Origin of the sequence: Pseudoxanthomonas sp. UC19_8 (assembly GCF_042700505.1) — a bacterium.
Lineage (GTDB): Bacteria > Pseudomonadota > Gammaproteobacteria > Xanthomonadales > Xanthomonadaceae > Pseudoxanthomonas_A > Pseudoxanthomonas_A winnipegensis.
The window spans coordinates 4015264-4070402 of the sequence record NZ_CP170559.1 but is presented as its reverse complement, the minus strand read 5'-3'; the positions used below and the strand labels follow the sequence as shown (position 1 = coordinate 4070402).

General features: G+C 69.9%; 54 protein-coding genes and 2 pseudogenes (2 of these 56 only partly in view). 22 read left to right on the top strand and 34 right to left on the bottom strand.

What is annotated here, in order from left to right; genetic code table 11:
• From ACFJIT_RS17900 to ACFJIT_RS17880, 5 genes and pseudogenes are all read right to left on the bottom strand, one after another.
• Positions 1-457, bottom strand: partial view of a LacI family DNA-binding transcriptional regulator gene (locus tag ACFJIT_RS17900; RefSeq protein WP_130524649.1) — the 5' portion only. It extends 593 nt beyond the left edge of the window; only the first 457 of its 1050 coding nucleotides appear in the window; its start codon is at positions 455-457; its stop codon lies off the left edge, out of view.
• A 94-nt stretch (positions 458-551) separates the two neighbouring features.
• Complete coding sequence (gene cyoE, locus ACFJIT_RS17895; RefSeq protein WP_130521519.1) at positions 552-1478, bottom strand: heme o synthase; 927 nt, start codon at positions 1476-1478, stop codon at positions 552-554.
• Positions 1475-2657 (bottom strand): annotated as a pseudogene (locus ACFJIT_RS17890) (heme A synthase). The gene cyoE and the pseudogene ACFJIT_RS17890 overlap by 4 nt, the downstream one beginning before the upstream one ends.
• A gap of 16 nt (positions 2658-2673) precedes the next feature.
• A complete protein-coding gene (locus ACFJIT_RS17885) occupies positions 2674-3243 on the bottom strand; it encodes a hypothetical protein (RefSeq protein WP_130531980.1) in 570 nt (189 codons plus the stop codon).
• The gene (locus tag ACFJIT_RS17880; RefSeq protein ID WP_379654473.1) at positions 3240-3980 is read right to left on the bottom strand and encodes an SURF1 family protein; all 741 of its coding nucleotides are present in this window, start codon (positions 3978-3980) and stop codon (positions 3240-3242) included. The genes ACFJIT_RS17885 and ACFJIT_RS17880 overlap by 4 nt, the downstream gene beginning before the upstream one ends.
• Positions 3981-4043: 63 nt before the next feature.
• Between ACFJIT_RS17880 and ACFJIT_RS17875 the strand changes: the two genes are divergently transcribed.
• On the top strand, positions 4044-4262 hold the full coding sequence (locus tag ACFJIT_RS17875) for a twin transmembrane helix small protein (RefSeq protein ID WP_130521513.1): 219 nt from the start codon (positions 4044-4046) through the stop codon (positions 4260-4262).
• 81 nt (positions 4263-4343) lie between these two features.
• Here the strand turns inward: ACFJIT_RS17875 and ACFJIT_RS17870 are convergent, their stop codons facing one another.
• Genes ACFJIT_RS17870 through ACFJIT_RS17845 form a run of 6 tightly spaced genes read right to left on the bottom strand, consistent with a single transcriptional unit; the run spans position 4344 to position 9109 of the window.
• On the bottom strand, positions 4344-5222 hold the full coding sequence (locus tag ACFJIT_RS17870; protein WP_130524646.1) for a cytochrome c oxidase subunit 3: 879 nt from the start codon (positions 5220-5222) through the stop codon (positions 4344-4346).
• A 28-nt stretch (positions 5223-5250) separates the two neighbouring features.
• Positions 5251-5856, bottom strand: a complete 606-nt coding sequence (locus ACFJIT_RS17865; protein ID WP_379654472.1) for a cytochrome c oxidase assembly protein — start codon at positions 5854-5856, stop codon at positions 5251-5253.
• Entirely contained in the window at positions 5853-5996 is a 144-nt protein-coding gene (locus ACFJIT_RS17860; protein WP_165394652.1) for a hypothetical protein, read from the bottom strand. The genes ACFJIT_RS17865 and ACFJIT_RS17860 overlap by 4 nt, the downstream gene beginning before the upstream one ends.
• Positions 5996-7609 (bottom strand): cytochrome c oxidase subunit I, encoded by a 1614-nt coding sequence (gene ctaD, locus ACFJIT_RS17855; protein WP_130521508.1) that lies wholly within the window; start codon positions 7607-7609, stop codon positions 5996-5998. Before ctaD ends, ACFJIT_RS17860 begins: the two co-directional genes overlap by 1 nt.
• A gap of 40 nt (positions 7610-7649) precedes the next feature.
• Positions 7650-8609 (bottom strand): cytochrome c oxidase subunit II, encoded by a 960-nt coding sequence (gene coxB / locus ACFJIT_RS17850; protein ID WP_379654471.1) that lies wholly within the window; start codon positions 8607-8609, stop codon positions 7650-7652.
• Between the two features lie 29 nt (positions 8610-8638).
• Positions 8639-9109 (bottom strand): DUF2244 domain-containing protein, encoded by a 471-nt coding sequence (locus tag ACFJIT_RS17845; protein ID WP_130521662.1) that lies wholly within the window; start codon positions 9107-9109, stop codon positions 8639-8641.
• 344 nt (positions 9110-9453) lie between these two features.
• Between ACFJIT_RS17845 and ACFJIT_RS17840 the strand changes: the two genes are divergently transcribed.
• Entirely contained in the window at positions 9454-10620 is a 1167-nt protein-coding gene (locus tag ACFJIT_RS17840) for a diguanylate cyclase (protein WP_379654470.1), read from the top strand.
• A gap of 86 nt (positions 10621-10706) precedes the next feature.
• On the opposite strand, the gene ACFJIT_RS17835 is transcribed toward ACFJIT_RS17840, so the two are convergent.
• Entirely contained in the window at positions 10707-12053 is a 1347-nt protein-coding gene (locus ACFJIT_RS17835) for an outer membrane protein transport protein (protein WP_130532689.1), read from the bottom strand.
• Between the two features lie 234 nt (positions 12054-12287).
• On the opposite strand from ACFJIT_RS17835, the gene ACFJIT_RS17830 reads away from it, so the two are divergent.
• The 3 genes from ACFJIT_RS17830 to ACFJIT_RS17820 all read left to right on the top strand — a co-directional run bounded on the left by ACFJIT_RS17830 (position 12288) and on the right by ACFJIT_RS17820 (position 14385).
• Positions 12288-12980, top strand: coding sequence for a rhomboid family intramembrane serine protease (locus ACFJIT_RS17830; protein WP_130521661.1), 693 nt, complete (start codon positions 12288-12290; stop codon positions 12978-12980).
• A gap of 86 nt (positions 12981-13066) precedes the next feature.
• Positions 13067-13390, top strand: a complete 324-nt coding sequence (locus ACFJIT_RS17825) for a DUF1820 family protein (RefSeq protein WP_130531977.1) — start codon at positions 13067-13069, stop codon at positions 13388-13390.
• A 5-nt stretch (positions 13391-13395) separates the two neighbouring features.
• On the top strand, positions 13396-14385 hold the full coding sequence (locus tag ACFJIT_RS17820; RefSeq protein ID WP_379654469.1) for a D-2-hydroxyacid dehydrogenase family protein: 990 nt from the start codon (positions 13396-13398) through the stop codon (positions 14383-14385).
• Positions 14386-14429: 44 nt separating this feature from the next.
• Here ACFJIT_RS17820 and ACFJIT_RS17815 read toward each other — a convergent pair whose 3' ends face one another.
• A complete protein-coding gene (locus tag ACFJIT_RS17815; RefSeq protein ID WP_379654468.1) occupies positions 14430-15968 on the bottom strand; it encodes a S41 family peptidase in 1539 nt (512 codons plus the stop codon).
• A gap of 172 nt (positions 15969-16140) precedes the next feature.
• The gene (locus ACFJIT_RS17810) at positions 16141-17454 is read right to left on the bottom strand and encodes a murein hydrolase activator EnvC family protein (RefSeq protein WP_379654467.1); all 1314 of its coding nucleotides are present in this window, start codon (positions 17452-17454) and stop codon (positions 16141-16143) included.
• 142 nt (positions 17455-17596) lie between these two features.
• Here ACFJIT_RS17810 and ACFJIT_RS17805 point away from each other — a divergent pair, with 142 nt between their 5' ends.
• Both ACFJIT_RS17805 and ACFJIT_RS17800 read left to right on the top strand, forming a co-directional pair.
• A complete protein-coding gene (locus ACFJIT_RS17805; protein ID WP_379654466.1) occupies positions 17597-18277 on the top strand; it encodes a hypothetical protein in 681 nt (226 codons plus the stop codon).
• Positions 18278-18494: 217 nt separating this feature from the next.
• Positions 18495-20219 carry a M28 family metallopeptidase gene (locus ACFJIT_RS17800; protein WP_379654465.1) on the top strand — a complete coding sequence of 575 codons (1725 nt, stop codon included), beginning with the start codon at positions 18495-18497 and terminating at the stop codon, positions 20217-20219.
• Positions 20220-20292: 73 nt separating this feature from the next.
• Here the strand turns inward: ACFJIT_RS17800 and ACFJIT_RS17795 are convergent, their stop codons facing one another.
• Positions 20293-21018, bottom strand: a complete 726-nt coding sequence (locus ACFJIT_RS17795) for a pseudouridine synthase (protein ID WP_379654464.1) — start codon at positions 21016-21018, stop codon at positions 20293-20295.
• A gap of 424 nt (positions 21019-21442) precedes the next feature.
• Entirely contained in the window at positions 21443-22816 is a 1374-nt protein-coding gene (locus ACFJIT_RS17790; RefSeq protein WP_130531973.1) for an outer membrane protein transport protein, read from the bottom strand.
• A 324-nt stretch (positions 22817-23140) separates the two neighbouring features.
• Here ACFJIT_RS17790 and ACFJIT_RS17785 point away from each other — a divergent pair, with 324 nt between their 5' ends.
• Positions 23141-23596, top strand: coding sequence for a thioredoxin family protein (locus ACFJIT_RS17785; RefSeq protein WP_130524641.1), 456 nt, complete (start codon positions 23141-23143; stop codon positions 23594-23596).
• 34 nt (positions 23597-23630) lie between these two features.
• Here ACFJIT_RS17785 and ACFJIT_RS17780 read toward each other — a convergent pair whose 3' ends face one another.
• The 3 genes from ACFJIT_RS17780 to ACFJIT_RS17770 are packed head-to-tail and all read right to left on the bottom strand — an operon-like array spanning position 23631 to position 26575.
• Positions 23631-24230 (bottom strand): hypothetical protein, encoded by a 600-nt coding sequence (locus ACFJIT_RS17780; protein WP_379654463.1) that lies wholly within the window; start codon positions 24228-24230, stop codon positions 23631-23633.
• A 30-nt stretch (positions 24231-24260) separates the two neighbouring features.
• Positions 24261-25919, bottom strand: coding sequence for a ubiquinone biosynthesis regulatory protein kinase UbiB (ubiB, locus tag ACFJIT_RS17775; protein WP_130521659.1), 1659 nt, complete (start codon positions 25917-25919; stop codon positions 24261-24263).
• 26 nt (positions 25920-25945) lie between these two features.
• Positions 25946-26575 (bottom strand): SCP2 domain-containing protein, encoded by a 630-nt coding sequence (locus ACFJIT_RS17770; RefSeq protein WP_379654462.1) that lies wholly within the window; start codon positions 26573-26575, stop codon positions 25946-25948.
• Positions 26576-26989: 414 nt separating this feature from the next.
• On the opposite strand from ACFJIT_RS17770, the gene ACFJIT_RS17765 reads away from it, so the two are divergent.
• Positions 26990-27463, top strand: coding sequence for a GNAT family N-acetyltransferase (locus ACFJIT_RS17765; protein ID WP_379654461.1), 474 nt, complete (start codon positions 26990-26992; stop codon positions 27461-27463).
• Between the two features lie 9 nt (positions 27464-27472).
• On the opposite strand, the gene ACFJIT_RS17760 is transcribed toward ACFJIT_RS17765, so the two are convergent.
• The 3 genes from ACFJIT_RS17760 to oleC form a co-directional block, all read right to left on the bottom strand.
• Positions 27473-27628, bottom strand: a complete 156-nt coding sequence (locus ACFJIT_RS17760; protein ID WP_130521481.1) for a DUF1328 domain-containing protein — start codon at positions 27626-27628, stop codon at positions 27473-27475.
• 76 nt (positions 27629-27704) lie between these two features.
• Positions 27705-28703, bottom strand: coding sequence for a 2-alkyl-3-oxoalkanoate reductase (gene oleD, locus ACFJIT_RS17755; protein ID WP_379654460.1), 999 nt, complete (start codon positions 28701-28703; stop codon positions 27705-27707).
• A complete protein-coding gene (oleC, locus tag ACFJIT_RS17750; protein ID WP_379654459.1) occupies positions 28700-30346 on the bottom strand; it encodes an olefin beta-lactone synthetase in 1647 nt (548 codons plus the stop codon). Before oleC ends, oleD begins: the two co-directional genes overlap by 4 nt.
• A 128-nt stretch (positions 30347-30474) precedes the next feature.
• On the opposite strand from oleC, the gene ACFJIT_RS17745 reads away from it, so the two are divergent.
• The 3 genes from ACFJIT_RS17745 (at position 30475) to ACFJIT_RS17735 (ending at position 31753) form a co-directional block, all read left to right on the top strand.
• Entirely contained in the window at positions 30475-31002 is a 528-nt protein-coding gene (locus ACFJIT_RS17745) for a class I SAM-dependent methyltransferase (RefSeq protein ID WP_379654458.1), read from the top strand.
• Complete coding sequence (locus tag ACFJIT_RS17740) at positions 30999-31286, top strand: hypothetical protein (RefSeq protein ID WP_379654457.1); 288 nt, start codon at positions 30999-31001, stop codon at positions 31284-31286. The genes ACFJIT_RS17745 and ACFJIT_RS17740 overlap by 4 nt, the downstream gene beginning before the upstream one ends.
• A gap of 86 nt (positions 31287-31372) precedes the next feature.
• The gene (locus ACFJIT_RS17735; protein WP_130524634.1) at positions 31373-31753 is read left to right on the top strand and encodes a YkgJ family cysteine cluster protein; all 381 of its coding nucleotides are present in this window, start codon (positions 31373-31375) and stop codon (positions 31751-31753) included.
• Between the two features lie 215 nt (positions 31754-31968).
• On the opposite strand, the gene ACFJIT_RS17730 is transcribed toward ACFJIT_RS17735, so the two are convergent.
• Positions 31969-32925, bottom strand: coding sequence for an alpha/beta fold hydrolase (locus tag ACFJIT_RS17730; RefSeq protein ID WP_379655800.1), 957 nt, complete (start codon positions 32923-32925; stop codon positions 31969-31971).
• A gap of 118 nt (positions 32926-33043) precedes the next feature.
• Here ACFJIT_RS17730 and ACFJIT_RS17725 point away from each other — a divergent pair, with 118 nt between their 5' ends.
• Positions 33044-33784, top strand: a complete 741-nt coding sequence (locus ACFJIT_RS17725; protein WP_379654456.1) for a UPF0149 family protein — start codon at positions 33044-33046, stop codon at positions 33782-33784.
• Between the two features lie 163 nt (positions 33785-33947).
• Here the strand turns inward: ACFJIT_RS17725 and ACFJIT_RS17720 are convergent, their stop codons facing one another.
• The 3 genes and pseudogenes from ACFJIT_RS17720 to ACFJIT_RS17710 form a co-directional block, all read right to left on the bottom strand.
• Complete coding sequence (locus ACFJIT_RS17720) at positions 33948-34964, bottom strand: 3-oxoacyl-ACP synthase III (RefSeq protein WP_130521835.1); 1017 nt, start codon at positions 34962-34964, stop codon at positions 33948-33950.
• Between the two features lie 148 nt (positions 34965-35112).
• Positions 35113-35424: a DUF4156 domain-containing protein gene (locus ACFJIT_RS17715; protein WP_130521836.1), complete on the bottom strand. Its 312-nt coding sequence runs from the start codon at positions 35422-35424 to the stop codon at positions 35113-35115.
• Positions 35425-35753: 329 nt separating this feature from the next.
• A pseudogene (locus ACFJIT_RS17710) lies at positions 35754-38617 on the bottom strand (M16 family metallopeptidase).
• A 539-nt stretch (positions 38618-39156) separates the two neighbouring features.
• Here ACFJIT_RS17710 and ACFJIT_RS17705 point away from each other — a divergent pair.
• The 4 genes from ACFJIT_RS17705 to ACFJIT_RS17690 all read left to right on the top strand — a co-directional run bounded on the left by ACFJIT_RS17705 (position 39157) and on the right by ACFJIT_RS17690 (position 41645).
• A complete protein-coding gene (locus tag ACFJIT_RS17705; RefSeq protein WP_379654455.1) occupies positions 39157-39606 on the top strand; it encodes a hypothetical protein in 450 nt (149 codons plus the stop codon).
• A gap of 541 nt (positions 39607-40147) precedes the next feature.
• The gene (gene trmL / locus ACFJIT_RS17700; RefSeq protein ID WP_340649914.1) at positions 40148-40627 is read left to right on the top strand and encodes a tRNA (uridine(34)/cytosine(34)/5-carboxymethylaminomethyluridine(34)-2'-O)-methyltransferase TrmL; all 480 of its coding nucleotides are present in this window, start codon (positions 40148-40150) and stop codon (positions 40625-40627) included.
• 56 nt (positions 40628-40683) lie between these two features.
• On the top strand, positions 40684-41145 hold the full coding sequence (locus ACFJIT_RS17695) for a MarR family winged helix-turn-helix transcriptional regulator (RefSeq protein ID WP_379654454.1): 462 nt from the start codon (positions 40684-40686) through the stop codon (positions 41143-41145).
• A 74-nt stretch (positions 41146-41219) separates the two neighbouring features.
• Positions 41220-41645 (top strand): organic hydroperoxide resistance protein, encoded by a 426-nt coding sequence (locus ACFJIT_RS17690; RefSeq protein ID WP_130521841.1) that lies wholly within the window; start codon positions 41220-41222, stop codon positions 41643-41645.
• Between the two features lie 192 nt (positions 41646-41837).
• Here the strand turns inward: ACFJIT_RS17690 and ACFJIT_RS17685 are convergent, their stop codons facing one another.
• Entirely contained in the window at positions 41838-42317 is a 480-nt protein-coding gene (locus tag ACFJIT_RS17685) for an Lrp/AsnC ligand binding domain-containing protein (protein ID WP_130520851.1), read from the bottom strand.
• A 93-nt stretch (positions 42318-42410) separates the two neighbouring features.
• Between ACFJIT_RS17685 and ACFJIT_RS17680 the strand changes: the two genes are divergently transcribed.
• Both ACFJIT_RS17680 and ACFJIT_RS17675 read left to right on the top strand, forming a co-directional pair.
• The gene (locus ACFJIT_RS17680) at positions 42411-45359 is read left to right on the top strand and encodes an L-glutamate gamma-semialdehyde dehydrogenase (protein WP_379654453.1); all 2949 of its coding nucleotides are present in this window, start codon (positions 42411-42413) and stop codon (positions 45357-45359) included.
• A 608-nt stretch (positions 45360-45967) separates the two neighbouring features.
• On the top strand, positions 45968-46345 hold the full coding sequence (locus ACFJIT_RS17675; RefSeq protein WP_130531959.1) for a helix-turn-helix transcriptional regulator: 378 nt from the start codon (positions 45968-45970) through the stop codon (positions 46343-46345).
• A gap of 446 nt (positions 46346-46791) precedes the next feature.
• Here the strand turns inward: ACFJIT_RS17675 and ACFJIT_RS17670 are convergent, their stop codons facing one another.
• From ACFJIT_RS17670 to ACFJIT_RS17650, 5 genes are all read right to left on the bottom strand, one after another.
• Positions 46792-47811 (bottom strand): NAD(P)H-dependent glycerol-3-phosphate dehydrogenase, encoded by a 1020-nt coding sequence (locus tag ACFJIT_RS17670; RefSeq protein WP_379654452.1) that lies wholly within the window; start codon positions 47809-47811, stop codon positions 46792-46794.
• Positions 47812-47866: 55 nt separating this feature from the next.
• Positions 47867-48385 (bottom strand): protein-export chaperone SecB, encoded by a 519-nt coding sequence (gene secB, locus ACFJIT_RS17665; protein ID WP_130520844.1) that lies wholly within the window; start codon positions 48383-48385, stop codon positions 47867-47869.
• A 113-nt stretch (positions 48386-48498) separates the two neighbouring features.
• Positions 48499-48933: a rhodanese-like domain-containing protein gene (locus ACFJIT_RS17660; protein ID WP_130520842.1), complete on the bottom strand. Its 435-nt coding sequence runs from the start codon at positions 48931-48933 to the stop codon at positions 48499-48501.
• A 58-nt stretch (positions 48934-48991) separates the two neighbouring features.
• A complete protein-coding gene (locus ACFJIT_RS17655; RefSeq protein ID WP_379654451.1) occupies positions 48992-49420 on the bottom strand; it encodes a hypothetical protein in 429 nt (142 codons plus the stop codon).
• Positions 49421-49454: 34 nt separating this feature from the next.
• Positions 49455-49913 (bottom strand): YiiD C-terminal domain-containing protein, encoded by a 459-nt coding sequence (locus ACFJIT_RS17650; RefSeq protein ID WP_131659558.1) that lies wholly within the window; start codon positions 49911-49913, stop codon positions 49455-49457.
• Positions 49914-49929: 16 nt separating this feature from the next.
• Between ACFJIT_RS17650 and ACFJIT_RS17645 the strand changes: the two genes are divergently transcribed.
• The 3 genes from ACFJIT_RS17645 (at position 49930) to ACFJIT_RS17635 (ending at position 53086) form a co-directional block, all read left to right on the top strand.
• Positions 49930-50697: a uroporphyrinogen-III synthase gene (locus ACFJIT_RS17645; RefSeq protein WP_379654450.1), complete on the top strand. Its 768-nt coding sequence runs from the start codon at positions 49930-49932 to the stop codon at positions 50695-50697.
• A gap of 65 nt (positions 50698-50762) precedes the next feature.
• Positions 50763-51827 (top strand): hypothetical protein, encoded by a 1065-nt coding sequence (locus ACFJIT_RS17640; RefSeq protein WP_379654449.1) that lies wholly within the window; start codon positions 50763-50765, stop codon positions 51825-51827.
• Positions 51824-53086 carry a heme biosynthesis protein HemY gene (locus ACFJIT_RS17635; protein ID WP_379654448.1) on the top strand — a complete coding sequence of 421 codons (1263 nt, stop codon included), beginning with the start codon at positions 51824-51826 and terminating at the stop codon, positions 53084-53086. The genes ACFJIT_RS17640 and ACFJIT_RS17635 overlap by 4 nt, the downstream gene beginning before the upstream one ends.
• A 162-nt stretch (positions 53087-53248) precedes the next feature.
• On the opposite strand, the gene ACFJIT_RS17630 is transcribed toward ACFJIT_RS17635, so the two are convergent.
• A complete protein-coding gene (locus ACFJIT_RS17630) occupies positions 53249-54418 on the bottom strand; it encodes an MFS transporter (RefSeq protein WP_379654447.1) in 1170 nt (389 codons plus the stop codon).
• Between the two features lie 491 nt (positions 54419-54909).
• Positions 54910-55139, bottom strand: the final stretch of a protein-coding gene (locus ACFJIT_RS17625; protein WP_379654446.1) for an acetyl-CoA C-acetyltransferase. The gene runs 1051 nt beyond the window's last position; only the last 230 of its 1281 coding nucleotides appear in the window; the start codon falls outside the window, past its right edge; the stop codon is at positions 54910-54912.

Here is a 55139-nt window from a genome sequence, read left to right as displayed (position 1 = left end):
CCACCGGCGTGCCGGCGGCATTCACCGCGCGCAAGGCCTGGCCGATGCGTGCGTTGTCGCGGGCCACGATCAGCAGGCCGTGGCGCGGATACGGCGGATTCTCCAGGAACTCGGCCAGGCGCTCGTCGTCGCGTTCGCCCCAGGCGCTGCGATGCACGGTCACGCGCGGGCCGATCAGGTTGGCGTAGCGGTCCAGCGCGTTGTTGAAGCGCTGGAACAGCGCGATCTCGCTGTGCACCAGCACCACGTCGAAATGCAGCACGCCATGGCGCACGTCCGGCAGCAGGCGGTTGGTGCCCAGGCGCTTGGCCGCCTCGACCACCTTGCGGCGCAGCGCGTCGGACACGCTGCCGCGCTCGTTGAGCACGCGGTCGACGGTGCTGGGGCTGACCCCCGCCTCGATGGCGATCTCGGTGAAACGGGGGCTGCGCTTGGTGCGGCGACGCTCGACACTCATGGAATTCAGACGATCACTCGAAGGGACGTGGCGGCGGCGGAACGGCACCGCCGCGCGGCCATCCTCCCGCGCGCATGGCGCCGGCGCAACGGGCTCACAGGCTGCGCCCGGCGATGCCCGGCAGCAGCGGCGCCAGCCAGTGGTCCACCAGCAGGAAGGCGAACAGCGCCATCAGGTACACGATCGAATAGCGGAAGGTGCGCATGGCGAAGAATTCGTCCGGCGGATCCAGCAGCTTCCACGCGTACCACAGGAAGCCCGCGCCCAGCACCAGCGCCCCGCCCAGGTAGAACAGGCCGCTGAGCCCGAACAGCACCGGCAGCAGCGTGGCCTCCACCAGCAGCACGGTGTAGAACAGGATCTGCCAGCGCGTATAGACCACGCCGTGGGTGACCGGCAGCATCGGGATCAGCGCCTTGGCGTAGTCCTCGCGGCGGAAGATCGCCAGTGCCCAGAAGTGCGGCGGCGTCCAGACGAAGATGATCAGCACCAGCAGCAGGCTGTGGCCCCAGTCCCACGGGCCCTCCATGCCGGTGACCGCGGCCCAGCCCAGCATCGGCGGCGTGGCCCCGGCCAGCCCGCCGATGACGATGTTCTGCGGCGTGGCGCGCTTGAGGTAGACGGTGTAGATCACCGCGTAGCCGATCAGCGAGAAGAACGTCAGCACCGCGGTGATCACGTTGACCCACAGCACCAGGATGGCCATCGAGATCACGGTCAGCACCAGCGCGAACACCAGCACCTGCCAGGGCTGCACCTTGCCCACCACCAGCGGGCGCCACGAGGTGCGCGCCATCTGCGCATCGATGCGCGCATCGAGCAGCTGGTTGATGGCCGCCGCCGCCGAGGCCGCGATCCAGATGCCCACGAAGCCCAGCAGCCCGTGCCGCACCTGGGTCGCGCTGGGCAGGCCGGGGATCGCCAGGATCATGCCGACGAAGGCGGTGAACACGATCAGGGCGACCACGCGTGGCTTGGTCAGGTCCCAGTAGTCCTTGGCCGTGGCGCGCACGGCGCTCATTCCGGCGTCCTCAGCCGCGCCAGCAACGAGACCAGCACGAACAGCAGCACCACCGCGCCGGCGTTGTGCAGCACGGCCACGCCCAGCGGCAGGGCCAGCTTGACGTTGAGGATGCCCAGGGTCACCTGGGCCAGCAGCGCGACCAGCAGGCCCGCGCCCCAGCCGCGCATGCCTCGGCTGGCGCCACAGCCGCAGCGCGCAGAACACCAGCCAGCAGGCCAGCACGATGGCCATCAGCCGGTGCGCCATCTGGATGGCGATGCGCGAGGCGCCGTCGAGCACGCCGCCTTCGTAGTCCACGCCGATGCCGCGCCACAGGGTGAAGCCCTCGTGGAAGTCGTGCGGCGGCCACCACTGGCCCACGCACTGCGGGAAGTTGGCCATGCGCCAGCTGCCGCCGCCGCAGGCCAGCGCCGCGTAGTTGGCGCTGACCCAGCCGCCCAGCGCGATCTGCACCACCAGCAGCCCCAGGCCCACGCCCAGCACGCGCTTGAGCGCGCGCGCATCGACCAGGGTGATCGGCAGCTGGGTCGCCCGCCAGGCCATCCACACCAGCAGGCCGAAGGTCGCCAGGCCGCCCAGCAGGTGCCCCATCACCACGATGGGCTTGAGCAGCCAGGTCACCGTCCACATGCCCAGCAGGGCCTGGAAGATGATCATCGCCAGGGTCAGCATCGCCACGCGCGCAAGATCGCCCGCGCCGCCAGGCGCGGACGCCGAAGACCAGCGCCACGCCGCGACCAGCAGGATGCCCTCGCCGATCAGGGCCAGCACGCTGGCCGCCACGTGCTGGCCGCGCATGTACAGCGGGATGGCCAGCGCCACCAGGACCGCGGCCACGATCACCTGCGCGACACCGAGCCGGCGCCGGCGCACGGCCATCAGCGCCAGGGCGAAGATCTCGATGCTGAGCATGCCGGCCAGGAAGCGGTGCACCTGCTCGCGCCAGGCCTTATGCGTCTCCAGCGGGCGGATCTTCAGCTGGGCGTGGTCGATGATCTCCGAAGGCGCCTGTGGCCAGGCCGCGCGGCCATAGCAGGTCGGCCAGTCCGGGCAGCTCAGGCCGGCATCGGACAGGCGCACGAAGCCGCCGAAGACGATCGTGCTGGCGGTCATGATCGCCGCCAGCCAGGCGATGCGGTGGAAGTGCCGGAACGGCAGGCGTGGGAGGACAGGCATTACGGTGGGGTTCGCTCTAAAGGAGTTTCAGCAGCTTGGCGACGTCGCTGCGCAGGTCGGCCGGGTCGAAACCCGGGGCGAAGCGCTGGATCACGAAGCCGTTGGGATCGATCACGTACACCGGCACGCCCGCGCCGTCGTCCACCTGGGGCAGCGCGGCGCGCAGCGGATCGCCGGCGGCGATCACGCGCAGCGACACCGGGCGCGCCGCGCCCGCCGGCGGCGGACCGATCCACAGGATGTGGACCTGGTCGGCGTTGTGGCCGAACAGCTGCCAGACCGTGTCCAGTTGGTGCGACAGGGCCACGCAGTCGGCCACGCAGTCGGCCGGCGGCGCCAGCACGATGCGCCAGGTGCGCTGCGGCTGACGCCAGCTGTAGGTGCCGCCACCGGCCAGCGCCGGCTGCAGCGCGCGCACGTCCACGGGCGGATGCAGCAACGCCCCGTGGTTCTTCAGCCCGGCCGGCTGCCAGCCGGCGAAGCGCAGCACGCCGGCCGCGCCCACGCTGCCGAAGAACAACACGAACAGGCCGAGCAGGATCCACCGGCCACGGTTTCGGCCAGGAGCGACGTCGGAAGGGGTCATGCCCCCATTTTCTCACGCGCGGCGCGTCTGCGCCGCCACGTGAGCACGCCGGCGGTGATCAGCACCGCCAGCGCCAGGCCGAACCACTGCACCGCATAGCCCAGGTGGCGCTCCGGTGGCAGCGTGTTGGGCAGCACGTCCAGGTCGCGCGGAAAGCCGACCGGCAGGGCCGGATCGAGCTTGAGCACCCGCTGCGCCAGCGCCGGCTGGCGCAGCGGCGCGGCCAGCGCGGCCGGGTCCAGCACCACGGCGAGCAGATCGCCGTTGGCCTGGGCCTGCGCGGGCGCCCGCAGCAGCCCGGCCGACGGCGGCGGCGCCAGCAGCCCGGCGACGCGGTGCGTGTCGGCCAGCGCCGGCACTGGCGGCAACTGGCGCTGCGCGTCCAGCGGCTGCCAGCCCAGGTCCACCAGCAGCGGCGCGCCGCCCGCATCGGGCACGAACACCCGGTAGGCGCGCACGCCGGCCTGGCCTTGGTGAGTCTGGTTGTCCAGCAGCACCGCCGGGCCCGGCGCGAAGCGGCCGCTGCCGGCCGCCCAGTCGAACTCCTGCGCGCGGGCGTGCTGCGCCGCGTCAGCCAGCGGCCGCGGCTGGCGGTCGTGCAGCACCTGGGCGACCTGCTCCAGCATCGCGCGCTTTTCCTTGGCACGCCCGAGCTGCCAGGTTCCCAGCCCGCAGAAGGCCGCGGCCACCAGCAGCGCCAGCGCCCAGCCGGCGGCGGTAGGCAGACGCCGGCTCACGCCCATCCGCCCGGCGGCGACGATAATCGGTGCATGCGGCACACGGCCGCCCGAGAGGTGCGCATGAACGACTCGCTCAAGACCCTGCTGATCGTCGCCTTCCTGATCATGATCGTGTGGAACCTCGGCGCCGGCCTGTACTACCTGCTGATCGACCGCGGCCAGACCACGCGCACGGTGCGCTCACTGACCTGGCGCATCGGGCTGTCGGTGACCCTGTTTGCGCTGGTCGTGCTGGGCATCTGGAGCGGCTGGATCAAACCGCACGGCATCGGCGGCTGAAAGCGAGGAACGCGCACGCAGACACTGAGGAGTGAGCAAAAGCGCTGGGCTTCCGCTCACGCGTCGCCACGCGCCCCTGCCTCAAAGCACGTAAACGAACAGGAACAGCGCCAGCCACACCACGTCGACGAAATGCCAGTACCACGCGGCCGCCTCGAAGGCGAAGTGGTGGTCCTTGGTGAAGTGCCCCTTGAGCACGCGCAACCACATGATCGCCAGCATCAGCGTGCCCAGGAACACGTGCGCGCCGTGGAAGCCGGTGAGCATGAAGAAGGTCGAGCCGTAGATGCCCGAGCCCAGCGTCAGGTTGAGCGCGTGGTAGGCATGCGCGTACTCGGTCACCTGAAAGTACAGGAAGGTCAGGCCCAGCAGCACGGTGATGCCCAGCCACAGCAGCACGGTGCCGCGCTGCGCCGCCTTGAGCGCATGGTGGCCGATGGTCAGGGTCACGCCGGAGGTCAGCAGGATCAGCGTGTTGATCAGCGGCAGGCCCCAGGCCGGAATGGTCTGGAAGGTGCCGCCGACCATCGCCGGGCCATTGGTCGGCCAGCCGGCCGAATAGCCCTCCCACAGCAGCGCGTTGGTCATCACCCCGTCGCCCTGCCCGCCCAGCCACGGCAGGGAGAAGGTGCGGGTGTAGAACAACGCGCCGAAAAAGGCGGCGAAGAACATCACCTCGGAGAAGATGAACCACACCATCCCCATGCGGAAGGACACGTCGACCTGGCCGTTGTAGCGGCCGGCGACCGACTCGCGGATCACATCGCCGAACCACATGAACAGCGTCGCCGCCAGCAGCACCACGCCGACCAGGAAGGTCCATTTGCCCCAGGCCGCGTCGTTGAGCCAGCTGGCCACGCCGATCATCAGCACGAACATCGCGATCGAACCGACAAAGGGCCACTTGCTCTGCGCCGGGACGAAGTAGACATCGGCATCCTGGGAGTGGGTCTGCGCCATCACGCGTTCCTTTGAGGGTCTTGGGCAATCAAGGCGCCGAATGCGCCGTCGGACTCGCCGACGCGCCCGCCAGGGCGGTGGTCAGCGCATCGTTCTTGAAGAAGGTGTACGACAGGGTGATCGTGCTGACATCGCTGGGCAGATGCGGGTCGACCATGAAGCGCAGCGGCATGTCGCGGCTCTCGCCGGCCTCCAGCGTCTGCGCGGTGAAGCAGAAGCACTCGGTCTTGACGAAGTACTGCGAGGCCCGCGCCGGCGCCACCGAAGGCACCGCATTGCCCACGATCGAACGCTTGCCGTCGTTGCGCGCGAAGAACTGCGCCTCGTACAGCTGGCCCGGCACCACCTGCATGCGCTGGACCTCCGGGTGGAAGGCCCAGGGCAGCTTCGAATTGACGCCGCCATCGAACTCCACCGTCACCAGGCGCTTGCTCGCCGCCACGCCGGCCACCTGGCCGGCCGCGGCCGGCCCCTTGTCCAGGCGGATGCCGAACACCTTCTCGCAGGCCAGCCGGTACAGCGGCACCAGCGAGAAGGTCAGCACGAACACCACCACCGCCACGCCGATCAGCCGCGGCAGGCCGGCGGTGCGCCGATCCGGCGCCGAAGCGGTGGCGGCGTCCCGGGCGTTCATGCGCGCAGCACCCCGGACAGGATGAAGGCGGCATAGATCGCGATCGCGATGCCGCCCACCACCAGCGCGGTGATGCGCGTGCCGCGCCGCCGCCGGGCGGCCTCGGCCATGGTCTGCAGCGGGGCGCGCGGGCTGTCCATCAGTGACCGATGTCCTCGTGCGCCAGGTCGCCCGGCTTGATCACCGGCGGCGTGGTGAAGGTATGCGCCGGCGCCGGCGAGGGCACCGTCCACTCCAGGCCCCTGGCGTTCTCCCAGGCGCGCGCGTCGGCCGGCGCGCCCTTCTTCAGCGACCAGCCCAGGATGGCGGCCATCATGAAGGGCGTGAGGAACATGCCGAAGGCGCCGATCGAACTGACGAAGTTCCAGTCGGCGAAGACCACGTTGTAGTCCGGGATGCGGCGCGGCATGCCGGCCAGGCCCAGGAAGTGCTGCGGGAAGAACAGCACGTTTACGAACACCACCGTCCACCAGAAATGGAACTTGCTCCAGAACTGGCTGTACATGCGCCCGGTCCACTTGGGCCACCAGTAGTAGGTGGCCGCGATGATCGAGAACACCGCGCCGGTCACCAGCACGTAGTGGAAGTGCGCCACCACGAAGTAGGTGTCGTGGTACTGGAAGTCGGCCGGCACGATCGCCAGCATCAGCCCGGAGAAGCCGCCGATGGTGAACAGGATGACGAAGGCCACCGCCCACAGCATCGGCGTCTCGAAGCTCAGCGAGCCCTTCCACATGGTCGAGACCCAGTTGAACACCTTCACCCCGGTGGGGATGGCGATCAGCATGGTGGCGAACATGAAGTAGATCTCGCCGCCCAGCGGCATGCCCACCGCGAACATGTGGTGCGCCCACACGATGAAGCTCAGGAAGGCGATCGAGGCGGTGGCGTAGACCATGGCCTGGTAGCCGAACAGCGGCTTGCGGCTGAAGGTCGGGATGATCTCGCTGGCCACGCCGAAGGCCGGCAGGATCATGATGTAGACCTCGGGATGGCCGAAGAACCAGAAGATGTGCTGGTACATCACCGGGTCGCCGCCGCCGGCGGCGTTGAAGAAGCTGGTGCCGAAGAAGCGGTCGGTCAGCAGCATGGTCACCGCGCCGGCCAGCACCGGCATCACCGCGATCAGCAGGAAGGCGGTGATCAGCCAGGTCCACACGAAGATCGGCATCTTCAGCAGATCCATGCCCGGCGCGCGCATGTTGAGGATGGTGGCGATGATGTTGATCGCGCCCATGATCGAGCTGATGCCGGCCACGTGGATGGCGAACACGCTGAAGGCCACGTTGGCGCCGCCCTGCAGCGACAGCGGCGGGTACAGCGTCCAGCCGCCGGCCGGCGCGCCGCCGGGCAGGAAGAGAGTCATCAGCAGCAGGGTGAAGGCTACCGGCAGCAGCCAGAACGACCAGTTGTTCATGCGCGGCAGCGCCATGTCCGGCGCGCCGATCTGCAGCGGGATCATCCAGTTGCCCAGGCCGACGAAGGCCGGCATGACGCCGCCGAAGATCATCACCAGCGCATGCACGGTGGTCATCTGGTTGAAGAACTCGGGCTTGACGAACTGCAGACCCGGCTCCATCAGCTCGGCGCGGATGATCACGCTCATCGCCGCGCCGATGACGAACATCACGAAGGAGAACAGCAGGTACAGCGTGCCGATGTCCTTGTGGTTGGTGGAGAAGAACCAGCGCTCGACGAAGCCCTGGCGATGGCCGTGGTGATCGTCGTGGTGCTCTGCGGCGGCGTGGGCCATGGGCGTGTTCCTCGAAAGCAGCGGGTGTCGCGAGAAGAGATCAGGCCTGCGCGGGGGCGGGCGCTGCTTCGGTGGCGGCGGACGCGGCGCTGGCGCTGGCGTCGCCGCCGGCCGGCGCGGCCTGCTCCGGTGTCACATCGGGCGCGGGCGAGCCTTCGGCCGGGGCCGGCGGCACCGGCGCGGCCGGCTTGCGCGCGGCCAGCCACTTCTGGAAGTCGGCCTTGGACACGGCCTGCACCACGATCGGCATGAAGCCGTGGTCCTTGCCGCACAGCTCGGCGCACTGCCCGCGGTAGGTGCCGGGCACCTCGATATTGGTCCAGGCCTCGTTGATCAGGCCGGGAATGGCGTCCTGCTTCCAGCCCAGCGCCGGCACCCACCAGGAGTGGATGACGTCGTCGGCGGTGATGACGAAGCGGATCTTGGTGTCCACCGGCAGCACCAGCGGGTGGTCGACCTCCAGCAGGTAGTGCGGGTTGCTGGCGGCGTCGGGCACCTTGCCGGACTGGCGCATCTGGTCGGAGCTGCGCGCCAGGCGGCTGGTGAACTCCACGCCCTGGCCCAGGTACTCGTACTTCCACATCCACTGGTAGCCGGTGACCTTGATGGTCATCTCCGAATCGCGCGTGTCGTACATCGCGATCAGCTTGGCCGTCGCCGGCCAGGCCATGGCGATCAGGATGATCACCGGCACGATGGTCCAGATCAGCTCGGCGGTGGTGTTGTGGCTGAACTGCGCGGCGACCGCGCCCTTGGACTTGCGGAACTTGAACATCGCATAGCCCATCGCGCCGAACACGATGATGCCGATCGCCACGCAGACCCACAGCGCCACCATGTGCGCCTCGTAGGCCATGCGCGCGGTGTGGGTGACGCCCCGGCCCATATTGAGCTGCCAGGGCTTGGGATCGGCGACCTGCGCCAAGGCCAGGCCCGGCAGGCCCGCCAATGTCGCCAGCAGCGCGACGCGGCTGCCTCCCCTTGTCTTGCCTTGCGTCATTGCCTAGACCCCGCCTTCAGTGTCATCGGTCACGGCCGCACTGCGGCCGCAAGTGAAACGCGTAACTGCCTTGCCAGTTCCTGCCGCTCGGCCGGGCCGAGCAGCCTTCCCACTTCCACCTGCCGGCCACTGGAGGACAGGGTGACGCACGCATCGCCACCGACGCCCAGCCGCACCCAGTACGGATGCGCCCGGAACGCGGCATCGCGCTGCGCGCGCCGCCGCACTTCCACCAGCTCCGGCGCGATCGCGATGACCTCATCGCGCTCGCCGGCCCGCCACGCCGCCCGCAGCGCCAGCCCGACCAGGCCGCCGTGCAGCACCGCGAACACCGGGGCGAAGGCGTTGCCCGCCAGCCAGCCCAGGATCGCCGCGCCCCACATCAAGCCGGTGCAGGCCACGAACAACGTCACGAACTGCCGCCCATTCAGCGCCCGCGGGGGTCGCAGCGTCAGCCGCGTTCCCCGCCCTTCCGGGCCCTGTGTCGCCACTTCGATCATCGCGCCTGCCGCACCCTTGGCTGCGGAAAACGCCTGAATGGTAGCCCCGCGATCCGGCGCGCGGCAACCGACAAGAAATTGTGCAAACGCACATAAAAGCGTTTCCGGCTCAATGACTTGCATCCGGCCCCGATCGGCGTGCCCGGGTCCTGGCAGGTCGCTGCGACGATGGTCGTAGTCGGGCGGCCGACCCGTCGCCCGTGTACAACGGACAGGCAGGCGTCAGCACGGCCGGATGCGCGTGAGGAAAACCACTGGCACGCTTTGTGCTGCACTGCAGGTAAGACCAATGATGAGGGACCGGCGCGCGGGGGTACGCCGGGATCGAAAGGGGAGTCGTCGCCATGGACAACTCGGTGTTCTTCAGCCTGATCAGCGACTGCCTGCTGGCGCTGGTGCTGTTCGCCCTGTTTTCCTACGTGGCCCACGTCTCGCGCACGCTGTACGGCATCGCGACCTGGGGCTTGGCGCACCTGGCCTACACCCTGGGCGCGGACAGCATCGATGTCCTGGCCAGTGCGCTGCACCAGGCCGGCCATCCGCTCGCGGCCATGCTGGCGATCAACCTGGGCGCGATGCTGGCCTGCGCCGGCATGGCGGGGCTGGCCTGGGCGCTGGTGCAGTTCATCCAGCAGCGCCGCCTGCACCGCTGGGAGCTGGCGTGGATGCCCCTGAGCCTGGTGCCGCCGGCGATCGCCTGGCTGGCGGCCGGCACCACCGATGTGCAGGGCCTGGCCCTGAGCCTGGTCGAAGTGGTGGCCCTGCTGACGATGATCTGGCAGCTGCGTCGGCTGCGCGGCTCGCTGGACAAGGTGCCCGCGCGCATGATGATGGTCACCTGCGCGCTGCTGATCTGCATCTACAGCAGCGGGATGTCGGACTGGTTCGAAGGCCAGGGCCACTACGACATCAACGATGTGTGGGTCAGCGCGGATCTGGCGCTGTGGTTCATGCTCAACTTCTGCATGCTGATGCTGAGCAGCTTCCACGCCGCCGAGGCGCTTCGCCGCGGCGCGCTGGTCGACCCGCTGACCGGCGCGCTCAATCGCCGCGGCCTGAGCGACAGCCTGGACGAGCGGCGCACGCCCGGCGGCGGCGCCGCGCCCTACGGGCTGTCGGTGCTGGCGCTGGACCTGGACCGCTTCAAGCAGATCAACGACAGCCACGGCCACCGGGTCGGCGACCAGGTGCTGCAGGCGTTCTCCGACACGGTGCGCGCCTGCATCCGCCAGCACGACCTGTTCGCGCGCACGGGCGGCGAGGAATTCGTGGTGATCACCGCCGGCATGAGCTGCGAGGAGGCCATCCGCCTGGGCGAGCGCATCCGGCAGTCCACCGGTGCGCTGCGTCTGCTGCCGCACCTGGGCCTGCGCGTGAGCGTCAGCGTCGGCGTGGCCTGCGCGACGCGACGCATCGCCGTGGAGGACCTGATGGATCTGGCCGACCAGGCCCTGTACGAGGCCAAGCGCGGCGGCCGCAACTGCGTGGTGCACCTGCACGAGGCGCCTTAAGGCCTGTCATCGACACCGGTTGCAAAGCGCACAAAAAGCGAACCCCGCACAGGGCGGGGTTCGCGAACGTCGGCTTGCAGCGCGCATCAGAACTTGTAGGTGTACGACCCGGCCAGCACGTCGCCGCCCACGTCGAACGCGCCCACCAGCGAGCTGCCGGTGACCGCGGTCTCGTTGACGGTCGGATCGGAGACGAACAGGTGCGTATAGCCCACGTTCCACTCGCTGCTCGGCGACGGCGTCCAGGTCAGGCCCAGCGATACCCACTTGCGGGTGTTGTCCGGCACGCGCACGTCGCGGTACCGCGCCTGGGTCGGGGTCTGGTCGTAGGCCAGGCCGCCGCGGAAGGTCAGCGTGTCGCTGTACTTGTAGTCCGCGCCGATCGAGCCGAACGTGGTGTCGCGGTAGTTGAACACCAGCGTGTTGTCGGCCTGGGCCGAGTCGAAGTCGACGGTGATCTTGTCGAACTTGCTCCACGCCGTGCGGCTCACGTCCGCCATCACCGTCCAGCGGTCGTTGATGATGTGGGTGAAGCTGGCCGTGGCGCTGGCCGGCATGATGATCTTGGCGCTGCCGCCGGTGTTGACGTACTGGCCCGGCGCAGCCACGGCCAGCACGGCCTTGGCGAACGGCGGCACGTCGAAGGTGGCCTTGCCGTCGTCGATCTTGTGGTCCACGCGCGAGCGGTAGGTGAAGCCGATGTGGGTGTTCTCATCGACGCTGAACAGGCCGCCCAGGGTGAAGCCGACCTCGGTGCTGTCGCCCTTGACGCGGGCGAAGCCGTCCTGGCTGCCCGGCGTGGCGCCCGGCACGCGCTGGGCGTAGAGGGCGGTGCCGAAGTCGATGGCATTGGTCAGGTCCACGTCCAGACGCTCGGCGAACACCGAGGCGCCGAAGGACACCCACGGATTGACGTCGTAGGAGAACGCCAGGCCGGCGTCGATGGTCTGCAGCTCGGTCTTGATGCCCTGGTAGCGGCCGACCCAGTCGCGGTCGTATTCGGTCTTGAAGCCGAACGGCACGGTCAGCGAGGCGCCGAAGTGCATGTTGTCGCCCACCGGCATGGCGAAGTACACCGCCGGCAGTGCGGCGATGGTGCCGGCATCGCCACCGTCGCCGCCGCTCACCGGCGCGCCGGTGCCCGGGCCGGTCGCGCCGACGTAGCGGCCGGAGCCCTTGAAGTCGGCGCTGAAGCTGATCGCGCTGGCGCCGATGGACAGCTGGCGGCCATCGAGCAGGCGCATGGCGGCCGGGTTGTTGGCGACCACGGCGACATCGCCCGGGGCGCTGGCCGAACCGGCGAACGCGCGGCCCTGGCCCTTGGCGCTGTTTTCCTTCAGCTGGAAGGCGGCGGCGTGGGCGTGGCCGCTGGCCAGGGCACCGGCGACGCCGGCGGCCAGAAGCGAAATTCTGAATAGGTTCGAGGACAGCATGTGCATGGACTCCGGAAGACGAAAGAAAAAACGCCTGCGCCGCAACACGGGCCGGCGCGGCCAGACGGCCGCCGGACTTCCGTGCGCCGGAAATTCCCTCCCCGACATACGACGCCGTATGCAAGTATATCCCTGCAATCTAACGGCGCCGTCAGCTGGCCGGTTAGATTTTAGTCGCGTGTGCGCGACGATGGCACGCTGCCATTCCCGACTCTTCGAAGCCCTGCCTTGCCCGTGTTCGTCGCCACGCCTTCCCGCCGCAAGCCCTCCGTGCGCTGGGCCACGCCCGTGCTGTTCGCCCTGCTGTGGCTGGCCTTCCTGTGGGCCATCACCCGCCCGGTGGGCATGTACCGCGGCCTGCTGCTGCAGTGGGGCGCACTGACCGGCGGCCTGGACAGCCTGCAGGAGTGGCGCACCGGCCTGACCGACGGCTCGATCCTGCGCCTGTTCACCGCGCTGTTCCTGCATGCGGACTGGGCGCATCTGCTCGGCAACCTGGTGTTCCTGCTGATCTTCGGCCTGCCTGCGGAGCGGGCGATGGGGCCGTGGCGCTTCCTGGTGCTGTTCCTGCTCGGTGGGGCGGTGTCCAATCTGGCCGCGGTGCTGGCGATCGGCGCGCCGGACCGGGTGATCATCGGCGCCAGCGGCGCGGTGTCGGCGGTGATCGGCGCCTATCTGGCGCTGTTCCCCGGCGCCAAGCTGGGCGTGGTGGTGCCGCTGGGCCTGTTCCTGCAGTTCGTGCGCGCGCCGGCGGCAGTGCTGATCGGGGTCTGGGCGGTGCTGCAGGTGGTATTCGCCTACATCGGCCCGGCGTTCGGCGCGGTGGCCTGGTCGGCGCATCTGGCCGGCTTCCTGTTCGGGGTGGTGTTCGCGCTGTTCGTGCGCGCAGCCATCGCCCGCCGCCTGCGCCGGCGCTACGGTTTCTAGCGGGCCACGCGCCCGGCGCGAGGTTGCAAAGCGCCGCCGGTGCCCAGATCTTGCCGACCTTCCTCCATCGCCTTTCGCACGCCGCAATGTCCAAGCCGCTCTACAAGGTGACCTTCCTCAACCACGGCAAGGTCTACGAACTCTACGCCCGCCGCGTGGCGAGCTCCGATGCGCTGTGGGGCTTCACCGAGGTGAGCGAGCTGGTGTTCGACGTGCACGACGGACTGGTGGTGGACCCGACCGAGGAACGCCTGCGCGAGGAGTTCGGCGACACCCGCGTGCTGCACCTGCCGATGCAGAGCATCGTGCGGGTGGAGGAAGTGGAGAAGAAGGGCGCCAGCGCGATCCGCGATGCCGCCAGCGGCGAGAAGGTGGTCACGCCGTTCCCGATGCCGGGCAAGCCGCGCTGAGCGCGATGCGCGTCCTCATCGCCGACGATTACCAGCGCGCCACCGCGGCGCTGCCGGCGCTGGCCGCGCATGCGCAGGGGCTGGACCTGCAGGTGCTGGGCGCGCTGCCCGAGGCCCTGGAGGCGCGCGCGGCGCTGCTGCAGCCGGCGCAGGCGCTGGTGCTGATCCGCGAGCGCACCAGCGTCGACGCGGCGCTGCTCGAGCGCCTGCCGCAGCTGCGCCTGATCAGCCAGACCGGCAAGGTCGGCGCGCACGTGGATGTGGCCGCCTGCACCGCGCGCGGCGTGGCGGTGGCCGAAGGCGTCGGCTCGCCGATCGCGCCGGCCGAGTTGACCTGGGCGCTGCTCATGGCCGCGATGCGGCGCCTGCCCGCCTATGGCGCGGCGCTGCAGGCCGGCCGCTGGCATGACACCGGCGATGCGGTCCTGGGCCGCGCGTTGCACGGGCGCACGCTGGGCGTGTGGAGCTACGGCAAGATCGGCCGCCTCGTCGCCGGCTATGGCCGCGCGTTCGGCATGCAGGTGCTGGTGTGGGGCGGCGAGGCCGCGCGCGCCGCCGCGCAGGCCGATGGCGTCGAGGTGGCGGCCTCGGTGGAGGCGCTGTTCGAACGCAGCGACGTGCTCAGCCTGCATCGTCGCCTCGTGCCGGCCACGCGGCACCAGGTCGATGCGGCGCTGCTGGCGCGCATGCGGCCCGATGCGCTGCTGGTCAACACCAGCCGCGCCGAACTGATCGCCCCGGGCGCGCTGCTGGCCGCGCTCGAGGCCGCCCGCCCGGGCATGGCGGCGCTGGATGTGTTCGAACACGAGCCCGCGGTGCCGCAGCGCGAGCCGCTGCTGACCCATCCGCGCGTGCTGGCGATGCCGCACCTGGGTTACGTCGAACAGGATAGCTACGCGCTGTACCTGGGCACGGCGCTGGACAACGTGCGGGCGTTCGCCGACGGCACGCCGCGCAATCTGGTCAATCCCGAAGCGCTGACGCGCAACCGCTGATCCCGGCAATCCCTGTGGGAGCCGGCATGCCGGCTCCCACCAGGCTACGGCGTCGCCGGGACTTCGGCCGGCTTGGCGGGCGTGGGGGCGACAGGCTTGGCGGATGCAGGGGTGGTTGGCTTGGCGGCTTCCGGCACCGGCGCTGGCGCCTTCGGTGCGGGCTTGGGCTTGGCGGCGGCCGCCTTGGCCGCGGCGGCCTGCTGCGCGGCCGCGACCGAGCCCGGGTGCTTCAACTCGGCCAGCGCCTCTTCGATCGGCTTGTCGCCATTGAGCACATCGCCGGCCGCATAGCCCTCGGCGCCTTCCTGATCGCCGCGCAGGTGACCGGGCAGCTTGGCCTCGCTGTAGTCGGCCAGCGAGGGCGGGATGTCGCGATCGTCCGATTCGTCGGGCTTGAGCACCACATCGGGCACGATGCCGGTGGCCTGGATCGACTTGCCGCTGGGCGTGTAATAGCGCGCGGTGGTCAGCTTGACCGAATCGCCGTTGTCCAGCGGCAGCACGGTCTGCACCGAGCCCTTGCCGAAAGTGCGGCTGCCGATGATGCGCACGCGGTCGTTGTCGCGCAGCGCGCCGGCCAGCACCTCGGCCGCGCTGGCCGAACCGGCATCGACCAGCACCACCACCGGCACGCCCTTGAGGCGATCGCCCGGGGTGGCGTCGAACTTGGCGTCGCTGATGGCGATGCGCCCGCGCGTGGTGACGATGGTGCCCTTGTCCAGCAGGTCGTCGGCCACCTGCACCGCGCTGGTCAGCAGGCCGCCGGGATTGCTGCGCAGGTCCAGCACCACGCCCTTGAGCGGGCCCTTGGCCTTGAGCCCGTCGACCGCCTTCTGGAAGTCCGCGCCGGTGTCGGCCTGGAAGGCGCTGATGCGGATGTAGCCATAGCCCGGCTCGAGCAGGCGCGAGCGCACGCTGGCCACGCGGATGGTCTCGCGGGTCAGGGTCTTGTCGAACGGCTTGGCGACCTTGTCGCGCACGATGGTCAGGGTGACCTGGGTGCCGACCTTGCCGCGCAGCGGCTCCATCGGATCGTTCATGCCGCCCAGCGGCTTGCCGTCGATGGCCACGATGGTGTCGCCGGACTGCAGGCCGGCGCGTGCGGCCGGCGTGCCGTCGATCGGCGAGATCACCTTGAGCGTGCCGTCGGGCTGGGCCAGCAGCTCCACGCCGACGCCGTCGTAGGCGCCGTTGGCCTGCTCGTCGAAATCCTTGGCGTCTTCCTTGTCCAGGTAGGCGCTGTGCGGGTCCAGGTCCAGCAGCAGGCCGCGGATGGCCGAGTGCATCAGCTTCTCATCGTCCACCGGCTCGACATAGGCCTGCTTGACCGCGTTGAACACCGAGACGAAGCGGCGGATCTCGTCCAGCGGCACCTCGGAGGTCTTGGCCTCGGTGCCGTCCGGATCGTCGCTGGAGGGGACGGCCGGGGCGTCCTCGTCGCTGTCCTGGGCCGCCGGCTTGGCCGGCGCAGCGGCCGGCGTGGGCGCGGACTGCGGCGTGTCCTGGGCGGCGGGCGCGGCCTGTTGGGCCAGGGCCGGCGCGATCGCCAGCAGCAGGGACGACAGCAACAGGGACACACGCATGCGGCGACTCCGGGTGGATCGTGAGGGACCTAACGCCCCGGATTATGCGGGAAGCGGGAGAAAGGAAAGCGCAGCGGGCGAGGCCGCGCCAGGCGCGCGCAAGCGCAGGAGCAGCGCGTGCTTGCGGCGGCACCGGCTCACCGCGCGCTCCGCTTCACTCGCTGCTCTCCCATCAGCGCCGTTGCAGCCACGCCCCCGGATCCACCGGCGACCCGCCCTTGCGCAGTTCGAAGTACAGCGCCGGCGTGCCCCAGCCGCCGGAGCTGCCGACCTTGGCGATGGGATCGCCCTTCTTCACCACCGCGCCGGCGTCGCGCAGCAGCGCCTCGTTGTGCGCATACAGGCTCATGTAGCCGTTGCCGTGGTCGATGATCAGGATCATGCCGTAGCCGGTCATCCACTCGGAGAACACCACCGTGCCATCGGCCACCGCCGAGACGGTCGAGCCCACCGGCGCGCCGATCAGCACGCCCTGGCTGGTGCGGCCATCGGGCAGCTGCCCGCCGAAGCGCGCCAGCAGGTTGCCCGAGGTCGGCCAGCTCAGGCCGCCGACCTTGAGCGCCGGCGCGCTCGCCACCACCGGCGGCGGCGGGGCGACCTTGCGCGGCGGCGGCGGCGGACGGCCTTCCGCCTTCGCTTCGGCGCGGTCCTTGGCCGCCTGTTCGCGGGCGGCGGCCTCGCGCGCGGCCTGCTCGCGCCGCGCGCGCTCGGCGGCGGCGCGGCGTTCGGCCTCGGCCCGCGCGGCGGCCGCGCGCAGGTTGGCCAGCAGGGTCTCCAGGGCCTTGGCGTCGCGGCCCAGTTCCTGGGCCCGGTCGCTGCGGTCCTCGTAGCGTTCGTCCAGCTGGGCGACCAGCTGGGCCTGGGCACTGCGGTCGCGCTGCAGCTGAACCACCTGGGTCTGCTGGCGCTTGTGCGCGTCCTGCAGCGCGGCGCGGCGCGCCTGGATCTCGCGCTCCAGCGTCTGCAGCTCCTGCAGCTGGCCGGTGAGCGCGGCGATCTTGCCGGCCACGTCGCCCTGCACGTAGCGGTGGTAGACCATGGCGCGGTTGGCGTCGGCCACGCTGTCCTGCGACAGCAGCACCTTCAGCGGTGCGTTGCTGCCGGCCATGTAGGCCGCGCGCAGCAGCTGTTCCAGCTCGGCGCGCTGGCCGGACAGGCGCTGCTGCATCTGCGCGCGCTTGTCCTGCAGCTGCGCCAGGGCGGCTTCTTCCTTGCGCAGCGCGGTCTGGGTCTGGGTGAGCTGGCGGCTGGACTGGCCGACCTGTTCATCGGCCGCGCGCAGCTTGCGCGAGGCCTCGCCGCGCTTGCCCTCCAGGTCGCGGCGCTCGGCGGCGATGGACTTGAGCTCCTTGCGGACGGTCTCGAGCTTCTTCTGGGCTTCCTTCTGACTCTGCGCCCAGGCCGGTGCGCAGGCGCCCGCGGCCAGGACCAGCAGCGCCGCCAGCGTGGCGCGGCGGGCAGGCGTTGAGCGAGACGACTGGGGCACGGATGCATCTTCGACGACGGAGCAGGCCCCGATTGTAGCCAGGGCCGCCGTCGCATCCTGTCCAGGCGCCTTCCGCGCGTTTAAACCCTGGGCACGATGAGCGCATCCAAGCCCGTACATCACCCGCACAGGAACCGCATTCATGACCGTCTCGTTCTCCCGCCCCGGCCTGGTCGCGCTGGGCATCGCCCTGGCCCTGGCCGCCAGCGGCGCATCGGCCCAGCAGTCCATCGACAAGGTCCTGGGCAGCATCACCGCGCAGTCCGGCCAGACCTACGGCGACCTGGAAACGGTCAACGGCAGCATCACCATCGAGGCCGGCGCCACGGTCAAGGAAGCCGGCACCGTCAACGGCTCGATCAAGGTCGAGGACAAGGCCGTCACCGGCGACCTGGAGACCGTCAACGGCAGCCTGAGGCTGGGCCGCCAGGTCACCGTCAACGGCAGCCTGGAGACCGTCAACGGCAGCGTCTTCGTCGACCAGGGCGGCAAGGTCGCCAAGGGCATCGAGAACGTCAACGGCGCCATCGGCATCGTCGGTACCGAGGTCGGCGGCAGCATCGAAACGGTCAACGGCGATCTCACCGTCGGCGCCGGCTCGCACGTGCGCGGCGGCATCAAGATCGAGCGCAACCAGGGCTGGTCGAGCCGCAAGCAGGAGGGCAACCCGCCGCGCGTGATCATCGGCCCCAACGCGGTGGTCGACGGCGCGCTGGTGTTCGAACGCCCGGTCAGGCTCTACGTGCATACCAGCGCCAAGATCGGCCCGGTGACCGGCGCCACGCCGATCGCCTACAGCGGCAACACCGCGCCGACCGAGTAAGCGGCGCCTGCCGCGTCCCCGTTCCCGGCGGGGACCCCGTGCCTTGGCCCTCTCTCTCCAAGATCACGGGGTTCCCGCTTCCATTGCGACCACCGGTCTGCCTCCGCCCCAGGCGGACGTCCCACGTGGCCCTGTCCGGATCGACAGGCGCCGCGCGCCGAGGATCGGCCCAGTCTGGCTAGAATCCCGGGTTCCCGTTCACCGCAAGGAACCCCGCATGTCCCGCACGCTGCTGCTGGGCCTGGCCACGCTGACCGCGCTGGCCGCCTGCAAGAAGCCGGACGCGCCGCCGGCGCCCGCCGCCTCCACGCCCGCCCCCGCCCAGGCCGCATCCGCGCCTGCGCCGCATGCCTTCTCGCCGAAGATCGATGCCGGCGATTTCGGCGAACTGGTCAAGACGCTGTCCTCCGACGCCTTCGAGGGCCGCGGCCCCGGCACGCCGGGCGAGGACAAGACCGTGGCCTACATCACCGAGCAGATGCAGCGCATCGGCCTAAAGCCCGGCAACGGCGACAGCTGGACGCAGGACGTGCCGATGGTGGAGACCACGGCCGATCCCTCGACCACGCTGACCATCACCGAGGCCGACGGCAGCACGCAGACGCTGGCCTTCGGCGAGCAGATGGTGATCGGCACGCGTACTGGCAAGCCGGAGATCGACGTCAAGGACAGCGAGCTGGTCTTCGTCGGCTACGGCGTGGACGCCCCCGAGCGCAAGTGGAACGACTACGCCGGGACCAAGAGCTGGAAGGGCAAGACCGTGGTGATGTTCGTCAACGACCCGGGCTTCCACACGCACGATGAAAGCTTGTTCGACGGCAAGCGGATGACCTATTACGGGCGCTGGACTTACAAGTTCGAGGAAGCCGCGCGCAAGGGCGCGGACGCGGCGATCATCATCCACGACAGCGAGGGCGCCAGCTACGGCTGGGACGTGGTCAAGAATTCCTGGGCGGGCAAGCAGTACGACCTGCCGGCCGCCGACGATCCGTCGCCGCGCATCCCGGCGCAGGGCTGGATCACCGGCGAGGTGGCGCGCACGCTGTTCGCCAAGGCCGGGCTGGATCTGGACCAGGCCTACAAGGACGCGTCCAAGCCTGGCTTCAAGCCGGTGCCGCTGAAGGCCAAGCTGTCCTTCGACCTCAAGAGCACGATCGGCCAGGCCAAGTCGCGCAACGTGATCGGCGTGCTGCCCGGCAGCAAGCGCCCCGACGAGGCGGTGCTGTACATGGCCCACTGGGACCATCTGGGCAAGCACGACAACGAGGACGGGGACAACATCTACAACGGCGCGGTGGACAACGCCACCGGCGTGGCCGGCATCCTGGAGATCGCCGATGCCTTCGCGCATCAGGAGCCCAAGCCCGAGCGTTCGGTGGTGTTCCTGGCGGTGACGCTGGAGGAGTCGGGCCTGCTGGGTTCGAAGTACTACGTCGCCCATCCGACCTTCCCCCTGAACAAGATCGCCGGGGTGATCAACATCGATGCGATGTCGGTTGCGGGCAAGGCGCGCGATGTCACTGTGACCGGCATGGGCGCCTCGCAGCTGGAGGACCTCCTCAAGCCGCTGGCCGCCGCGCAGGGCCGCACGCTGCATGCCGAGGCCTCGCCGCAGAACGGCTCGTACTTCCGCTCGGATCACTTCAACTTCGCCAAGGCCGGCGTGCCGGCGCTGTACGTGGACGGCGGCGAAGACCTGATCGAGGGCGGAGAGGCCGCCGGCAAGGCCGCCGCGAAGGAATACGGCGAGCAGCGCTACCACTCGCCCGCCGACGAGTACGACCCGGACACCTGGAAGCTGGACGGCACCATGCAGGATCTGGAGCTGGTCTACGGCGTGGGCCGCGAGCTGGCCGGTGGCGACCAGTGGCCCAACTGGTACGACGGCAATCCGTTCAAGGCTGCGCGCGATGCGATGATGAAGGCGCCGGCCAAACGATAGGCCCGCGGTTCGAGTCGAGGAAAAGGCGCCGCACGGCGCCTTTTTCTTTTTCGCCGCTAAAAAGCCCCCGCGCTCAGCGCGCGTCGTGATCCCAGCCGAACAGGTCCAGCGCGCGCATGAACTGCGCATCCAGCGGCGCCAGCGCTTCGATGCGTGCGCCGGTGTGCGGATGCAGGAAGGCCAGCCGGCGCGCGTGCAGCAGCATGCGATGCACGCCGCGCATGCGGAAGGCACGGTTGTGCCGGCCCTCGCCGTGGCTGGTGTCGCCGATCAGGGGATGGAAGGCGTGCTTGAGGTGGCGGCGGATCTGGCGGAAGCGCCCGGTATGCGGACGCGCGCGCAGCAGCGCGTAGCGCGAGGTCTCGAAGCCGCCGGAAGGCACGTCCAGTTCGCCGCTGGCCAGGCGCACGAATCCGGTCATGGCCGGCTTCTTCTCGGGCTTGCCCGGGCCGCCGTCCAGGGCGTGGTGGATGGTGAACTCGGCCTCGGGCCAGCCGCGGCAGACGGCCAGATAGTCCTTCTCCACCTCGCGCGACATGAAGCCCTGGCCGAGCACCGAGGCGGTGTCGCGGTCGAGCGCCACCAGCAGACAGCCGCTGGTGGCGCGGTCCAGGCGATGGATCAGGAAGATCGGCCGATCCAGCTGCGCGCGCAGCAGATCGGCCAGGAACACCTCCTCGCCGCGGGCCAGGCCGCTGTCGTGAACCATCAGCCCGGCCGGCTTGTCGACCACGGCCAGATGGGCGTCCTGGTACAGGAGGGCGATGGGCGGCAAGGGCGAATCGGAAGCGAAGCTCATCGCGCCATTGTCCTCGGCCCACTGGCGTGGCGCGAGTCGGGTTGTCCGGCCATCGAGCAGTCCTTACAGAACGCCGCCCAGCTCCCACCTGTAGAGCGGAGCTCGCTCCGCTGCTCTTCGTTCAGTTCGTGGGAAAGGCCCCAGCGGAGCAAGCTCCGCTCTACAGGCAGGCCACTGCGAGATGGAGGAGACAGTTGTTCCCACCGAAGCATGAGGCGCGGCCAATCCTCCCCCATCGAAGGGTCGGCTATGGATGCCTGAGCGAGCCGAGGAAGCGCGCCATGTCGGGGCAAGTCTGGTCACCGAAGTGGTGTACCAGCCCCGCACTCCAGCGAAGAACCAAACCAACAAAAAGGGCGATGCCGGATGGCATCGCCCTCGTGATCGCCAGGGCGTCCAACGCCCCGGCGCATGCGGCCTGTGCTTAGAAGTGCAGGCCCATCTTCACGCCCACGGCCATGGCGCTGTTGTCCTTGAACTCGCCGGCATAGCTGTGCGCACCGGTTTCGGCGGTGGCATCGCCCAGCCAGAAGTACTTCACGCCGGCGCTCAGGTCGATCTTGGGCGTGGGGCTGTAGCGCAGGCCGACGCCCACGTTCCAGTAGCCGTCCGTCGGGCCCAGGGTGGTCACCGGGTTGCCGGCGCCGCCGTCCCAACCCACCGAGAACGAGCCGGACACCGTTTCGGTCAGCTTGCGGCCCAGACCCAGGTTGGCCGACCACTGGTCCTTGGAGTAGTCGACCAGATTGAAGCCGTCCGGCTTGCCGATCAGCGGGCCGACGGCCTCGGCGAGCTGGCCGAACTGGGCCGGACGCACCGCGAACTTGGACCACTGCACCCAGCGCACGTTACCGAACAGCACGGTGTCGGCCATGATGCCGGTCTGGAAATCCAGGTTGACCGACTGCGGCGTGGTGATCGAGGTGGTGCCGCCGCTCAGGCCGCCCAGCGAGCCCAGTGTCCCGGCCAGCGCCTGACCGGTGGCCGCCGGGAGGCGGCCGGCCAGCACCAGCTGCTGGATCAGGCCGGCCAGCTGCGCGCGGTTGGCGCCCAGTGCGGTGACCAACGGCATGGACTCGTTGGCGTTGATGTCGTAGTCGATCTCCGAGCGGTAGGTCAGCGAGACCTGCAGGGCGATCTCCGGCTTCTGGTAGGCGATGCCGGCCAGCCAGCCCCAGTCGCGCTTGGACGGGATCGACAGGTCGTAGCCGTTGAAGGCCGAGTAGGTCGAACCGCGCAGCGACACCTCGCCCTTGATCTCCTGGTACACGCCGCCGGCGTAGAGGTTCCAGTTCTCGGTCGGCTGGAAGCCCACCAGCGCCGACAGGCTCTTGGTGCGCACTTCCACGTCGGTATCGCCGGTGATGCCGGCATTGAGGCCGTAGGCGGCCAGCTGGCCGTTGCTGACGACGCTGGGGCCGGTCACGATCGGCAGGCCGCTCAGCACCACGTCGCGCGGGTTGGCGGTGAAGGCGTTCGCGCCGTGGTACTCGGCCGACGCGCCGAAGGGCTCGTCGTAGATGAAGCCGAAGGAAAACTTCTCGGTGGGCTGGAACTTGATCGCCCCGCCGACGAAGTTGTAGCTGTTGGCCACGTTGCCGGTGTCGGTGCCGTTCTTGTCCTTGCCGTCCACCTTGGGGTTGAGGAAGCTGCCGCCGTATTCGGCGTAGTTGCCTGGCTTCAGGAACGGCGCGATGGACTGGCCGGAGCGGTCAAGCGCCGAGGCGAAACCCGCCCCGCTGGCAGCGGCGCAGATGGCGCCCACGGTGATGGCCAGCGCATTCTTCTTGTTCAACATGTATCCCCTCCGGATCCACGAGTTTGTCGTTGTCTTGCATGCCGATCGGCACGCGTCCTTGATTCATTTCATCTGCAACTTGTTCGACCGCGGCGTGCCTAGCCCTCGCCGTACGCCACGGTACGGGGCCATTCTGGCCCAGCGGGACTGCGCAGGCTACTTACAAGAACAAAAGATTTACATTTTGGGCTTCGACTTTAGTCGTAGGCCACGGCATGCCCGCCCCCGCCACGCCGCGTTCCACACATGCGTGCGCTGGGCCATTGACGCCGGGGACCCGGTCCGCCAACCATCGCCGTTCCCTTCCCCATTGGCTCGTCCACCATGAAGCGCTTGATGCCGACCCTGCTGTTGCTCGCCGCCACCGGCGCCGCCCTGGCCGCCGACCTGCCCTACAACCCGCAGGCCAACGCAAAGGCCGAGGTCGCCCAGGCGCTGGCCGCCGGCAAGCAGGCGCACAAGCCGACCCTGCTGATCTTCGGCGCCAACTGGTGCGGCGACTGCCGGGCGCTGGATACCTCGCTGCACAGCGAGAAGAACGCCGCGCTGGTCAACCAGCACTTCGAGGTGGTCAAGGTCGACGTGGGCAACTGGGACCACAACCTGGATATCGCCAACACCTACGGCAACCCGATCGAAAAGGGCATCCCCGCCGCGGTCGTGGTCTCGCCCACGGGCAAGGTCGTCTACACGACCAAGGCCGGCGAGCTGGCCAACGCCCGCAAGATGAGCGACGAAGGCATCTACGACTTCTTCAGCAAGGTCGCCAAGGGCGGCTGATTCATGCAGCGCAGTGCGTCCGCGCTGCGCTGGCTCAGGGACATGCGGAAGGCAGGCCTGTCTTTCGCATGGATGATGAAGCGACTTGGAGTTCTGCCCGACGATTCATGCCGACGTCGGAGTGGCGATCCAGTACAAGCGGAAAATCAAGCCCTTTTCCGACTGCGCAGCTGATGCGTACTTGCGGATAGTGCATCTGGAGCAATGCGCTGCGGACCACTTCGGCGCGCCGCGTGCTGAGCGCTTCACAATCGTCGGTACACTCTGCCGCATCAGCGAATCCAACGATCTCCAGTGAGAGTCCGGGCGTGCGCGAGAGCAGGCCCAGGCAGTTGAAGAACTGCTGCTTGAATTCCCTGGCCGGGCCTGGATCGAGCGATGCGAGCAAGTTTTCTCCTTGACGCGGCCGACCGGCTCTGAACAGCATCGAGGGGCAACCGTCGAAATCGGCGATCCCGCCAGCGGCGATCAGGCGCTTGTACTGAGCCGTTTCTCTAGGATCTTGAAACGATCGCAAATCCGGCAGCCCAGCGCAGGAGGTGAATGCGATACAGCAAACGAGGATCACAACGATCCGAACGTTCCAGCCTGCACTCCTTCGCTCCTTTTGAACCGCGCTCCTGGGCTGGCTCATCTGCAATACCAGAGCGCAGTGGCGGCGCCTTCAGCGCCGCAGCCAGGCCGACAGCAGCGCCAGGGTGCCCAGCGCGCCGGTGAACCAGGTCCACAGCGGCACGCCCCACAGGCTCGGGCCGCCGACGCCGAAGGCGTGCAGCACCGCGGCCACCACCAGCAGGCCCGCGCCGCCGATGGCGGTGACCACGCGCCGCTGCAGACGCTGCAGGGTCAGGTTAAGCGCGGCCAGATCCTTCGAACGCATCGACAGCTCGTGCTGGCCGTCGACCTGCTGCTTGAGCCAGGCATGCACCAGCCGCGGCATGTCCGGGGCATGGGTCATGATCTCCGGGATGCGCTTGCGCAGCTCGTTGATCGCATGCAGCGGGCTGTAGCGCTTGACCAGGATGCGCTGCAGCACCGGCTTGGCCACCGCCCAGATGTCCAGCTGCGGATCGAGCTGGCGGCCGACGCCTTCGATGTTGAGCAGGGTCTTCTGCAGCAGGATCAGCTGCGGCTGCAGGGTCAGCTCGTACTTCTGCGCGGTGCGGAACAGCTTGATCAGCACCTGCGCCAGCGAGATCTCCGACAGCGGCCGGGTGAAGTACGGCTCGCACACCGCGCGCGCGGCCGCCTCCAGCTCGTCGATGCGTACGGTGGCCGGCATCCAGCCGGCCTCGACGTGCAGCTCGGCGATGCGCCGGTAGTCCTTGTTGAAGATGGCCATGAAGTTCTCGGCCAGGTAGTACTGGTCCTGCTGCGAGAGCTGGCCGACGATGCCGAAGTCCAGCGCGATGAAGCGCGGGTCGTCCTTGCGCAGCGGATCGGGATCGACCCAGATGTTGCCGGCGTGCGCATCGGCATGGAAGAAGTTGTCGCGGAACACCTGCGTGTAGAACACGCGCACGCCCTTGGCCGCCAGCGCCTTGCGATCGATGCCGGCCGCGTCCAGCGCGACGATGTCGTCGGAAGGAATGCCGACCACGCGCTCCATGGTCAGCGCGCGCTCGGCGGTATGGGTCCAGATGATCTCCGGCACGTACAGGTCGGGCGAGTCCTGCCAGAAGCGGCGCATCACGCTGGCGTTGGCGCCCTCGCGCTGCAGGTCCAGCTCGGCGGCGAGCGTGGCCTCGATCTCGGCGACGATCTCCTTGGGCCGGATCTTGTCGGCCGACGGATGCGCGTAGTCCACCAGCGCCGCGCCAGACTTGAGCAGCGCGATGTCGCCGGCGATCTGCGCCTCGATGTCCGGGCGCAGCACCTTGACCACGACCTCGCGGCCGTCGTGCAGCGTGGCCGCATGCACCTGCGCGATCGAGGCCGAGGCCAGCGGCGTGGTGTCGAAGTGGGCGAAGGCCACCTCGATCGGCACGCCCAGCGCCTGCTCGACGATGGCCTGGGCGCGCTGCCCGTCGAAGGGCTTGACCCGGTCCTGCAGCAGGGTGAGTTCCTGCGCGACGTCCGGCGGGATCAGGTCACGGCGGGTGGAGAGGATCTGGCCGAACTTGACGAAGATCGGCCCGAGCTCCTGCAGCACCAGGCGCAGGCGCGCGCCGCGGCTGAGCGCGGCCACGTCGTCGCGCGCGCGCGGCACGAACGGCCGGGCCAGCCTCAGCCACGGGCCGGCCGGCGTGTCCTCCAGCAGCGCGTCCAGGCGGTAGCGGATCAGCACGCGGCCGATCTTGTTGGCGCGCACGGCGGCGCGCACGCTCTTCATCCCCGGCCACGCCATGCTCATGCGCGCGCCGCCAGGCGCGACAGGCGCGCGGCCAGGCGCTCGACATCGTCGCGTAGGCCGTCGACCTCGTCGTGGAAGGCTTCCAGCTCGGCCTTGGCGACCACGTCGCGCGATTCCTCGGTGACGAACTCAGCGGCGCTGCCGGCCAGCTCGCTGCCGGTCTCGCGCAGGCGCAGCAGGGTGGTGCGCAGCGCGCCGGCGATCTGCACGCCCAGCACCGGGCCGAACACGCTCACCAGCGGCTGCGCCCAGTCCGGGTCGAAGCGCTTGGCCAGCGTCTGCAGGCGCCGCGCCAGGTCGGCATCGCCGGACACGCGCAGCTTGCCGACCGGCGCGGCATCGTCGCGGCGCAGGAACGGCAGCTGGCCCAGCAGGCCGCCCAGCGTGCTGCGCACGGCCAGGTCCGGCTCGCTGGCCGGATCGACCGGCCCCACGTGCAGGCGCTGGGCCTCCACGGCGATCTCCAGCGCCAGCGGCGGGGACTCCAGCGCGATGGCGATGCGTCGGCCGGCCAGCGGCGCCAGCGCATCGCGCGTGTCCGGGTCCAGCGCGACGGCACGGTTGAGCGCGGCTTCCAGCGCGCGGCCGGCCAGCGGTTTGAGGGCATCGAAAGGGTTGGGCGACATGGCAGGCATTCTAACCGGGGGATGCGCACGGCCCGTGCGGGAAGATGCGCACGGCCCGTGCGGGAACAAGGGTTGCCGGAGCATTCGAGATGAAATGGAAGCGATGCGAGGCCGAGGCAGGGCCGACGCACCCGCCCTGACGCGCAACTCAAGACAGGCGAGCCACACAAAACCTGACCCTCAGCAGGACTTCCCAGCTGAGTGACTTCAGCTTCCCATGCCCAAGGCTGTGCAGCGGCCAGCCCCCAGGGCCATGCTGTGCGCCCCCCGAGCAGCAGTGGAACGATCGATGGGCAATGCGCACGTGAAAAAGTGCTTCGGAGGCATTCGGGCCTCACGCGTCTTGGCATTTCAGCGCTTTGCATGCGCCAACGGCGAGCTTCGCAGCGCGGGGCTGTGCAAGTGAGCGAAGCCGTGCCACTGCGAGACGTTGCCCCGACCGATCTGCCGGCCCTGCTGGCGCTCAACAACGCCCATGCCGCGGCGCTGTCCTGGCAGACGCCGGGGCAGTTCGCGCAACTGATCGGGATGGCCTGCTTCGCCCGGACCTGCGGCCAGGCCGATGCCCTGCTGATCGCGCTGGACCAGGACGCGGCCTACGACAATCCGAACTTCGCCTGGCTGTCGGCGCGCTTCGAGCGCTTCGTCTACATCGACCGGGTCGTGGTGGCCGAGTACGCGCAGGGCCGCGGGCTGGCTGGCGCCCTGTATGAGGCGTTGAAGCAGCAGGCGCGCCTGCAAGGGCAGACGCGCTTGGTGTGCGAGATCAATCTGGATCCGCCCAATCCCGGCTCGGTCGCCTTCCATCAGCGACTGGGCTTCAAGCAGGTCGGCCAGGCCGATCTGCCCAGCGGCAAGCGGGTCGGCTATTTCGCCTGCCCGCTCTGACGCGGTCGCCTACGCTTTTTTGCGGAAGAACGAGATCACGGCCAGGATCAGGAACACCACGAACAGGACCCAGGCGATGCTGGAGGCGGTTCCGGCGATGCCGCTGAAACCCAGCACGCCGGCGATCAGCGCAATGACCAGAAAGACGATGGCGTAATGAAGCACGGCGGTGATTCCTTGTGGCGCGCCGGATCGGCGTGCGACCAGCCTGTGGCCTGGCGCATCGCGGCCGCGTGAGGATTCAGCCGGATTCGCTCCACGCGCGCTTCAGGCGCGCCAGGCCCTCGGTCATCGACACGCGCGGCACGTAGCCGAAGTCGCGCCGCGCCGGCTCCATGCTGTACCAGTGCGGCGTGCACAGCTGTTCGGCCAGGAAGCGGGTCAGCGGCGGCTCGCCCTTCAGCGGCAGCGCCTTCCACAGCACCTCGCAGGTCGCGCCGATGCGGTAGGCGGTCTTGAACGAGAGCGACTTGCGCACCGGCGGCGTGCCGGTGGCGGCCAGCAGCGCATTCAGGACCTCGCGCATCGGCCAGGGCTCGCCGTTGGAGATGAAGTAGGCCTTGCCGGCGCAGACCGCGCCCGGCGCCAGGTGATCGAACGCGTCCAAATGCGCCTGCGCGGCATTGTCGATGTAGGTGGTGTCGACCTTGTTCATGCCGTCGCCGACCAGGCGCAGGCGGCCGCTGCGCGCGCGTTCGACCAGGCGCGGCAGGATCTGGTGATCGCCCGGTCCCCAGATCAGGCGCGGACGCAGCGCGATGGTGGCCAGCGAGGCGTCGTTGGCCGCCAGCACGCGCTGCTCGGCGATGGCCTTGGTGGCCGCGTAAGGCGCCTGGAAGTCCTCGCCGTAAGGCACTTCGTCGGCGCTCAGGCCTTCGACCGGATGAGTCGCGCGATGGGTGACGCTGGGCGTGGAGGTGTACACCAGCCGCGAGGTGCCGTGCGTGCGGCAGGCGGCGATGACGTTGTCGGTGCCGACCACGTTGGCCTGGTGATAGCTGTCGTAGCTGCCCCAGGCGCCGGCCTTGGCCGCGTTGTGGAAGACCGCATCGACCCCGGCCACCGCGTGGCGGACCGCATGCGCATCGGCCAGGTCGCCCTGGATCTGGCCCACGCCCATCGCCGCCAGCGCCGGGTAATGCCCGCGCTGGAAGCTGATGACCTCATGCCCGCGTTCGAGCAGGCCGCGGCACAGCGCTTGGCCGAGGAATCCACCACCTCCGGTGACCAGCAGCTTCATGCGGGTATCGCTCCTTGTTCGGCGGCCCAGATCGCCAGCTTCTCGCGGCCGATCTTGGCGTTGTGGCGGATGTCCACCGGAAATCCCGGATGGCGCAGGAAGGTGGCGATGCCGCGCAGATGCGCGTGGCGCTGGGCGATGGCGCGCAGGTCGGCGGCGACGGCGTCGGCGCGCTGCGGCGAGACGCCGGGCAGCAGTTCGAAGCACAGCACCGGCACCTGCGCGCCCGGCGTCCCGACGCCGACCAGCGCGGTGCGGCGCACTTCGCCGTGCACGTTGAACACCGGCTCGGCCTGCTCCGTATAGAGCGGCCCGGCGGCGGTTTCCACGCGCTGGGTCTTGCGGCCGCAGAACCACAGTCGGCCCTCGGCATCGAAGTAGCCGACATCGCCCATGCGATGCACCACGCGCGTGCCGCCATCGGCCAGCGTCTCGCGGATCTTGGCGCTGCGCGTAGCGGCGTCTCGGTTGAAGTAGCTGTCGGTGGCGGTGGGTCCGGCGACGGTGATCTCGCCGACGTGGCCGGGCGGGAGTTCGCGCACGCCGTGCCATTCGGGAATGGCCGCATCGTCGATGGCGATGATGCGCACCAGGTTGGGCTCGACCGGGCGGCCGACGCAGGTGCCGGCGCCGGCCTCGGTGGCCTGCCGGGTGGCGTCCAGTTCGCGGCCTTCGATCACCGCGACCGGCAGGCATTCGGTGGCGCCGTACGGCGTCCAGAACTGGCCATCGTCCGGCAGCAGCGCGCGGATCTTCTCCACGATGTCCGGCGGCACCGGCGCGCCGGCGGAGGTCACGCGCTTCACCGTCGGCAGCGGATGGCCGTACTCGGCCAGCACCCGCATCAGCGCCGGCGAACCGAACAGCTGGGTCACGCCGAAGCGGCGGATGGCCGCGTGCAGCTTGGCCGGGTCGGCCTTGGCCGGGCGCGTGGGGTCCATGTCCGGGATGACGCTGGTCAGGCCCAGCGCCGGATCGAACAGCGCGAACGGCGGAAAGGTCGGCAGGTCCACGCCGCCGGGCACCATGCCGAACGCCTTGCCCAGCAGCTCGATCTGGCCGACGAAATGCCGGTGCCGGTACACCACGCCCTTGGGCACGCCGGTCGAGCCGCTGGTGAACAGGATGCCGGCCACGTCCTCGCCGTCGGTGGCGGCCAGCTGCGGGCCGGCGCCGGCGCCGTCGCGCTCGACCTGGGCCAGGGTGACGCCGCCCCAGCCCAGCCGGGGGCCGGCGGTGACGATCCGGGTCGCGCTGCGCGCCCAGCCCAGCAGCAGGCGCGCGGCCTGCGCCAGCGGGATGCCGATGAAGCCTTGCGGCTGCGCCTCGTCCAGGCACTGCTTCAGCGCGCGCCGGTCGATGCCCGGGTCGACCAGCACCGGCACCGCGCCGGCCTTGAACAGCGCGAACATCAGCAGGAAGAAGGCCGGCGAGGGCCGCACCATCACCACCGTGCGCGTGCCGCGGCCGATGCCGTGCCGCGCCAGGCCCGCGGCGATGGCGTCGCTGCGCGCGTCCAGCTGCGCATAGGTCAGCGCGATGTCGTAGCGCCCGCCGCGGCCCGGGCAGCGCAGCGCGATCTGGTCGGGGCGCTCGCGCGCCAGTTCGGGCAGCCGTGCGGCAATGTTGCAGACGGTGGTCATCGCGCCATTGTCGCCGATGGCGCTGCCGCGCACGCCGTCGCCGCTGCGCGCGGATCGCGTCAGCCCATGGCGCACGACCGGGCGTTTGCACACAATGGCCGCAGGCGCCCCTTCGCGGTAGACCGACGATGCACGCATCGACCACCTACACCGCGGCGGAGGGCGCAGGCTACGAGCGCAACATGGGCCGCTGGAGCCGCCAGCTCGCGCTGCCCTTCCTCGACTTTGCCGGCACCGGCGCGCGCGAACGGGTGCTGGACGTCGGCTGCGGCACCGGCGCGCTGTCGGCGCAGCTGCTCGCCCGCGAGGCGTCCTGCGAGGGCCATGCCGTGGACCTCATCCCTGCCTATGTCGCCCACGCGCGCCGGCATCTGCCGCCGCCGCGCCCGGCCCTGGCCGTCGGCGACGCCTGCGCCCTGCCGTATCGGGACGACGTGTTCGACCGGGTGCTGTCGCTGCTGGTGCTGCACTTCGTCCCGCAACCCGCGCAAGCCGTTGCGCAGATGGTGCGCGTCGCCCGGCCCGGCGCGACGGTGGCGGCGGCCGTGTGGGACGCGCGTGGCGGCTTCGTCGCCGGCCGGATGTTCTTCGACACCGCCGCCGCCTGGACCCGGGCGCGGCACAGCAGCGCGCCCGCAACTTCACCCGGCCGATGACGCGGCCGGGCGAGCTGGCCGCCGCCTGGCGCGAGGCCGGCCTAGTCGAGGTCGAGCAGACGCAGGTCGGCATCCGCATGGCCTTCGCCGACTTCGAGGACTACTGGAGCCCGTACCTGGGCAAGGACGGCCCCGCCGCTGCCTATGTGGGCGGCCTCGACGCGGCCGCGCGCGCAAGGCTGGAAGCGGCCATGCGCGCGGCCTATCTGGACGGCGAGGCGGACGGCCCGCGTGCCTACGCAGCGCTGGCCTGGGCGGTGAAGGGCCGGGTGCCGCCCGCCTGAGCCAGGCGCAGCGCTTGCGCGCGCCCGCGGTTCGGGCAGAATCCGCGCCCTTGTCCGACCTCGCCGCGCGCCGCCCGGCAGCCCCCATGCATCCCTGCCTCAGCTGCGGCGCCTGCTGCGCCTATTTCCGCGTGAGCTTCCACTGGAGCGAGGCCGAGCCGACCCTGGGCGGACACGTCCCCGTCGAACTGACCGAGTCCCTGCGCACCCACGAGCGCGTCATGCGCGGCACCTCGCAAAGCCATCCGCGCTGCATCGCGCTGGACGCGGACATCGGCCGCTACAGCCGCTGCACCATCCACGACCGCCGCCCCTCGGTATGCGCGGCGGTGCCGGCGTCGCTGGAGTTCGGCCAGCGCAGCGCGCAATGCGACAAGTCGCGGCTGGCGCACGGCCTGCATGCGCTGACCGAGGCCGACTGGATCGGCGTCAGCGACATCGAGCGCAATCCGCTGCCCGCGGATTGAGGAGACCTCCCATGCGGGTGGGGGCAAGTGTCTCCTCAAATCTTGCGGCCCGCCTGTAGAGCGGAGCTTGCTCCGCTGGGGCCTTCCCCACGAGCCGGACGAAGAGCAGCGGAGCAAGCTCCGCTCTACAGGTGGGAGCGCCATGGCGGCGATGGAGCTCTACCGGTAAGGCCCCATCGCCGCCATGGCGGCTCCCACCAACAAGCGCGCAGCGTCTAGGCGAGTTCCGTCACCGGATGCGCATCGAGGAAGGCGCGGATCTGCGGCACCAGCACCGCGTGCTTGTCTTCCAGCACGTAGTGGCCGGCATCCTCGAAGGCGACCAGCTGCGCCTCCGGCAGCGCCTTGCGGAAGCCATCGAGGAAATGCCGGTCGAACACGAAGTCCCGCAGCCCCCAGCCGATGAAGGCAGGCCGATCGGCGAAAGACGGCAGCGCGCGTCCGGCGGCCTCCAGCAAGGGCCAGGCGCGATCGGCCGGCGAGAGCGGGATGTCCTGCATGAAGCGCACGGTCGAGATGCGGTGCGCCCAGCTGTCGTACGGCGCCACATACGCCCGACGCACGTCGGGAGGCATCTTCCTCTCCACGCCCACGCGCGAGGCGCCGCTGGAGAAGGCGTTGAACGCGCGGATGAGAAATGCGCCAAACAGCGCATCACGCCCCAGCGCGATCTGCCACGGCATCGCCTTGGCCGCCGGCAGCGGGAACGCGGCGGTGTTGGTGATCACCAGCCGCCGAACCTGCGCCGCATGCGCCAGCGCCCAGCCGAAGCCGATCATGCCGCCCCAGTCGTGCACCGCCAGCGTCACCGGCGTGGCATCGTCGATGCCGGCATGCCGCAGCAGCGCCTGCAGGTCGTCCACGCGCGATTGCAGGGTGTAGTCGTAGGCCGGCGGGCGGCCGTGCGCATCGGGCCTGCCGTGCGGATGGCGCAGCCCGCCGCCATCGTCGGGCTTGTCGCTCAGGCCCATGCCCACATGGTCGGGCACGATGCAGCGATAGCGATCGCGCAGGGCCGCCACCAGATGGCGCCAGTAATAGCTCCACGACGGATTGCCGTGCAGCATGACCACGACTTCGCCCTCGCGCGGGCCATCGTCCAGGTAGTGCAGGCCGATGCCGGGGCGCACCTCGAAGCGGTGGCTGCTGAAGTCGTAATCGGGGAAGCGCACGCGGGTCTTGAAGGGCGTTTGCGGGTGCGCATTGTAGCGGCCGGCCCCGCGCCACGACACGCGCGTCCCCGATGCGCTCTACCATGCGCCTCCTCACCGACCCTGTGCCGCCTCCGCCATGTCCACCCCCACCGCTCCTCCCGCCTACCTCGACGACGCCCAGGTCGAGCAGCTGTCCGACCTGCTCGACCAGCGCGCGGTGCCCTTCAAGGGCTTCAATCTGGAGGCGCTGGACGGCTTCCTGTCGGCGCTGGCCGTCTCGCCGTCCACGGTCCCCGTGGAGGAATGGCAACCGGTGGTCTGGGGCGGCAAGGCGCCGCGCTGGGACGACGCGGAGGCCGCGGCGCAGGCCCAGTCCCTGCTGATGGGCCACTGGAACATGGCCAGTGCACGCACCCGCCACGACGAGGACAGTCTGCCCGACCATCTCGCGCCGTTGCTGTGGCTGCCCGAGGACCCGGAGCTGACCGGCGAGGAGGCCCTGCACGAGGACGAACTGGACGTCGGCCACGACTGGGCGCTGGGCTTCTTCACCGCCGTGGAGCTGCGCGAGGCCGAATGGGACCAGTGGCTGGACGAGAACGAATGGATCGAGGAGATCTTCGACCAGCTCGATCGCCTGGCCAGCGGCGAAGCGATCAACCCCGACGACCCGAGCGCACCGGGCACGCCGATCGGCTATCAGGAACGACTGGCGATCGTGGCCAGCCTGCCGGGCATGCTGGCCGACCTCAACCACCACCGCGTCGACGCCCTGACCCCGCGCACCCCCATCCGCCGCGACACCGCCCCCGGCCGCAACGACCCTTGCACCTGCGGCAGCGGGAAGAAGTACAAGAAGTGCTGCGGCGCGCAGTAAGCGCGGCAACCGCTAGGTACGCCTGCTAGCCAGGCGCCAGACCGCGTCGTCGCCACGGCGACGCGGGACGCGAGCAAGTCATCAGGCTTGAATACGACCGCGCCGCTAGGCGCGGTTCGTCTGGTCTTGCTGGAAGCGCGGACGCATCGGCCCGCGCCTCAACTCACCACACCACTTCGGCCATGGTGCAGTTCAAGCCCGAGCCGATGCCGAGCAGGGCGATGCGGTCGCCCTTCTTCAGGCGGCCCAGCTCCTTGAGCTTGCTCAGCACGATCGGCACCGAGGCCGGGCCGATGTTGCCGTGCTCGCCGAAGATGGTCATGACCTTCTTCGGGTCGATGCCGAAGGTCTTGATGAAGGCCTGGGTGTGCGGCTGGCTGACCTGGTGGATGATGAACTGGTCGATCTCGTCCACCGCCCAGCCCAGCACTTGGCGCGCGGCCACGAAGGTCTTCTGCGCCAGCTTCATGCCTTCGATCAGCAGCATCTTGGTGTCGGTGACCATGCGGTCCAGGTTACCGCGACACAGCTTGTTCCACTCGGTCGCCGAACGGGTCACGCCGCCCTTGTAGACCGGCGCGTCGGGCACCAGCTCGCGGCGCGCCATCACCATGGCCACCGAGCCGCAGCCCAGGGTCAGGGCAGCCAGCTCGTCGCGGAACTCGGCCTCGGTGACGTTGGGCGCGGTCATGCGCTCGAGGGTCTTTTCGTAAACCAGGTTGGCGGTCTCGCCGTCCACGACCAGGGCGTACTCGATCTCGCCCCGCTCGATCATGCGCGCGGCGATGTCCATGCCGTTGATGAAGGCCAGACAGGCATTGGCCACGTCGAAGGCCATGCAGTGGTCGCCCACGCCCAGGTTGCCCGAGACGATCGAGGCCGTGGACGGTTCCAGGAAGTCGCGGCTGACCGAGGTGTTGACCAGCAGGCCCAGGCGCTCGGCGCCGATGCCGGCATCAATCAGCGCCTTCTTCGCCGCCAGGGTGGCCGCATCCGAGGACTGCACCTCGTCGTCCCACAGGCGGCGCGCGTGCACGCCGGCCACGTCGTTGAGCACGTCGGTGCGGATGCCCAGCCGGTCGAAGGTCGGCTGCAGGCGTTCGTTGATTTCCTTGGAAGTCAGCACATGCGGCGCATCGACATGCGCCAGTCCCGCGATGGAGACGTTCTGGAAAAGCATTGGACGAGTGCCCAGGCTAAAGGCGAAGGGGCGCCAAGGGTAGCGGTTTCCCACCCTTAACGCATCTTTGACGCAGCGCGCAATGACGCGTGCGCGCGCCTTACGTCGCCGTACGGGCTCGTATCGTGAACGTATTCAGTCAGAACTGTCAGCGGCAGCGCAGTCCGACGAAGCGCTGCTCGCCATCGGTGGGCGCGGTCAGGGGCTGGATGGCGTCGGCCTGCAGGGTCAGGGCCTCGTTGCGGGCCAGGGTCTCCAGCTCGTCGCGGACCTTGAGTTCGTTGCGCTCGTAAAAGGCCACCTTGTCCTTCACCGAGACCGAGATCTCGCCCAGCTTCTGGCAGCTGCTCGGCGTGCCGGCCGGCAGCACCTTGATCGCGCTGGCCTGCGGGGTCAGTTCCACCCAGGTGCAGGCGGTCAGGACGGGCAGCAGGGCGGCGGACAGGACGAGCAGGCGCATGGGAGCTCCGGTCGAAGGCAAGGACGGATGGAAGGCCTGCATGGTGCCGCAGCCTGGATGAATGGGGAAGGCGAAAACCCGGATGGGCGCGCGCGCCCTGTAGAGCGGAGCTTGCTCCGCTGGGGCCTTCCCCCACGAACCGAACGAAGAGCAGCGGAGCAAGCTCCGCTCTACAAGGAGGCCGCAGCCTGACCTGAGAGAAAGTTGCTTCCAAATAAAGAGGTGCCGCAGAAAGCCCCATAGAAGCGCTTGCGGAACGCCCTGACAGCAAGACAAGGCCCCGGTCCGCACGAGGCGGACCGGGGCCTTGGGTCACGCAGCGCGGCGGCTTACTTGCCCGTCACCGGCTTGCCGTCGGCGTCGACCACGCTGACCTCGCCCAGCTTCAGCGCGCGCACCGGGGCCTCGATCTTGGACAGATCGCCCACGATCACCCAGGTCAGCGCGTTCGGATCGATGCCCTTGGCCGCGGCGTTGGCCTGTTCGGGCGTGAACGCGGCGACCTGCGCATTGCGCACCTGTACCCAGTTGTCCGGGCGCCCGTAGCGCACGATGCTGCCGATGGTGCCCATCACCGCCGAGGCGGTCTCGTAGGCACCAGGCTGGCTGCGCAGTTCGTTGGCCACGACCTTGTCGACCTCGGCTTCAGTCGCCGGCGCCTTGCCGGTGGCGTAGTCGGCGATCTCGCGCTGCATCTCGGCCACCGACTCGGCGGTCTTGTCGATCTGCACCGGCGCGATGGACAGGAACGGGCGCTGGCCCAGTGCGCCGGCCAGTACGGTGCGGGCACCGTAGGACCAGTGCTTGTCCTCGCGCAGGTTCATGTTCAGGCGCGAGGTGAACGAGCCACCCAGGATCTCGTTGCTCATCTCCAGCTTGACCGCGCCGGGATCCTTGCTCGAAGGCAGCAGCTCGCCGGCGTAGATGTTGGCCTGCACTGCGCCGGGCTGGTCGATCAGGTACACGCGCGGCTTGGCCGGACGCTTGGCCTGCGGGATGTCCACGCCGGCCTTGGCGACGCCCTCGCCCTTCCAGTCGCCGAAATACTTGTCCAGCACCGGCACGATCTGCGCCAGCGTGGTATCGCCGACCACGATCACCGTGGCCTTCTCCGGACGCAGCCACTGCTGCTGGTAGTTCAGCAGGTCCTGGCGGGTGAGCGAGGTGATCGCCGCTTCCGTGCCCGAGCCGGTGAACGGGATGCCATAGGGATGCGTGTCGCCGTACAGCAGCGGCGGCAGCACGCGCAGCGCGGCGGTCTGCGGACGCGCCTTCTCCTGGGCGATGCCGGCGATCCACTGCGCCTTGACGCGGTCGATCTCGGACTGCTCGAAGCGCGGCGCGCGCAGCATGCTGGCGAACAGGCCAACCGAGGCGTCCAGGTTCTCCTTCAGCGCCGACAGCGAGGCGGTGGCACCGTCGAGCGAGGCGCCGGATTCCAGCGACGCGCCCAGTTCCTCGGCGCGCGACTTGAAGGCCAGCGCGCCCAGATCGCCCGCGCCTTCGCCCAGCATCTTGTTGGTGAAGCCGGCCGTGCCCAGCTTGCCGCCGTGGTCGCTGGCGTAACCGCCGTCGAAGTCGTAGGCGATGTCCACCACCGGGATCTCGTGGCGCTCGGCCAGCACCACGGTGCTGCCGTTCTTGAGCGTGGCCCGCTGCAGGGCCGGGAACTTCAGCGCCGGGAAGCTCTCCACCTTGGGCACGCCATCCTTGCGGTCCACGGTGCTGGCCAGGGTGGTGTACTTGGGATCGGGCTTGGGCGCGTTGAACGGCGTCGGCTTGGCGGAAGGCTCTTCCACCAGCGGCGTGCGCGTGCCCGGCTTGACCACGAAGGTGTGGCTGGGATTGCCCAGCCACTTGGCGGCCGCGGCGCGCACGTCGGCCACGCTGGCTCCCTCGATGTTGGCCAGCGACTCGCGGAAGCAGCCCGGATCGCCGGTGAAGGTGGCGCACGAGGCCAGGGCGTCGGCCTTGCCGCCGAAACCGCCGATGCGCTCGATGCCGCGGATGAAGCCGGCGCGGTAGTTGGTCTTGGCGCGGGCCAGCTCCTCGGGCGTGGGGCCCTGCTTGATCAGGCGCTGCAGCTCCTCGTCGATGACCGCTTCGACCTTGGCCGGATCCACGCCCTTCTTGACCAGCGCGTTGACATAGAAGTTGCCGCCCAGCTGCGAGCCGTAGTTGGCCGTGCCGATGTTGTCCACCAGCTTGTCCTGGTGGGTCAGGCGCGCGTCGAGCCGCGAGCTGGCGCTGCCGCCCAGCACGTCGGAGACCAGGTCGAGCAGGTCGGCATCCCGGTGCCGAACTGCGGCACGTTCCACATGCGCCGCACCATCACCTGCGGCACCTTGTCCTCCAGTTCGGTGCGGCCGGACTGCTTGAGCACGGCCACGTCCACCTTCGGCTGGGCCATGGTCGGCGTGGCGGGAATATCGCCGAAGTACTTGGCCGCCTTCTCCTTGGCCGTGGCCAGGTCGATGTCGCCAGCCAGCACCAACACGGTGTTGTTGGGCCCGTACCAGGTCTTGAACCAGGTCTTGACGTCGTCCAGCGAGGCGGCGTTGAGATCGTTCATCGAGCCGATCGTGGTGTGGTGGTACGGGTGGCCCACCGGATACATCGTGCGCGCGATGACCTCGCGCAGCTGGCCGTAGGGCTGGTTTTCGCCCTGGCGCTTCTCGTTCTGGACCACGCCGCGCTGCTCGTCCAGGGTCTTCTGGTCGATCGCGCCGACCAGATGGCCCATGCGGTCGGACTCCATCCACAGCGCCATGTCCAGCGCGGTGGTGGGCACGTTCTCGAAGTAGTTGGTGCGGTCGGTGTTGGTGGTGCCGTTCATGTCGGTGGCACCGGCCTGCTCGAACGGGGCGAAGAACTCGCCCGGCGCGTTCTCGCTGCCGTTGAACATCAGGTGTTCGAACAGATGCGCGAAGCCGCTGCGGCCGGCCGGCTCGTCCTTGCTGCCCACGTGGTACCACAGGTTCACCGCCACGATCGGCGCCTTGCGGTCGGTGTGCACGATCACGCGCAGGCCGTTGGGCAGGGTGAACTGCTCATAGGGGATGTCGACCTTGGCCGGGGCGGTCGCCGTGGTGGCCGGTGCCTGGGCGACGGCGCCGGTGGCCACGCCGCCGAGCAGCGCGGTGGAAAGGGCCAGGGCCAGCAGGCGGATCTGGGGACGCGTCGAAGTGCGCATGGAACTCCTTGTGGATGCAGTGCCCGCGGCGGCGCGATGCCGGGCGGGTAGACGAGGAACAGCCCAGCGATGCTAGGCGCGGGCGCCGGTGTTTTCACTAGGCCACAAGCCATGCGGGCGCTGACGATGGCGACAGCCGCAGGCGCGCCGCCTGATGGCGCGAGGGGTCTGCCGGGATCGGGGTGCTCGCCACCTGCCCGTCGCAGGTTCGACATCTGATCTGGCGTTCGGCGGGCATGCCGCCGGCGATTCAAGCCCGTCCGATCCAAACCCTCGGACAGTTTCGCGCATCGGAGCAGGTGTTCGCGGACACCGCTGCGGACACCGGACACTCCGCCGCTCGGCGGAATTCCATTCAAAAACAATCATTTGGAGTTGGCACGCGTCCTGCGTTGCTCTGCCCCGCGCAACACCGCCCTCTCGAAACTTGAACAGTTACTGAACAAAAGCGAAGTCCGATCACTTCGCGCTTGACCGAACTGATTAGGTGTTTTACTTTACTACTACACCACCTGACGACATCACTACGGAGACCCACCATGAACACCAACACCCTGCTCCCGCTGGCCGCCGCTTCCCTGTTCGCCCTGTGCGCCGGCTCCATGCTCCTGTCCCGCCACGGTGCGCGGGACTCCGCGCCCGTCGCCCAGGCCAGCCAGGCCGCCCACGTCGTCGACCTGCCGACCGTCAGCGTCCGCCCGGACCCGGCCGACCTGGCCTACTTCAACGCCACCCGCAGCGCCCGCGTGGTCGATCTGCCGGCGGTGAAGGTCACCCCGGACCTGAGCGATCTGGCTTACTACCAGGCCTCCCGCGGCGCCGAGCGCGTGGTCACCCTGGCCGCGGTCACCGTCCGCCCCGCCGCCGAAGACGTGGCCTATTACATGTCCCAGCAGGCCGGCCAGGTCGCCGCCGTGCAGGCGCAGCAGGTCAACGCCCAGCTGGCCACGCAGGCCGCCAGCCTGATCAGCGGCGCCGCCTCGCGCTGAAGCCGGTTCGCGCAGTCCTTCTGTAGTTCGCAGCTTCTGTAGTTCGCAGCACCTGAGCATTCGCCAAGGGTTGGAAGCCCCCAAGGCAGGTTGACGATGGCAGCGCTCGCGCGGGTTGTCGCAAGCCGTACGCAACACCCCTCGACGCGGGCGCTTGGCAGGCCTATCGATGCTGAGCAAGTTTCGCAAGGCGCCGTGCTAGTGGCAGATCCCTTGGCCTGGGCCAGCGCAGGTTTTCGATTTACCGCCTCATCCTGACGATCGCCCGGCTCGTCCGGCGCCCCACGAGGGCGTTGTGGCAGGGAAGGTCGGCAGCGCTTTGAAGTCGCGCACGAGCCCGCAATACCGTTCGCTTGTCGGGTCCGCGCGATGCAAGCTTGATCGCAAGACCTTCAGCGCGATGCGGGATCCGGCGCGCGCGCCTCGAGGTCGGCAGGCAGCCTAGACTTGTTGGCCCTTCGCCCCTCGGCTCACGCAGCATGGCTCTTTCGCGCTCCGGCGTCCTTCGCTATACGGTGACCGCCTCTCGCCTGGGTGCCGCATGAGTGCGCCGTTTCAGCTCGATGTGCTGCTCTACCAGCCGGAGATCCCGCCCAACACCGGCAATGTGATCCGGCTGTGCGCCAACACCGGCGCGCGCCTGCACCTGATCCGCCCGCTCGGCTTCGCGCTGGAGGATCGCCAGCTCAAACGCGCCGGACTGGACTACCACGAATACGCCGCGCTCCAGGTCCACGACGACCTGCCGGCCGCGCTGGCCGCGATCGCGCCGCGCCGCCTGTTCGCCCTCAGCACCCGCGGCCGCCAGCGCTACGACACGATCGAATACGCCCCGGGCGACGCCTTCCTGTTCGGCCCGGAGACCCGCGGCCTGCCGGCCGAGGTGCTCGACGCACTGCCGGCCGAACAGCGCCTGCGCCTGCCGATGCGGCCGGACAACCGCAGCCTCAATCTGTCCAACACCGTGGCGATCATGGTGTTCGAGGCCTGGCGCCAGCAGGGGTTCGTCGGCGGTGCCTGAAGCCCGACAAAACATGTCGCTTGCAATTCAATCGCGCACGATGTAATTTGCGCCCCATGGACTCCTCGGACCCATCCCGCGACCTGCTTCAGCTGGACAACCAGCTTTGCTTCGCGCTGTATTCGACCAACCTGGCGCTCAGCCGCACCTACCGTAGCCTGCTGGCCACCCTGGGACTGACCTACCCGCAGTACCTGGTGATGCTGGTGCTGTGGGAGCGAGACGGGCAGACCGTCTCGTCCATCGGCGAGAAGCTGTTCCTGGATTCGGCCACGCTGACGCCGCTGCTCAAGCGCCTGCAGTCGGCCGGCCTGGTAACCCGCACCCGCGCCGCTCAGGACGAACGCCAGGTCGAGATCCACCTCACCTACGCCGGCCACGCCCTGCGCAGCCGTGCCCAGTCCGTCCCCGAAGGCCTGTTCTGCGCCATGGACTGTTCCCCCGATCAGCTGCGCGCGCTCAAGGCGCAGCTGGAAGACCTGCGCGACAAGCTCGCGCGTGCCACCCCCACCGCTTGAACCGCTCCACCCTCCCCTTCGTCGTTCCCATGAAATAGCACGCGATTAAATCGCAAACAAACCAGGAGTTCGCCATGAAACCCGACAAGATCCTTTACACCGCCACCGCCATCGCCAAGGGTGGCCGCGAAGGCCGCGGCATTACCCCCGATGGTCCGCTGGACCTGCAGCTGTCCACGCCGAAGGAGCTCGGCGGCGCCGGCGGCCCCGGCACCAACCCCGAGCAGCTGTTCGCCATCGGCTACGCGGCCTGCTTCATCGGCGCGATGAAGGCGGTGGGCGCGCGCGAGAAGATCAAGGTGCCCGATGACGTGGCCATCGAAAGCAAGGTCGGCATCGGCCCGGCCGGCAGCGCCTTCGCCATCGCCGTCGAGCTGAAGATCGAGCTGCCCGGCCTGGATCGCGAGACCGCGCAGAAGCTGGTCGACACCGCGCACCAGGTCTGCCCGTACTCGAACGCGACCCGCGGCAACGTGGATGTGGTGCTGACGCTGGTCTGATCGACCCGCACCGCTTCACAACCGGACACGGCGCCCCAGGGCGCCGCGTCCGTCACTGCTCTTGTGTTTTGTAGGAGCCGCAGAGCCTCAGCACCGTCGTTCCCGCGAAAGCGGGAACCCAGCGGCTTTCGCGGGAAGCGCACAAGGCACTGGATTCCCGCCTGCGCGGGAATGACGGCCTGGCCGGCCATCCTAGATATCCAGATACAGATCCGCGCTGTTCTTGACCTCTTCCATCACCGCATAGGTGCGGGTCTCGCGCACGCCGGGCAGCTTCCACAGCACCCGACCGGCGATGTCGCGGTAGTCGGCCATGTCGGCCGCGCGTAGCTTGATCAGGTAGTCGAAGCCACCGGCGACCAGGTGGCACTCCATGACTTCGGGCTGGTCGCGGATCGCGGCCTGGAACTCCTCCAGGATGTGCGGCGTGGTGCGGTCCAGCAGCACTTCGACGAAGACCAGCATGCCGGCGCCGAGCTTGTGCGGATTGAGCCGCGCGCGGTAGCCGATGATGTAGCCCTCGGTGGTCAGGCGCTTGACCCGCTCCAGGGTCGCGGTGGGCGACAGATGCACGCTTTCGGCCAGCTTGAGGTTGGTGATCCGGCCGTCGCGCTGGAGCAGGGCGAGAATTCTGCGGTCGGTCCGGTCCAGGGCGGCAGGAAGTTGGCTCATCCGCGGATCATAGCCCGCCTAACGGAGATTCATCCGGCGCATCGCCGATCAGAATGCACATCCTCAAGTTCATTCTGTCCCAGGCGGTCATTTATGCGGTTGCCCCTCCCCTATCGGCCCGAAGCCGACGTGCTCGCCCCGCTGCTGCAACGCCTGCAGGACCTGGACTGGGCCCTGGCCAGCGGCGATGCAGTCGGCTGGATCGGGCAGGTCCGCGCGGCCAAGCCGTCGGCCTTCGCCATGGAGACGCTGCTGCGCGAGTTCCCGCTGTCCAGCGCCGAGGGCCTGGCCCTGATGCGCCTGGCCGAGGCCTTGCTGCGCGTGCCCGACGCCGACACCGCCATGACCCTCACCGCCGACCAGCTGGGCCGCGCCGATTTCTCCGGCGCCTCGCAGTCGTGGCTGGCCACGCTGTCCAACCAGGCGATCAGCCTGTCCAAGAAGATGCTGGGCGAGGACGGCCAGAAGGCCGGGTTCCTGGCCAGGATGGGCGCCAAGGCCGTGGTCGCCGCGACGGTGCGCGCGGTGCAGCTGATGGGCAAGCAGTTCGTCATGGGCGAGACCCTGGACGAGGCGCTGGACGATGCCCGCAAGCAGCGCAAGGCGCGCAAGGGCCTGCGCTTCTCCTACGACATGCTGGGCGAAGGCGCGCGCACCGACGCCGATGCGCAGGCCTACATGCGCAAGTACCACGCCGCCATCGCCGCGCTGGCCAAGTCGCGCGATCGCAGCGTGCCGGTGGAACAGGCCGACGGCATCTCGATCAAGCTCTCGGCCATCGACGCGCGCTACGAGGCCGTGCAGCACGACCATGTCATGGCGCTGCTGGTGCCGCGCGTGTGCGAGCTCGCCGAGGCCGCCACCCAGGCCGACCTCAACCTGACCATCGACGCGGAGGAAAGCGAACGCCTGGAGCTGTCGCTGGAGGTATTCGAGGCCGTGGCCACGCGTACCGCGGCCCGCTACCCGCAGTGGAACGGCTTCGGCCTGGCCGTGCAGGCCTACCAGACCCGCGCGCTGGAGACGATCGAGGAAGTCGCCCGCATCGCCCGGGCGCTGAAGGTGCGCTTCATGGTGCGCCTGGTGAAGGGCGCCTACTGGGACTACGAGATCAAGCGCGCCCAGGAGCTGGGCCTGGCCGCGTTCCCGGTGTTCACCCACAAGCACCACACCGACCTGTCCTACCTGGCCTGCGCCCGGGCGATGCTGGCCATGCCCGATGCGATCTATCCGCAGATCGCCGGTCACAACGCCGGCACCATCGCCGCGGTGCTGCACCTGGCGCGCGCGGCCGGCGCGCCGTTCGAGCTGCAGCGCCTGCACGGCATGGGCGATGCGGTGCACGAGGCCGCGCACCGGCAGTATCCGGACGTGGGCCTGCGCGTGTACGCGCCGGTCGGCCCGCACAAGGACCTGCTGGCCTATCTGGTGCGCCGCCTGCTGGAGAACGGCGCCAATTCCTCCTTCGTCCACCAGCTGGCCGACGAGACGCTGCCGGCCAGCGCGCTGGTGAGCTCGCCGCTGCACATCGCCCCGCAGAGCGCGGTGACGCTGCCGGCCGACATCCTGGGCGTGCGCCGCAACACCGCCGGCACCGACGTGAGCTGCGAGCCGATGGCCAAGACGCTGCTGGCCGCCTATCCGGCCGCCGCGCTGCCGACCCCGGCGCCGACCCCGGTCGCGCAGATCGACGCCTTGGTGCACACGCTGGCCAAGGGTCAGAAGCGCTGGAACGCCACGCCGGTCCAGACCCGCGCCGCCGCGCTGGAGCAGGCCGCCGACGCGCTCGAGCGCGACCTGGCGCAGTGGTGCGCGCTGATCGTGCGCGAAGGCCATCGCACCTGGGGCGATGCGGTGTCCGAAGTCCGCGAAGCCGCCGACTTCTGCCGCTACTACGCGCTGCAGGTGCGCGGCCTGATGGCACCGCAGCTGCTGCCGGGCGTCACCGGCGAGCGCAACACCTACGCCCTGGCCGGACGCGGAGTGTGGGCATGCATCTCGCCCTGGAACTTCCCGCTGGCCATCTTCACCGGCCAGGTGGTCGCGGCGCTGGTCACCGGCAACGCGGTAGCGGCCAAGCCGGCCGAACAGACGCCCGGCGTGGGCGCGGCGATGATCGCCCTGCTGCACCGCTGCGGCGTGCCCGAGGACGCGCTGGTCGGCTTGTACGGCGCCGGCGAGACCGGCGCGGCGCTGGTGGCGCATCCGAAGATCGCCGGCGTGGCCTTCACCGGCTCCACGCCGGTGGCCAAGGCCATCGCCCGCACCCTGGCCGGCAAGGACGGCCCGATCGTGCCACTGATCGCCGAGACCGGCGGCCTCAACGCGATGATCGTCGACTCCACGGCGCTGCCCGAGCAGGTGGTCGATGCGGTGGTGCAGAGCACCTTCCGCAGCGCCGGCCAGCGCTGCTCGGCGCTGCGCGTGCTGTGCGTGCAGGACGACATCGCCGACGGCGTGATCGAGATGCTGGCCGGCGCCATCGCGCTGCTCCAGGTCGGCGACCCGTCGCGCCTGTCCAGCGATCTGGGCCCGGTGATCGACCAGGAGGCCTTCGACAAGCTGCAGGGCCAGATCGCCGCGCTCGAGGGCCGCGCGCGGCTGATCGCGCGCGCGCCGCTGCCGGCCGACGCGCCGGTCAACAGCATCGCGCCGGTGGCCTTCGAGATCGGCGCGCTGGAACAGGTGCGCGAGGAAGTCTTCGGCCCGGTGCTGCAGGTGCTGCGCTGGAAGGGCGAGGTCGAGACGCTGGTCGAGCAGATCAATGCGCTCGGCTACGGCCTGACCCTGGGCGTGCAGACCCGGATCGACACCCGCGCCCAGGCCATCGCCGCACAGGCCGAGGTCGGCAACGTCTACGTCAACCGCAACATGATCGGGGCGGTGGTGGGCGTGCAGCCCTTCGGCGGCGAGGGGCTGTCCGGTACGGGTCCCAAGGCGGGCGGACCCAACTACCTGCCGCGCTTCTGCTCCGAGTCTGTCGTCACCGTCAACACCACGGCGGCGGGCGGCGATGTGGACCTGTTGATGGCCTCGCACTAGCGGTCTTGCGTGAGGCGCGTGGACACACCGCGTCACGCGAATGACACCGGGCCTAGAGTTCCCAAACTGTCGCCTGAATTAATAAACGGTTAAGTACAATATTCACGTGGGATTTCGGCTCTGGCGCCGATAGTGGTCCCGTGGTCGCTGGGGTGGCTCTGGCGATCACGGCGAGGCGGTGCGACCTCTCTCCCGCATCCGACCTCCGCAAAGCCCGGCCTTTCAAGGCCGGGCTTTTTTATTGGGCTTTCCGCGCCAAGCCATCTCGGCCGCACCCATGTTGCACCGCAGACCTTGGACGCACAGCGCGCGACGCAGGCGTGACACGCGTGGCGGATGGGCGTCCTGACGGCGGCATCACTTCCCAGGCGCGATGTTCGGTCTGAAGGGGTGCAGTTTTCGTCGGACGTCGCGCGATGCCGGGCTGTCAATGCCGTCATGTGACGCGTCGCCTGCGAATCCTCACCCTGCCTTGTGCGCGAAGCGCGCGCTGCTCCGCAGGAAGCTGCCGCAGTTGCTGTGTACGCGTGAAGGCACCATCCATGTAGCGCGCCGCCCCCGCGTCGCGGGCGCGGCCAATCGCATGACAACCCAACAGGAGGTGGAAGATGCATGTCATGGCAGACCGTATCCGTCAGGCTCGACGCTTGAAGACCCTGTCGCAGACCCAGCTGGCCGAACAGGTCGGCGTGCAGCGCAGCGCCGTGGCGCAGTGGGAGCGGGTGGGCGGCACGCATCCCAGCGTGGAGCATCTGGCGCAGATCGCGGTGATCACCCAGGTCCTGTTCGAGTGGCTGGCCACCGGGCGTGGCCCGATGACCAGTGAGGCCACGCAGGTCGAAGCGTCGCCCGGCGCGCCGACGACGCCTCCGGCCGAGCGGCTGGCGCGCGATGAGGTGGAAACGCATGTGCTGCAGCTGATCCGTCGCCTGTCGCCGCATCGGCGTTCGGACGCCTGCGATCTGCTGCGCTCGATGGTGGGCTGATTCTGCGCCGCGCCGGCCTGCCAATCAGCGCCCGCGTGGGCCGAAAGCGGGAGAGTCCCAGAGAAATGCATCCGCTCGCGATCAAGTGGTTGCTGCGGTTGAACGTTCTGGCTTCGGAGGGGCAGCGGTCCGGCGGGCGGTGGCCGCTCATCCCTCAATCAGGGCATCCTGCCCTGATTCGGGCGCTCGGCCTCCTGCCTCGCTAGGCGCGGCCACCGCCCGCCGGACCTCTGCATCGCGCGTCGAGCTCCACGGCTTCGTCGAGAGGAACCCTGATTCTTACGCTGCGGAGCTCGACCCGTGGACCTCTGCGAAGCGCGAACCGAGGAGCGCGCTCGACCAAGGCGGGGCCGCCACGAAGTGCGTTCACCCGCGATGCGCTTCGACGAAGAATAAAAAATCCCACCCTTTCGGGTGGGAGCTTTCATGGTCGCGACGCGATGGGGCTACTGGAACAGGGTTTCCGGATATTCCGGCTTCTGTTCGCGCGCCAGCAGGCGCTCCAGGCCTTCGGCCGGGGTGATCTCGCCGTGCAGGACATCACGCACGGCCTCGCTGATCGACAGGTCGATGCCGTAGCGGTGCGCCTGGCGCATGACCTCGTCGGCGGTCTGCACCGACTCGACCACCTGGCCGATCTCGCGCACGGCCTCTTCGATGGACTGGCCGCGCCCCAGCGCCAGGCCCAGGCGGCGGTTGCGCGACAGGTCGCCCGTGCAGGTCAGCACCAGGTCGCCCAGGCCGGCCAGGCCCATCAGCGTCTCCGGGCGCGCGCCGATGGCCGCGGCCAGGCGCAGCATCTCGTTGAGGCCGCGGGTGATCAGGCCGGCGCGCGCGTTGAGCCCCAGGCCCATGCCGTCGGCCACACCGGTGGCCACGGCCAGCACGTTCTTCATCGCCCCACCCAGTTCGGCGCCGACCATGTCGTTGCCGGTGTAGGCGCGGAACGTCGGGCCATGCAGCACGTCGGCGACCTGTTTGCAGAACGCGTCGTCGGCACCGTGGATGGTCAGCGCGGTGGGCAGGCCCTGGGCGACCTCCTTGGCGAAGGACGGCCCGGTCACCACGGCCAGCGGCACCTCCGGACCCAGCACGTCCTCGGCCACCTCGTGCAGGAAGCGGCTGGAGCCGGGTTCGAAGCCCTTGGTCGCCCAGCTCACGCCCGCCTGCGGTGGACGCAGCGGCGCCAGCGCGCGCAGGGTGTCGGTGAAGGCATGCGAGGGCACGACCACCAGCACCAGATCGGCGTCGGCCATGGCCGCGGCCAGGCTGGTGGTGGCGCGCAGGGTCTGGGGCAGTTCGATGCCCGGCAGGTAGCGCGGATTCTCGTGGCGGAGGTCGATGGCCTGGGCCACCGCCTCATCGCGTCCCCACAGCACGGCCTGGTGGCCGTGCCGGGCGATCAGGGCCGCCAGCGCGGTCCCCCAGGAACCGGCGCCGAGCACTGCGACTTTCAACGCGTTCATTGCATCCCCCCGCCCGTGTGCAGGGGGCCGAGCTTTATCACAGACGCCATCGAAATCAGGCGTTGCCCACCGGCGGATCGTTCTCGATCACGCCCTGCTGGCCCTGGGCGGCGCGCTGGCGCAGGGTCTCGGCGTACAGGCCGTCGAAGTTGATCGGCTGCAGGAAGAACGGCGGGAAGCCGCCGGCCTGGATCAGGTCGCTCAGCAGCTGGCGCACGTACGGGAACAGGATGCTCGGGCACTGGGTGCCCAGCAGCGCGTCGATGGTCTGCGCGTCGAAGCCGGCCAGGCCGAACACGCCGGCCTGCTGCACTTCGGCCACGTAGGCGGTCTTGTCGCCGGCCTTGCAGGTCAGGGTCACGCCCAGGATCACCTCGAAGGCGTTCTCGGCCAGGCGCTGCACGCGCTGGTTGAGGTTGAGGTTCAGCTCGGGGGCGATGTTCTCCGAATAGATCGCCGGCGCGCCGGGGACTTCGAAGGACACGTCCTTGACGTAGATCTTTTCGACGGTGAAGTTCGGGCCGTTGGCCTGGGTGGCGGCTTCGTTGGCGCCGTTGAGGGTCTCGTCGGACATCGTGTACTCCGAATGGGTTGCGGTGAATGGGCCAAAGCCCGGGATTATCACATGGGGTGGCGCCACGCCCGGGCCGCTTCAAGGCCCGCGCGCGATGCGACGCGTGTTCAGTGTCAGGCGCGGCCCTTGACCAGCGGCAGGTCGGCGGCCTGCCAGGCCCCGACGCCGCCATCGAGCACATAGACCTTGGCGAAACCGGCCTTCTTCAGCTGGGCGGCGGCGCCCGGCGCGGTCTGGCCGCTGCGGCAGACCAGCACCACCGGGCGATCGCCCGCGCCGGCCAGCAGCTTGTGCTTGGGGTCGAACTTGCCGGCCAGGTTCTTGCTGCCGGGGATGTGGCCCTTCTCGAAATCGCCGCTGGCCGACAGATCCAGCACCAGCGCGTTGTCGTTGTTGATCAGCGCGGTCAGCTCGCCGGGGCGCACGCCCTTGTAGCCGCGGAACAGGCGCATGACCTCGGTGACGAGAATCGCCAGGGTCAGGCCCACGAGGGCCATGGACAGCATCGCGTTGTCGGCAGCGAAAGCCTTGAGTTGTTCGAAATTCACGGCAGGAAAGCGTCGGCTGGGCGCGAAAAGGCCGGCGATTGTCGCACAGCCCCGGCGACTATTGCCCCTGCCAGAGGTCCGGCAGGCCGTCCTGCAGCCACCACTGCTCGGCCGCCGGGTCCCAGCGCCAGCGCTCGCGCACCCGCACGGTGCGCTCGACCATGGTGTGGCGGTTGACCACGCGCACGTCGACCATGCGCGCCACCGTGCCGTCGGGTTCGCCGGCGCTGCCGATCTCGCTGTAGCCGGTGATCTCCACCTGCTGGTAGCGCGAGAGTTCCAGCGCGCTCAGTCCGGCGCCCTGGCGGGCCTCGGGGTCGACCACGCTCCAGGCCTGCTCGAATTCGCCCCAGCGCATCGCCTTGGTGAACAGGGTCTGGGTATCGGTGAGCTTGCGCTGCTTGGCGCGGTTGCTGATGGCCTCGGCCGGGCCGGCGCTGGCCAGCACCAGCAGTGCGGCCAGCAGCATCCACAGAAGTCGTCCCACGTGCGTGTGTCTCCCCAGGCGTGAACGAAGGATGCTACCCCTTTGCCAGGGCGACGTAGCGGCCGCTCAGTTCGGCGGCCACGCCGCCGTCGGGCAGCAGCACCTGGGCCAGCAGCGGGGCGCGCGCCTTGCCGCGGCGGCGGAAGGTGTCGATGAACTCGGCCCAGTCCGCCTCCGGCGCCAGCCAGGCCTGGGCGGCCAAGTCGTGCAGCAGCGGGGCGCGGTAGCGCACGGCGCTGTCGGCCACGTAGACCTCGGCCTCCAGGCCGGCCTGGCGCAGGCGCAGCGTGGTCAGCGCCCAGCCGGCCAGGGTCATCAGCGCGACCAGGCTGCCGCCGAAGGCCGTGCCCTTGTCGTTGACGTTGGCCGCCAGCGGCGCGCTCATGTGCAGACGCGTGCCATCGAAACCGCGCAGCGCGATGCGCATCGCCACCACCGGCGGCATCTGCGCGCAGGTCGCGCGCAGCGCGTCGAGCAAGGCGTCGTGATCCATCGCGTACTCTTGATTCATGGGCCAAGGCAAAGCGCGCGCATGGTACGTCATCTCCCTGCGGCCTCAGGACGGCCACGCCGCGCTGCGCCAGGCCGCCGCGCGCGTGGGCGCCGGAGTGATCGCGCTCTCGCCGTGGTCGCTGGCGGCCTGTACGGATGCACCAGCGCGGCAGGCCTGGGACGCGGCGCGGGCCTGCGAGGTGGTGGTGTTCACCAGCCCGGCGGCGGTGCGCTTCGCCCACGCACTGGCGCCCATCGCCGCGCGGCCCGGCCAGGTGCTGGTCGGCACCGGCAGCGGCACGCGCGCGGCGCTGGCAAGGCTGGGGCTGGAGGCCGTCTCGCCTGCGCACATGGACAGCGAGGGGCTGCTCGCGCTGCCCGAACTGGCCGCGCTGGACCAGCGCCCGGTCGGCCTGGTCACCGCGCCCGAGGGACGCGGCACGCTAGCCCCCGCGCTGCGCAGGCGCGGCGCGCACCTGCACCTGGCCGAGGTCTATCGACGCCAGCCGATCCCGCTGTCGACGCGCGCCCTCGCCCGGCTCGATGCGTTGGACGCGCCCGCCTGCGTGCTGGTGACCAGCAGCGGCGCGCTGAGCGAGGTGTTCCAGCGCCTGCCAGGCCATGCGGCCGCGGCGCTGCGCGCGCAGCCGGCCATCGTGGCCAGCGCGCGGCTGGCGACCGTCGCGCTGCAGGCCGGGTTCGAACACGTGCTGCAGGCCGAAGGCCCGCGTCCTGCGCAGCTGATGGCCACCGCACAGGCCATGTACTCACATCGCTTGGGCTAGCATGCGGCCGATCCCGCCGCGCCTTCACGCGCCTGTTCCACGGCTTCTTTGTTGGAGTGCCCCCCTTGAACGATGCCATCGCCAGCGCCGAGTCCGACACGCGCCCGCGCCGCCGCATCTGGCCCGCCCTGATCGTGCTGCTGCTCATCGCCGCCCTGGCGGCGGCGGGCTGGTACGGCTGGCAGCAATGGCAGGGCTGGCGCGCCGCGCAGGAAGGCCAGATCCAGCGCCAGCTGGCCGCGCTGGACCAGCGCATCGATGTCCTGCGCGGCGATGCCCGCGCCCAGGGCGAGCGCATCCAGGACGCGGCCGCCACCAACCGCGTGCTGCGCGATGAAATGCTCGGCCTGAGCCAGCGCGGCGCCCTGCTGGAAGACACCGTGGCCAAGCTGGCCGACTCCACCCGCCAGGGCGCCACCGCCCTGCGCCTGGACCAGACCCAGCTGGAGCTGCAGTTGGCCGCCCAGCGCCTGAACATCGCCGGCGACCTGCCCGGCGCGCAGCAGGCCTACGCCCTGGCCGCCGACACCCTGGCCGGCCTGGACGACCCGCGCGTGCTCAATCTCAAGCAGTCGCTGGAACAGGAGCGCGCCGCGGTCCTGCGCCTGGGCGCCGGCCCGAAGGCCCAGGCCCTGCAGCAGCTCGATGCTGCCAGCGCGGCGTTGGCCCAGTTGCCGCGCCAGGTGCCGGTCGATCCGGCCGCGCGTCCGGCCTGGCAGCGCGTGCTCGCGCCGCTGATCGATGTGCGTCCCAGCGGCGCGCGCGTGGCGGTGGTGCCGGCCCAGCGCGCCGCCTTCGACAACGCCCTGCAGCTGGAACTCACCCTGGCCCGCGCCGCCGCCGAGCGCAACGACACGGCGGGCTTCCGCGCCGCGGTGCTGCGTGCGGCCGGCTGGATTCCGCGGCTGTGGCCGGCCACGCCGCAGGCCGACGCGCTGGAGCGCCAGCTGCGCCAGATCGCGGCCCTGCCGCTGCAGCCGCAGATTCCCGAACTGGGCAGCACCCTGGCCCAACTGCAGGCCCAGCGCGGCAAGGCGGCCGGCGCCGCACCGGTGCCGCCGGCACCGGTGCCGGCACCCCCTCCGCCATCGGCGCCCACCGCGCCGGCCCCAACGGAGACCACGCCATGAAGATCCTGCGTCTTGTCGTGATCGTGCTGGTCCTGGTCGCCCTGGGCGTGTTCGTCGCGCAGTGGCTGGCGCGCGACGAGGTCCGCGACTGGGGCGAGGTGTTCGTGCGCGTGGGCGGCTACGACGTCACCGCCACCGTGCCGGGCGCGATCCTGGCGCTGATCCTCGCCGCCGTGCTGCTGTGGATCGTCTGGACCCTGCTGGCCCTGCCCTTCCGCGCCTGGGGCCGGCATCGCCGCAAGCGCGCCCGCGCCCAGCTGATCGAAGGCCTGGAAGCGGTCCAGCACGGCCACTGGCTGCGGGCGGAGAAGCTGCTGGACCGCGCCGCCCAGGACCCCGAGGTCGGCAGCGCGGCGCGCATCGCCGCGGTCCGCGCCGCGCAGGCGCGCGCCGACGCGCCGGCCCTGGAGCGCCATCTGCAGGCCCTGGCCCAGCGCGATCCCACCGCCCACGCGCTGCTGCTGGCCGACGATGCGCTGGCCGCCGGCCTGCCGACCCGGGCGCTGGTCGCGCTGGACGCGCCCGGCGCCCAGCCGCTGCCGCCGCGCGGCCTGGCCCTGCGCGCGCAAGCCCTGGCCGAGGTCGGCCGCGCCGGCGATGCCTGGGGCCTGCTCGGCCCGCTGCGCCAGCACAAGGCGCTGTCGGCCCCGGACTACGCCCAACTGGAAACGCGCCTGGCCGCGCAGTCGCTGGAGCAGGCCGGCGACGCCAATGCGTTGGCCGAGCGCTGGGAACTGGTGCCCAAGGCCCTGCGCACCGAACGCGCCGTGGTGGCCGCCTACGCCACCCGGGCCGCCGCGCTGCGCTGGGACGATGCGGCCACCCATGCCCTGGAACATGCGCTGGACAGCCGCTGGGACGAAGACCTGATCGCCCTCTACGGCCGCCTGCCGGTAGGCAAGCTCGATTCGCGCCGGGCCAGCGCCCAGCGCTGGCTGCAGGCCCATTCCGACAGCCCCGCGCTGCTGCTGACCCTGGCCCGGCTGGCGCGCCAGCAAGGGCAGTGGCCGCAGGCGCAGGAGTTCCTACACCGCGCCCTGGCCCAGGGCGGCGGCGCCGAAGCCTGGGAGGAACTGGGCCACGGCTACGCCGCCGCCGGCGAGGACTTGCTCGCCCGCCGCAGCTACGCCAACGCCCTGGCCGCTCAGCGCGGCGAACTGCCCGCCACCGAGCCCGACCGCGACCTGCGCCAGCAGATCCACGACCAGGCCGTCACCGAGACCCGCGACGAACACGGCCTGCCGCGCCTGCCCGAGTGATGCGTCAGCCGCGTGGATGACGCGGCTTGAAGTGCAGCCGTGACCTGCATACGAACGGTTACGCAAGCGACGTATCAACGCGGAGCTCGCTCGCCGTCGCATCCGTTCGGCTCGCCATGGTTTCGTCGAACACGCCGCTGCGCACGGGCACGGAACGTGGAGTCAGCGCAGCGACCCACCTGCCCTGCGCGCCAGCAGCGCGCTGGCCGCTGCCGCGGTCAGGGCCGCGACGCCGGCCAGCAGGTAGATCGCGCCGAAGCGCCAGGCCAGCGCGAGCGCGCCTGCCAGCGGGCCGGTGATCGCCAGCGCCAGATCCAGGAATAGCGAGTACAGCCCGAGCGCGGTGCCGCGGTTGCTGTCGCTGACCCGGCGCACCGCTTCCATGCCCAGCGACGGGAACACCAGGGCGAAGCCCGCGCCGGTGATCGCCGCGCCCACCGCGGCCAGGGCCGGCAGCGGCGCCAGCCAGATGCACAGCAGGCCGGCGGCCTCCACGCAGAGCGAGACCACCGCCACACGGTAGCCGCCGTGGCGGTCGATCGCGCGCGGGAAGACCAGCCGCACCGACACGAAGGTCACCCCCAGCAGCGTCATCGCCAGCGCCGCGTGCGGCCAGCCGCGCTGGGCGTAGTACAGCGCGATGAAGGCGGTGATCGCACCGAACCCCACCGACGCCAGCCCCAGGCACAGCCCGAACGGCAGGACCCGCGCCAGCACGCGGCGGGCCGGGATGTGTTCGCCCGGCACCGGCCGCACGCCGTGCCGCGGCAGCACGCAGGCCAGGGCGGCCAGCGCCAGCACGACGGTCAGCGCGCCCAGCGCGGCCAGACCGAAGCGCTGCCCCAAGGCCACGCCGACCGGGGCCGCCAGGGCCAGCGCGCCGTAGGTGGTGACGCCGTTCCACGAGATCACCCGGCCGGTGTGGACCGCACCGACCGCGCCGATCCCCCAGATGATCGTGGCGGTGGTGATCAGGCTTTCGCCGCAGCCCAACAGCAGGCGCCCGACGAACAGCACCGCCAGGCTGGCCGCCGGCCAGGCCACCATCAGCGCGGCGGCCGCGGTGCAGGCGCCCGCCAGCGCGCACACGCCCAGGCCCAGCAGCACCGAGACCTTCGGCCCGCGCCGGTCGCACAGGCGCCCGGCCACGGTGCGGCTGAGCAGGGTGGCGACGTACTGCAGGCTCACCGCCAGGCCGGCCAGCACCGTGCCGTAGCCCAGCCTGGTGTGGACGAAGCCCGGCACCACCGCCAGCGGCAGACCGACGCAGAAATAGCCGACGAAGTTGAACACCACGACGCTCAGCACGCGGCGGGTGAGGCGCGAGGGCACTGCGGCGGCGGCATCTGCAGGCGTCAGGGAAGCGGGTGAATCGTCCAAGGCGATACGCGGCGGCCCGCGCGAGGTCATGCGCGCGCCGGCAAACGGGGGGAGGGCCTGGACATGATGCGCCCGGCAGCCGGTGCACGCCGCACCGGCCTTGCCGAATTCCAGTCAGCGGCGCGTGCGCTGTGGGCACGGACACGTGCCTCGGAAGCAACATTCAGGGGCACGCTTGTGCTTGGTCGTGCTTGTGGCTTCTGCCTGCTCGGGATCGGGCTCGGTGGGAGCCGCCATGGCGACGAGGGGCTCTCCCGGGAAAGCCGCATCGCCATGGCGCTCCTACCTGTAGAGCGGAGCTTGCTCCGCTGCTCTTCGTTCGGTTCTTGGGGTAAGGCCCCAGCGGAGCGAGCTCCGCTCTACAGGCGGGCAGCTGCTGGGTTTGAGGAAACAGTTTCTCCCCCAAACTTGCTGCGATTAGCGGGGAAAAGCGGAGCAGCCCCTCAGCGCTCGACGATGGCGACCACACCCATGCCGCCGGCGGTGCAGATCGACACCAGCGCGCGGCCGCCGCCGCGCTGGGCCAGCTCCTTGGCCACCGTGCCGATGATGCGCGCGCCGGTGGCGGCGAAGGGATGGCCCGCGGCCAGCGAGGAGCCGTTGGGGTTGATCTTCTCCGGATCGATGCGGCCCATCGGACCGGGCAGACCGAGGCGATGGGTGCAGTACTCCT

Coding starts and splice junctions, on each gene's coding strand:
- ACFJIT_RS17725 (WP_379654456.1), top strand. CDS start 33,044: ATGTCCACCCCCACCGCTCCTCCCGCCTACCTCGACGACGCCCAGGTC.
- trmL (WP_340649914.1), top strand. CDS start 40,148: ATGAGTGCGCCGTTTCAGCTCGATGTGCTGCTCTACCAGCCGGAGATC.
- ACFJIT_RS17780 (WP_379654463.1), bottom strand. CDS start 24,230: ATGAGCCAGCCCAGGAGCGCGGTTCAAAAGGAGCGAAGGAGTGCAGGC.
- ACFJIT_RS17835 (WP_130532689.1), bottom strand. CDS start 12,053: ATGCTGTCCTCGAACCTATTCAGAATTTCGCTTCTGGCCGCCGGCGTC.
- ACFJIT_RS17860 (WP_165394652.1), bottom strand. CDS start 5,996: ATGGACAGCCCGCGCGCCCCGCTGCAGACCATGGCCGAGGCCGCCCGG.
- ACFJIT_RS17670 (WP_379654452.1), bottom strand. CDS start 47,811: ATGAACGCGTTGAAAGTCGCAGTGCTCGGCGCCGGTTCCTGGGGGACC.
- oleD (WP_379654460.1), bottom strand. CDS start 28,703: ATGAAGCTGCTGGTCACCGGAGGTGGTGGATTCCTCGGCCAAGCGCTG.
- ACFJIT_RS17885 (WP_130531980.1), bottom strand. CDS start 3,243: ATGACCCCTTCCGACGTCGCTCCTGGCCGAAACCGTGGCCGGTGGATC.
- ACFJIT_RS17745 (WP_379654458.1), top strand. CDS start 30,475: ATGCACGCATCGACCACCTACACCGCGGCGGAGGGCGCAGGCTACGAG.
- ACFJIT_RS17695 (WP_379654454.1), top strand. CDS start 40,684: ATGGACTCCTCGGACCCATCCCGCGACCTGCTTCAGCTGGACAACCAG.
- ACFJIT_RS17805 (WP_379654466.1), top strand. CDS start 17,597: ATGACCGTCTCGTTCTCCCGCCCCGGCCTGGTCGCGCTGGGCATCGCC.
- ACFJIT_RS17735 (WP_130524634.1), top strand. CDS start 31,373: ATGCATCCCTGCCTCAGCTGCGGCGCCTGCTGCGCCTATTTCCGCGTG.
- ACFJIT_RS17740 (WP_379654457.1), top strand. CDS start 30,999: ATGACGCGGCCGGGCGAGCTGGCCGCCGCCTGGCGCGAGGCCGGCCTA.
- ACFJIT_RS17680 (WP_379654453.1), top strand. CDS start 42,411: ATGCGGTTGCCCCTCCCCTATCGGCCCGAAGCCGACGTGCTCGCCCCG.
- ACFJIT_RS17720 (WP_130521835.1), bottom strand. CDS start 34,964: ATGCTTTTCCAGAACGTCTCCATCGCGGGACTGGCGCATGTCGATGCG.
- ACFJIT_RS17870 (WP_130524646.1), bottom strand. CDS start 5,222: ATGGCGCAGACCCACTCCCAGGATGCCGATGTCTACTTCGTCCCGGCG.
- ACFJIT_RS17645 (WP_379654450.1), top strand. CDS start 49,930: ATGGGCCAAGGCAAAGCGCGCGCATGGTACGTCATCTCCCTGCGGCCT.
- ACFJIT_RS17865 (WP_379654472.1), bottom strand. CDS start 5,856: ATGAACGCCCGGGACGCCGCCACCGCTTCGGCGCCGGATCGGCGCACC.
- ACFJIT_RS17815 (WP_379654468.1), bottom strand. CDS start 15,968: ATGCGTGTGTCCCTGTTGCTGTCGTCCCTGCTGCTGGCGATCGCGCCG.
- ACFJIT_RS17845 (WP_130521662.1), bottom strand. CDS start 9,109: ATGATCGAAGTGGCGACACAGGGCCCGGAAGGGCGGGGAACGCGGCTG.
- secB (WP_130520844.1), bottom strand. CDS start 48,385: ATGTCCGACGAGACCCTCAACGGCGCCAACGAAGCCGCCACCCAGGCC.
- ACFJIT_RS17800 (WP_379654465.1), top strand. CDS start 18,495: ATGTCCCGCACGCTGCTGCTGGGCCTGGCCACGCTGACCGCGCTGGCC.
- ACFJIT_RS17685 (WP_130520851.1), bottom strand. CDS start 42,317: ATGAGCCAACTTCCTGCCGCCCTGGACCGGACCGACCGCAGAATTCTC.
- ACFJIT_RS17690 (WP_130521841.1), top strand. CDS start 41,220: ATGAAACCCGACAAGATCCTTTACACCGCCACCGCCATCGCCAAGGGT.
- ACFJIT_RS17790 (WP_130531973.1), bottom strand. CDS start 22,816: ATGTTGAACAAGAAGAATGCGCTGGCCATCACCGTGGGCGCCATCTGC.
- ACFJIT_RS17770 (WP_379654462.1), bottom strand. CDS start 26,575: ATGTCGCCCAACCCTTTCGATGCCCTCAAACCGCTGGCCGGCCGCGCG.
- ctaD (WP_130521508.1), bottom strand. CDS start 7,609: ATGGCCCACGCCGCCGCAGAGCACCACGACGATCACCACGGCCATCGC.
- ACFJIT_RS17825 (WP_130531977.1), top strand. CDS start 13,067: ATGTCCAAGCCGCTCTACAAGGTGACCTTCCTCAACCACGGCAAGGTC.
- ACFJIT_RS17650 (WP_131659558.1), bottom strand. CDS start 49,913: ATGGATCACGACGCCTTGCTCGACGCGCTGCGCGCGACCTGCGCGCAG.
- ACFJIT_RS17705 (WP_379654455.1), top strand. CDS start 39,157: ATGAACACCAACACCCTGCTCCCGCTGGCCGCCGCTTCCCTGTTCGCC.
- ACFJIT_RS17795 (WP_379654464.1), bottom strand. CDS start 21,018: ATGAGCTTCGCTTCCGATTCGCCCTTGCCGCCCATCGCCCTCCTGTAC.
- ACFJIT_RS17840 (WP_379654470.1), top strand. CDS start 9,454: ATGGACAACTCGGTGTTCTTCAGCCTGATCAGCGACTGCCTGCTGGCG.
- ACFJIT_RS17635 (WP_379654448.1), top strand. CDS start 51,824: ATGAAGATCCTGCGTCTTGTCGTGATCGTGCTGGTCCTGGTCGCCCTG.
- ACFJIT_RS17785 (WP_130524641.1), top strand. CDS start 23,141: ATGAAGCGCTTGATGCCGACCCTGCTGTTGCTCGCCGCCACCGGCGCC.
- ACFJIT_RS17715 (WP_130521836.1), bottom strand. CDS start 35,424: ATGCGCCTGCTCGTCCTGTCCGCCGCCCTGCTGCCCGTCCTGACCGCC.
- cyoE (WP_130521519.1), bottom strand. CDS start 1,478: ATGAGCGCCGTGCGCGCCACGGCCAAGGACTACTGGGACCTGACCAAG.
- coxB (WP_379654471.1), bottom strand. CDS start 8,609: ATGACGCAAGGCAAGACAAGGGGAGGCAGCCGCGTCGCGCTGCTGGCG.
- ACFJIT_RS17820 (WP_379654469.1), top strand. CDS start 13,396: ATGCGCGTCCTCATCGCCGACGATTACCAGCGCGCCACCGCGGCGCTG.
- oleC (WP_379654459.1), bottom strand. CDS start 30,346: ATGACCACCGTCTGCAACATTGCCGCACGGCTGCCCGAACTGGCGCGC.
- ACFJIT_RS17675 (WP_130531959.1), top strand. CDS start 45,968: ATGCATGTCATGGCAGACCGTATCCGTCAGGCTCGACGCTTGAAGACC.
- ACFJIT_RS17875 (WP_130521513.1), top strand. CDS start 4,044: ATGAACGACTCGCTCAAGACCCTGCTGATCGTCGCCTTCCTGATCATG.